Source organism: Chryseobacterium sp. MEBOG07, assembly GCF_021869745.1.
GTDB lineage: Bacteria > Bacteroidota > Bacteroidia > Flavobacteriales > Weeksellaceae > Chryseobacterium > Chryseobacterium viscerum.
Map to the genome: position 1 here is coordinate 5,130,589 of NZ_CP084579.1, position 53,580 is coordinate 5,184,168.

Annotated in this window: 45 protein-coding genes and 1 pseudogene (1 of these 46 only partly in view); 18 read left to right on the forward strand and 28 right to left on the reverse strand. The window is 37.0% G+C overall.

The window, feature by feature from the left end:
* Positions 1–364: the 3' portion of an inclusion body family protein gene (locus LF886_RS23640; RefSeq protein WP_236852062.1), read on the forward strand. The gene continues 188 nt to the left of window position 1, outside the view; the window shows 364 of its 552 coding nt (coding positions 189–552); its start codon lies beyond the left edge, outside the window; its stop codon occupies positions 362–364.
* Positions 365–415: 51 nt separating this feature from the next.
* Here the strand turns inward: LF886_RS23640 and LF886_RS23645 are convergent, their stop codons facing one another.
* From LF886_RS23645 to LF886_RS23655, 3 genes are all read right to left on the reverse strand, one after another.
* Positions 416–820, reverse strand: coding sequence for a hypothetical protein (locus tag LF886_RS23645; RefSeq protein ID WP_236852063.1), 405 nt, complete (start codon positions 818–820; stop codon positions 416–418).
* A 254-nt stretch (positions 821–1,074) separates the two neighbouring features.
* Entirely contained in the window at positions 1,075–2,481 is a 1,407-nt protein-coding gene (locus LF886_RS23650; protein ID WP_236852064.1) for a DUF5689 domain-containing protein, read from the reverse strand.
* Between the two features lie 26 nt (positions 2,482–2,507).
* Positions 2,508–5,384: a carboxypeptidase-like regulatory domain-containing protein gene (locus LF886_RS23655; RefSeq protein ID WP_236852065.1), complete on the reverse strand. Its 2,877-nt coding sequence runs from the start codon at positions 5,382–5,384 to the stop codon at positions 2,508–2,510.
* A gap of 251 nt (positions 5,385–5,635) precedes the next feature.
* On the opposite strand from LF886_RS23655, the gene LF886_RS23660 reads away from it, so the two are divergent.
* Positions 5,636–6,826, forward strand: a complete 1,191-nt coding sequence (locus tag LF886_RS23660) for an endonuclease (RefSeq protein ID WP_236852066.1) — start codon at positions 5,636–5,638, stop codon at positions 6,824–6,826.
* 51 nt (positions 6,827–6,877) lie between these two features.
* A complete protein-coding gene (locus tag LF886_RS23665) occupies positions 6,878–7,297 on the forward strand; it encodes a DUF6146 family protein (protein ID WP_236852067.1) in 420 nt (139 codons plus the stop codon).
* A gap of 72 nt (positions 7,298–7,369) precedes the next feature.
* Here the strand turns inward: LF886_RS23665 and LF886_RS23670 are convergent, their stop codons facing one another.
* Positions 7,370–7,966, reverse strand: a complete 597-nt coding sequence (locus LF886_RS23670) for a superoxide dismutase (RefSeq protein ID WP_103234070.1) — start codon at positions 7,964–7,966, stop codon at positions 7,370–7,372.
* 196 nt (positions 7,967–8,162) lie between these two features.
* Positions 8,163–9,991: pseudogene (gene rho / locus LF886_RS23675) on the reverse strand (transcription termination factor Rho).
* A gap of 143 nt (positions 9,992–10,134) precedes the next feature.
* Between rho and LF886_RS23680 the strand changes: the two are divergent.
* The 4 genes from LF886_RS23680 (at position 10,135) to LF886_RS23695 (ending at position 14,056) form a co-directional block, all read left to right on the forward strand.
* Positions 10,135–10,524: a DUF4293 domain-containing protein gene (locus LF886_RS23680; protein ID WP_103234068.1), complete on the forward strand. Its 390-nt coding sequence runs from the start codon at positions 10,135–10,137 to the stop codon at positions 10,522–10,524.
* Positions 10,525–10,694: 170 nt separating this feature from the next.
* On the forward strand, positions 10,695–11,615 hold the full coding sequence (locus LF886_RS23685; protein WP_236852068.1) for a M28 family peptidase: 921 nt from the start codon (positions 10,695–10,697) through the stop codon (positions 11,613–11,615).
* Positions 11,616–11,850: 235 nt separating this feature from the next.
* Positions 11,851–13,689, forward strand: coding sequence for an ABC transporter ATP-binding protein (locus LF886_RS23690; protein WP_236852069.1), 1,839 nt, complete (start codon positions 11,851–11,853; stop codon positions 13,687–13,689).
* Positions 13,690–13,708: 19 nt separating this feature from the next.
* Positions 13,709–14,056, forward strand: coding sequence for a DUF1801 domain-containing protein (locus LF886_RS23695; RefSeq protein WP_124532469.1), 348 nt, complete (start codon positions 13,709–13,711; stop codon positions 14,054–14,056).
* A gap of 50 nt (positions 14,057–14,106) precedes the next feature.
* On the opposite strand, the gene LF886_RS23700 is transcribed toward LF886_RS23695, so the two are convergent.
* The 9 genes from LF886_RS23700 to rsfS form a co-directional block, all read right to left on the reverse strand.
* Positions 14,107–15,918, reverse strand: coding sequence for a hypothetical protein (locus LF886_RS23700; protein ID WP_236852070.1), 1,812 nt, complete (start codon positions 15,916–15,918; stop codon positions 14,107–14,109).
* Between the two features lie 207 nt (positions 15,919–16,125).
* Positions 16,126–16,446 carry a helix-turn-helix domain-containing protein gene (locus LF886_RS23705; RefSeq protein WP_236852071.1) on the reverse strand — a complete coding sequence of 107 codons (321 nt, stop codon included), beginning with the start codon at positions 16,444–16,446 and terminating at the stop codon, positions 16,126–16,128.
* Between the two features lies 1 nt (position 16,447).
* Positions 16,448–16,861 carry a transposase gene (locus LF886_RS23710; protein ID WP_236852072.1) on the reverse strand — a complete coding sequence of 138 codons (414 nt, stop codon included), beginning with the start codon at positions 16,859–16,861 and terminating at the stop codon, positions 16,448–16,450.
* A 102-nt stretch (positions 16,862–16,963) separates the two neighbouring features.
* Positions 16,964–17,956, reverse strand: coding sequence for a helix-turn-helix transcriptional regulator (locus LF886_RS23715; protein ID WP_124532477.1), 993 nt, complete (start codon positions 17,954–17,956; stop codon positions 16,964–16,966).
* Between the two features lie 439 nt (positions 17,957–18,395).
* Positions 18,396–19,052, reverse strand: a complete 657-nt coding sequence (locus tag LF886_RS23720) for a phosphatidylserine decarboxylase family protein (RefSeq protein ID WP_103235567.1) — start codon at positions 19,050–19,052, stop codon at positions 18,396–18,398.
* Between the two features lie 4 nt (positions 19,053–19,056).
* Entirely contained in the window at positions 19,057–19,929 is an 873-nt protein-coding gene (locus LF886_RS23725; protein ID WP_236852073.1) for a phosphatidate cytidylyltransferase, read from the reverse strand.
* Between the two features lie 24 nt (positions 19,930–19,953).
* Positions 19,954–20,535: an LUD domain-containing protein gene (locus LF886_RS23730; protein WP_236852074.1), complete on the reverse strand. Its 582-nt coding sequence runs from the start codon at positions 20,533–20,535 to the stop codon at positions 19,954–19,956.
* Positions 20,536–20,669: 134 nt separating this feature from the next.
* Positions 20,670–22,679, reverse strand: a complete 2,010-nt coding sequence (gene ftsH, locus LF886_RS23735; RefSeq protein WP_236852075.1) for an ATP-dependent zinc metalloprotease FtsH — start codon at positions 22,677–22,679, stop codon at positions 20,670–20,672.
* 20 nt (positions 22,680–22,699) lie between these two features.
* Positions 22,700–23,065: a ribosome silencing factor gene (rsfS, locus tag LF886_RS23740; RefSeq protein ID WP_103231093.1), complete on the reverse strand. Its 366-nt coding sequence runs from the start codon at positions 23,063–23,065 to the stop codon at positions 22,700–22,702.
* Between the two features lie 87 nt (positions 23,066–23,152).
* Here rsfS and LF886_RS23745 point away from each other — a divergent pair, with 87 nt between their 5' ends.
* Positions 23,153–23,866, forward strand: a complete 714-nt coding sequence (locus LF886_RS23745; RefSeq protein ID WP_236852076.1) for a biotin--[acetyl-CoA-carboxylase] ligase — start codon at positions 23,153–23,155, stop codon at positions 23,864–23,866.
* A 2-nt stretch (positions 23,867–23,868) separates the two neighbouring features.
* Here LF886_RS23745 and LF886_RS23750 read toward each other — a convergent pair whose 3' ends face one another.
* The 4 genes from LF886_RS23750 to LF886_RS23765 form a co-directional block, all read right to left on the reverse strand.
* Positions 23,869–24,981, reverse strand: coding sequence for an LptF/LptG family permease (locus LF886_RS23750; protein ID WP_236852077.1), 1,113 nt, complete (start codon positions 24,979–24,981; stop codon positions 23,869–23,871).
* A gap of 6 nt (positions 24,982–24,987) precedes the next feature.
* Entirely contained in the window at positions 24,988–26,118 is a 1,131-nt protein-coding gene (gene tgt, locus LF886_RS23755; protein WP_236852078.1) for a tRNA guanosine(34) transglycosylase Tgt, read from the reverse strand.
* Between the two features lie 67 nt (positions 26,119–26,185).
* Positions 26,186–26,554, reverse strand: a complete 369-nt coding sequence (locus LF886_RS23760) for a DUF4296 domain-containing protein (protein ID WP_236852079.1) — start codon at positions 26,552–26,554, stop codon at positions 26,186–26,188.
* Entirely contained in the window at positions 26,551–27,267 is a 717-nt protein-coding gene (locus LF886_RS23765) for a polyprenol monophosphomannose synthase (protein WP_236852080.1), read from the reverse strand. The genes LF886_RS23760 and LF886_RS23765 overlap by 4 nt, the downstream gene beginning before the upstream one ends.
* 343 nt (positions 27,268–27,610) lie before the next feature.
* On the opposite strand from LF886_RS23765, the gene LF886_RS23770 reads away from it, so the two are divergent.
* The 5 genes from LF886_RS23770 to LF886_RS23790 all read left to right on the forward strand — a co-directional run bounded on the left by LF886_RS23770 (position 27,611) and on the right by LF886_RS23790 (position 31,898).
* Positions 27,611–28,177 carry a DUF4271 domain-containing protein gene (locus tag LF886_RS23770; RefSeq protein WP_236854348.1) on the forward strand — a complete coding sequence of 189 codons (567 nt, stop codon included), beginning with the start codon at positions 27,611–27,613 and terminating at the stop codon, positions 28,175–28,177.
* A gap of 12 nt (positions 28,178–28,189) precedes the next feature.
* Positions 28,190–28,930, forward strand: a complete 741-nt coding sequence (locus LF886_RS23775; RefSeq protein ID WP_236854349.1) for a uroporphyrinogen-III synthase — start codon at positions 28,190–28,192, stop codon at positions 28,928–28,930.
* 170 nt (positions 28,931–29,100) lie between these two features.
* Entirely contained in the window at positions 29,101–31,146 is a 2,046-nt protein-coding gene (locus tag LF886_RS23780; RefSeq protein ID WP_236852081.1) for a S9 family peptidase, read from the forward strand.
* Between the two features lie 7 nt (positions 31,147–31,153).
* Positions 31,154–31,513, forward strand: coding sequence for a four helix bundle protein (locus LF886_RS23785; RefSeq protein ID WP_236852082.1), 360 nt, complete (start codon positions 31,154–31,156; stop codon positions 31,511–31,513).
* A gap of 43 nt (positions 31,514–31,556) precedes the next feature.
* Entirely contained in the window at positions 31,557–31,898 is a 342-nt protein-coding gene (locus LF886_RS23790; RefSeq protein ID WP_236852083.1) for a hypothetical protein, read from the forward strand.
* 78 nt (positions 31,899–31,976) lie between these two features.
* On the opposite strand, the gene LF886_RS23795 is transcribed toward LF886_RS23790, so the two are convergent.
* Positions 31,977–32,471: an SRPBCC domain-containing protein gene (locus tag LF886_RS23795; RefSeq protein ID WP_236852084.1), complete on the reverse strand. Its 495-nt coding sequence runs from the start codon at positions 32,469–32,471 to the stop codon at positions 31,977–31,979.
* Positions 32,472–32,672: 201 nt separating this feature from the next.
* On the opposite strand from LF886_RS23795, the gene LF886_RS23800 reads away from it, so the two are divergent.
* The 5 genes from LF886_RS23800 to LF886_RS23820 all read left to right on the forward strand — a co-directional run bounded on the left by LF886_RS23800 (position 32,673) and on the right by LF886_RS23820 (position 38,942).
* Positions 32,673–34,217 carry a sensor histidine kinase gene (locus LF886_RS23800; protein ID WP_236852085.1) on the forward strand — a complete coding sequence of 515 codons (1,545 nt, stop codon included), beginning with the start codon at positions 32,673–32,675 and terminating at the stop codon, positions 34,215–34,217.
* A gap of 168 nt (positions 34,218–34,385) precedes the next feature.
* Positions 34,386–35,072 (forward strand): response regulator transcription factor, encoded by a 687-nt coding sequence (locus LF886_RS23805; RefSeq protein ID WP_103231104.1) that lies wholly within the window; start codon positions 34,386–34,388, stop codon positions 35,070–35,072.
* 72 nt (positions 35,073–35,144) lie between these two features.
* On the forward strand, positions 35,145–35,786 hold the full coding sequence (locus LF886_RS23810) for a hypothetical protein (protein ID WP_410685282.1): 642 nt from the start codon (positions 35,145–35,147) through the stop codon (positions 35,784–35,786).
* A 46-nt stretch (positions 35,787–35,832) separates the two neighbouring features.
* A complete protein-coding gene (locus LF886_RS23815; protein WP_228409964.1) occupies positions 35,833–36,168 on the forward strand; it encodes a hypothetical protein in 336 nt (111 codons plus the stop codon).
* 68 nt (positions 36,169–36,236) lie between these two features.
* Positions 36,237–38,942, forward strand: a complete 2,706-nt coding sequence (locus LF886_RS23820; protein ID WP_236852087.1) for a TonB-dependent receptor domain-containing protein — start codon at positions 36,237–36,239, stop codon at positions 38,940–38,942.
* A gap of 246 nt (positions 38,943–39,188) precedes the next feature.
* Here LF886_RS23820 and LF886_RS23825 read toward each other — a convergent pair whose 3' ends face one another.
* From LF886_RS23825 to LF886_RS23865, 9 genes are all read right to left on the reverse strand, one after another.
* A complete protein-coding gene (locus tag LF886_RS23825) occupies positions 39,189–39,686 on the reverse strand; it encodes a phosphoheptose isomerase (RefSeq protein ID WP_236852088.1) in 498 nt (165 codons plus the stop codon).
* 25 nt (positions 39,687–39,711) lie between these two features.
* Positions 39,712–41,994, reverse strand: coding sequence for a GH92 family glycosyl hydrolase (locus tag LF886_RS23830; protein WP_236852089.1), 2,283 nt, complete (start codon positions 41,992–41,994; stop codon positions 39,712–39,714).
* A 21-nt stretch (positions 41,995–42,015) separates the two neighbouring features.
* A complete protein-coding gene (locus tag LF886_RS23835; RefSeq protein WP_236852090.1) occupies positions 42,016–42,876 on the reverse strand; it encodes an ROK family protein in 861 nt (286 codons plus the stop codon).
* 132 nt (positions 42,877–43,008) lie between these two features.
* On the reverse strand, positions 43,009–45,417 hold the full coding sequence (locus LF886_RS23840; RefSeq protein WP_236852091.1) for an endo-beta-N-acetylglucosaminidase H: 2,409 nt from the start codon (positions 45,415–45,417) through the stop codon (positions 43,009–43,011).
* Between the two features lie 57 nt (positions 45,418–45,474).
* Positions 45,475–47,598: an endo-beta-N-acetylglucosaminidase H gene (locus tag LF886_RS23845; RefSeq protein WP_236852092.1), complete on the reverse strand. Its 2,124-nt coding sequence runs from the start codon at positions 47,596–47,598 to the stop codon at positions 45,475–45,477.
* A 138-nt stretch (positions 47,599–47,736) separates the two neighbouring features.
* A complete protein-coding gene (locus LF886_RS23850) occupies positions 47,737–49,164 on the reverse strand; it encodes a glycoside hydrolase family 125 protein (RefSeq protein WP_236852093.1) in 1,428 nt (475 codons plus the stop codon).
* A 32-nt stretch (positions 49,165–49,196) separates the two neighbouring features.
* Positions 49,197–51,428 carry a GH92 family glycosyl hydrolase gene (locus LF886_RS23855; protein WP_236852094.1) on the reverse strand — a complete coding sequence of 744 codons (2,232 nt, stop codon included), beginning with the start codon at positions 51,426–51,428 and terminating at the stop codon, positions 49,197–49,199.
* 130 nt (positions 51,429–51,558) lie between these two features.
* A complete protein-coding gene (locus tag LF886_RS23860) occupies positions 51,559–52,530 on the reverse strand; it encodes a glycoside hydrolase family 130 protein (RefSeq protein ID WP_103231114.1) in 972 nt (323 codons plus the stop codon).
* A gap of 33 nt (positions 52,531–52,563) precedes the next feature.
* On the reverse strand, positions 52,564–53,580 hold a 1,017-nt coding region (locus tag LF886_RS23865; RefSeq protein WP_236852095.1), incomplete at its 5' end, for an MFS transporter.

Here is a 53,580-nt window from a genome sequence, read left to right on the forward strand (position 1 = left end):
TCTGAACTTCAGCGCAAGAGCCGGAGACACGGTTTCTTTCAGAGGAACTTCAATCTATCAGAATTCGGATGACGCAGTTATTATTTATAATATTAAATACTGGTCCGGAGATCAGGTTTTTAATAATTTCGTATACAATTCTGTTAGAAGAAAACAAGCTGCTGTACCGGATGTAAATTCCTTAAACGGCCTCCCTGCCACCTCTGCAGATATCACTTTCGCCAGTATCGACTCTAAGGTAAGATCAACAGGTAAAGAGAACTTCTATGTACAGTTCGGACTTTACATTTTAGATCCAAATGACAGTAACAAACAGATTCTGTACGGTTACTTTTACTGGGATCCAACAATTACAGTTAAATAAAAGAAAATAAAAAAACCACTGCCGGTGCAGTGGTTTTTGCTTTTTAACATTTCAGAATCCTGTAGGCCAAAAAAGAATATCAAGATCTAATTCACTAATATCAAAATCATTTTGATAGTCTTTAAAACCAGACTTGTTTTTCAGTTCCTCAATAGCATTTTCTGCTTTTTCTAAGGATGAAAATACTCCAATATATCTTTCATCATTCAAAAAAGTATGTATTGTATAATAATGGCTAACGCTAAAAACAGTATTTAAACCTAATTCCTTTATTGAGATACTGCTTTTATCTATCACATCACCTTTCTCAATATAATAACGACCTATTTCCCCAATAACCTCCTGAAATCCTTCATACCAATGTATTTTATCCAGTATATAAAAATCTGTAACAAAGCATTCGGGATAATCTCTGAATCCAGACAGAATAATTGCTTTAGATTTTAACTCTTCCAAGTCTTCAACACTATTGGTAAATCCGATAAATTTGGTATCTGTATGGGACTCATCGGTATAAGTATGATTTAAAGCATAAATGAAATATTCTATTTTAAATATGGGTTCTATATTTTACTATTATTTTCAGAAATAAAAATATAAAATTCTCAGTGGATTTAATTTAATATTCACTATTAAAAATAAAATCAGGCAGCTTTTCAAGCTGCCTGATTTTTATAAAGTATATTAGAAAGATATTCTATCCTACTGTATTACTCAATCTTGATGTTATCAATCTGAAGATCGTAATTTCCACTTGTTCCGGTCTTGATAGCGAACATATCTTTTCCAGCAGTTGTGTTAATATCTGCAATACCTGTAAGGGTAAGCTCAACTAATCTCCACTGTCCGTTTGTGTTGATAGATCCTGTGTAAGAGTTAGCACTTTCTACTCCTAAAGTAGCACCTGTAGAGAATGTACCTAAGTTAAATACATAGAAACCTCCACCTGCTTTATATACGTTGAAAGAAAGCGTTTTTCCTGTTGCAGTACCTTTGATATACATAGTGATTCTCTTCGGAGTAGCTGGGATTCCTGTAGTAGCGATAGATGTAAATACATAATCGTTAGCAGTAGGTGTTCCTTTGATCTGAAGTGAGTTTGTATTGTTGTATCCTAAACCAACACCTTGAGTTGCGTAAGGCTTAAGTCCGAAAGTGTTTACACTTGTTAAGAACGTTGCCCAGTTTTCAAAATCAGATCCTGCGAAAAGATTTACAGCACTTGCAGAAGGAGCTTCCGGCTCACCTGGATTGAATCTGTCGTTAGGGAAGTTCATATCATCAAGAGTTCTGATATAAGCCTGCTCTGTATAAGTTGTCGTGTTGCTTGTACCTGTATAACGGCTTAAAAGAAGAACGATATCACCACTTTTTGCATATTTAGGAGAGATAGGAGACTTCGCAAATGTTGCATAGTTGCTGAAACGAAGGTCTAATCTACCTGCTTTTTTATCCGTAATATAACGGTCACCTGTAGCTGATTCGTCAGCAAAAGTTTTTGTCAATTCAGGATCTTCATACTGAACGTTCTTAATTTTTACAAGCTGGTTGATGTGAGCACCATTTTTAAGAGCATCAGCGATAGAGTTGAATTCTAATGGCTTGATTGCAGTGACTACAGCTTTCTGTCCATCACAAACTCTTGCTACATAATTTGAAACTTTATTTGGGTTGATTCTACCGATAGGATAGTTAGGATCAAAAGAACCTACTTTAATGTTCCCATTAACCCCCTGAACGATCAATCCTTTTAGGTTGATTCTAACTAAAGATCCAACTGGGAAATCAAGATATTGGTTTCCTCCATCGATATCAATTTCGATACCTTGCGTTGGGTTTTCAGGCTTATCCTGAAGGAACATCATTTTGTAGATGTTTCCAGACTCATCACTTGAAGATACATACGCTTCAACGATGTAATCTTCCTTAATGATATCAGCTTCAAGCGGTTTTACTTTTGCAATGGTTGCAAGGTCTGATAATTTATGATTAGCTGCTGCAAATTTGTTGGTACATTTAATTTCCGGCACGTCATAATCATCGGTTTTTACACAAGACGAGAACGCCAGCATTGAAATGGCAGTAAAGATCGCCGCTTTAAAATATATATTTTTCATTGTTTTCGATTTTTAATTTAATTTTTTTAGAATCTGAATTGAAGGTTCACAAAATAAGATCTACCCTGGTTATACCAATATTTAGGAGCGAATACCATGTTTCCGCTGTCATAATCATTAGCATAGTCAGTATAGTTAACGTTTCTTGTCTGCTCAAATCCGCCTGTAATAAAGTTTCTGTTATTAAGGATGTTATTTACAGATGCAGACACCAATACATAATACTTACCAATCATCCAAGACTTACCTGCATTCACATTGAAGAAGAATGCCGAAGGTAGTTTTGTAGGTGTAAGAACTCTTGCAAGCTCTTCATCATTTACGTTGTCATAAGGTACTCCCGGTGTATTAGGGTTTGTGTAGAATCTAGCAGTTCTGGTTACCGGAGATGGATCTAAGAACGAATGTCCGAAGTAATTCCATGTAGCTCCTAACCACCAGTATTTAGGACTGCTGTAACGAAGACCTAAAGTATATGCCTCCTGAGGAGTTCCACCCTGTCTGTAGTTTTTAAGAGTAGCCTCACCCATGTTGGTATAAGATCTTGATACTACATTTCCATTTCCGTCAAGTTCTCTAAAAGTTCCAACAGCATCAGATGCAAAATAAACGGTAGGATTATTAGTATAAGTATACTGTCCTAAGCTTAATAATCCACTTGCTGTCAAAGTTGGAGTAACTTTCACCTGTGCACCAAGTTCAATACCCATATTTCTCTTGTTGGCTCCTGCCAATACCTGCGTAATGAAAGCACCGTCCTGAATAGGAGCCTGATCTCCGCTTTCAGTAAGAGTAGTCAACTTAACTCCCTGTGCGAAATATCTTTGTACACTTGTTTCGTTTTGAGTATTAACAAGGTAACCTGTCAATCTAAGTTTAACAATCGGAGTAGAGATTACGTAGCTCAAATCGTTTGCATCAACAACAACGTTTTTGATACCCGGAGTCGTAACACCACTTACTCTTGTATTAAAATAAATATCATTTAAGAAAGGAGACTGAGAAAAGTAAGCTCCGTTATAAACCAAGAAGTTTCTACCATTGATTTTATACGTAACCTGACCTTTAACACCTACATTCCAGAAGTTTTGATCTCCTCCTTTTCCGTAAGATGACTCATACAAATAGTGCTGGAATAATCCTTCTCTGCTGTTTGTTGTATAACCGAATAATCCGGAAATAAAAACATCAAATTTCCCTGTTGCGAATTTGAAAGCAGGGTTTATTTTAAATTCCTGTCTTCTGAAAATATAGTTGTACCCGATTTTGTCACCTTCTCTTTTGGCAACATCAGTATCACTTTCTCTTGTATTGAATTTCCCCCAAGCGCTTCCTGCAGTTGTATTAGATGCAAATGCGTCCATATTCAATGCAAAATCAGCACCTAAAAGATCATTCACTTCTCTGTACTGCTCAGATCTGTAATTCTGGTAAGATAAGTTTAAAATGAAACGTGAAGTATCATTAAAGTTATAAGTATAGTGCGTAGCAAAATTCCATACTTTATCATCTTTCACATCATCTACAAGATAATAAGCTGCTCTTCTTCCACCAAGCGTAGCATTATATTCTATGTTCCTGTTGGCATTATAAAGATTATCCCAGTTGATCTGTGTGTGAGATTGGTCATCATTCGTCCACCAGTCTCTTGTGATTCCAACGTTAGCTGCTTGTTCCGGAGCTGGATTTTTATAGTTTAACCAATAACTTGGTAAATTACGGTAATACGTTGGCGAAGGGTTATTCGCTCTGTACCAATCTAATCTTGAACTGTATTCTTTACCGAACTGGTAAGAAACAGACGTCCATAATTGAGAGTTTTTATTGATTTTCCAGAAATCCTGTAATTGAATCATCGGCTGGAAACCTCTTTTTACTCTTTCATTTCTTTTGTCTCCGTTCTGCCATCCCCAGTAAGAGTTGTAATGAACTCCTCTGAAATCGTATACTTCCTGGGTACTTGGGCTTGAAGAACTTCTTGCATATTTAGATCCGATAGCATTTAAAGTCATCGTATGGCTATCGCTGAATTTCTTCTCAATACCAACATATCCACTGTAAGCATCATAAGCAGTACCATCCTGGATCCCTTCCTGTGCCCATCTTCTCGCGATCATTCCTGTAAATGCCCATCCGTTCTTATTCATTCCGGAAGAGAATCTGTAAGACAATCTGTTCGTATAATTCCTGTTGGTCAGAGAGTATGTCAACTGACTTCCTTTTCTGTACTCACTTGCTTTTGTATTCTTATAAAACACACCCGTAGTTCCTCCGAAAGCATATTCGGAAGGCGCATGATTAGCGGAAATTTCCGGGTAACGGGTAATTTCGTTCAACCCTCCCCAGGTACTGAAGTCTACGTCTCCATTATCTGCAGCGGCCATAGAAACCCCGTTGATCATATTCTCACCTGTTCTGCTATCAATTCCTCTTGGGCGGAACCAGTATGGTCCTAAATCGAAACTTGCAATTCTGTTGAAAACATCCTGAGAAGACTGTAGTAATCCTACTGTTGCAGTTTGCTGTGCACCACCGCTGTCACTTTCTCCGGAATCTTCTACAATAGCCAAACCCTGATCTGCACCGTTCAATGCAGAATAAAGAGTAATTACTCCAAGATCTTTTCTTTTCTCATCACTAGCTACGTCAAATTCGAAAATTTTAGTTTCAAAATTTGGTTTTGTAACCATAATCTGATAATGTCCGGGCATCAAATCCGCAAATTGGAAATATCCGATTTTGTCTGCCTTTGCATCATTTCCTGCTCCTTTTAAATCTACACTTGCTTGCTCAACAGGCTTACCGTCTGCGTCCTTAAGATACGCAAACACTGTTGTCTGCGCATAATAATATGACGCAGGCAGCAAAGTAAATAAAGAGATCAATGATAGTTTTTTAATCATGAGTATATTTATTTTTTTAAATACTTTTCTTGTTAATTCTCAACAGTTTAAAAGTTGGGGGCACAAATTTAGTCAAATTTTGTAATTCCCAACTTTTTTAACATTATTTTTTCTTAACATTGCAAACTTTTAAGAATCATTATATAAAAAATGTTGGATTACTGCTTTTAAATTTACAAATATTTAAAATGCAGTGAATTAAAAAAAAGTAAATTTGCAAATTAAATAGTATTAACAATAACTCTAAAGAGATGAAAAGATTTTCGACTCTGTTTGCCATCGTTATTTCGATCATGGCATTCTCACAACAACAAGGAAAACTGAGAAAAGTTGCCACGGTAGGTTTCTTGAACGTAGAAAACCTATGGGACACTATTCGTTCAGCAGATTATATCGACGGAACCAAAGACATTAAAAACCCTGCTTTCCACAGAAGTATTCCTATAGATTCTATCAAGTTTCTTGAAGCTGAAAAATACGACGGCCCATGGAGCGATGGTGCTTTAAAAGGAAAAAAAGTAGTAAGAGAACAAAGTGGTTCTGAGGAATTTACTCCAAAAAGCGCTAAGAACTACGGAAGTAAAATCTATAAAGCAAAACTAGCCAACGAAGCCAAAGTAATTTCTGAAATGGGAGCACAGTATACCAAGACAGCTCCTGCGATAGTAGGCTTAATTGAGGTTGAAAACAGACAGGTCATCCAGGATCTTGTGAACGAACCTGCTTTAAAGAAATATGATTACGGAATCATTCATTACAATTCTTATGACTACAGAGGAATTGACGTTGCATTGATCTATCAGAAAAGAAGATTCACCCCGACCAATTCATTGAAAAAAGAATTGGTAATCTACGGTGACAACGGAAGAAGAGAATATACAAGAGACATCCTTGTGGTAACTGGATTTTTAGATAATGAAAAAGTAGCATTTTTTATGAATCACTGGCCTTCAAGAAGAGGTGGTGAAGCTATTTCTTTACCTAAAAGAAATGCAGCAGCGGCCTTATTAAAAAAACAGATGGACAGCGTAAGAGCAGCAGACCCAACGACAAAACTTTTTGCAATGGGTGACTTTAACGATGATCCTGTAAGTCCAAGTTTAAAAAATCATTTGAAAGCTCAGGCAAGTCCAAAAGATTTAAGCGAGGAAACGCCTTATCTTAATCTGATGTATCCTTTATATAAGAAAGGAGTAGCATCTCTTGCTTATCAGGATGCACCGAACCTGTTTGACCAGATTATTGTTTCTAAAAACTTAATTTCAGATCAGGTCGCTAAAGAATATTCTGTATATAAAGCAGAAATCTTTGCCCCGGCTTATCTTGTAAATAAAGAAGGAAATTATAAAGGGTATCCTTTCAGATCCTGGAACGGAGACCAGTTTACAGGAGGCTATAGTGACCACTTCCCGGCATTTGTAGTTCTTCAGAAAGAACCATAAAAAAGTTAGGCACTCTTATTGGAGTGCTTTTTTTATGTAAATACCTCAATCATGAAAAATATTGTTTTACTCGTATTGATTGCATTGATTCCTTTCAGCTGTTTTTCTCAGGAAACCACAAAGAAAGATAAAGAGCATGCAGAGATGAAGCCTTCTAAAAATGAAGACGGGGAATGGGATCTTACGGTTATTGATACTCAGTTCGATTATTTTCTGAGTGCTGTTGCCAAACCTATCAGCCAGTATACAGAATCTTATCTGAAGACAAAAAACACGTTTTTGGTCAACGAATGGAACAGTTATTATAATTCCGGCCGATATAGAAATATAATAGAATCCGGAATAGATTATGATCCGCAGGAAAATTACGGGATCAAGTTTGAATATAAATTATACCAGGTTTTCGTGTATGTGAATTGGAAGTACAAACTAAGAATGAGCGGATTATCCGGCAGTGATGCGATAAGGTAACTTTACAATAACACCCAATAAAAAAAGGTTCAGAGCAATTCTGAACCTTTTCATTTTTATAATAGCTGAAAATTATTTATTGAATAATTCCTCTACTTTATCCCAGTTTACTACATCAAAGAATGCAGAAACATAATCAGGTCTTCTGTTTTGGTAGTTTAAATAATAAGCGTGCTCCCAAACGTCCAATCCTAAAACTGGAGTTCCTTTAACGTCTGCTACAGGCATTAGTGGGTTGTCCTGGTTAGGTGTAGATGAAACAGATACAGAACCGTCAGCATTTTTTACTAACCAAGCCCATCCTGAACCAAATCTTGTTTTAGCAGCATCAGAGAAATCAGTTTTGAATTTTTCAAGACCTCCGTAATTTTCGATAGCAGCTTTTACATTTCCTACAGGCTCTTTGCTTCCTCCAGGAGTTAAAATTACCCAGAATAAAGAGTGGTTGAAGTGACCTCCTCCATTATTTCTTACCGCTGGTTTGTCAGTTCCTGTCTGGCAGATTTCTTCGATCGTTTTTCCTGCTAGCTCAGTTCCTTCGATTGCTTTATTTAAATTGTCAATATATGCTTGGTGGTGTTTTGTATGGTGGATTTCCATAGTTTTTGCATCGATAGTCGGCTCTAATGCATCGTATGCATATCCTAGTTTTGGTAATTCAAATGACATAATCTTTATTTTTAATGTTATACCCAAAAATAGCCAATATTTAAGGTACTATCAAAGATTGGGGATTACTTTAATAAATCTTTAACATTGATATATTGATTTAGAATGATTTAAATTTTAAAATACTTATCTACAGGGCAAGAAAAAGCACAAACCTTAAGGTCCGTGCTTTCTATTTAACAATAATTAAATTAATTTATTTATTCATAGACATCAGGAATTCTTCATTATTAAGAGTTCCTTTGATGTTCTTATTTACAAATTCCATTGCTTCTACAGGATTCATTTCAGAAAGATATTTTCTGAAAATCCACATTCTCTGAGAAGTCACTTCATCTAATAGAAGGTCATCTCTACGAGTACTGGAAGAAATCAAGTCGATAGCTGGATAAATTCTTCTGTTAGCAATTTTTCTGTCTAGCTGAAGCTCCATGTTACCTGTACCTTTGAATTCTTCAAAGATCACTTCATCCATTTTAGATCCTGTATCAATCAATGCTGTTGCAATGATCGTAAGAGAACCTCCTCCTTCAATCTTTCTTGCTGCTCCAAAGAATCTTTTCGGTTTGTGAAGTGCATTAGCATCTACCCCACCTGAAAGAACTTTACCTGATGCAGGAGTCACGGTATTGTATGCTCTTGCCAATCTTGTAATAGAGTCCAGTAAAATGACTACATCATGACCACATTCTACCATTCTCTGTGCTTTTGCAAGAACAAGGTTGGCTACTTTCACATGTTTTTCTGCTGCTTCATCAAATGTAGATGCAATAACTTCTGCATTTACACTTCTTTCCATATCTGTAACCTCTTCCGGACGCTCATCGATCAAAAGAACCATCATATATACTTCCGGGTGATTGGATGCAATAGAGTTGGCAATATCTTTAAGCAACATAGTCTTACCCGTTTTAGGCTGAGCAACGATCATCGCTCTCTGTCCTTTTCCAATAGGTGCGAATAAATCTACAATTCTCGTAGAAAGCGTAGATCCGTTTCCTGCTAAATTGAATTTTTCTTCCGGGAAAAGTGGAGTAAGATATTCAAAAGCAACACGGTCCTTGATGAATGCAAGGTCACGCCCGTTAACTTCTGTAGGCTTTAATAATGAAAAATATTTCTCACCTTCTTTTGGAAGTCTTACAATTCCTTTAACGGTATCTCCGGTTTTCAAACCATAATTCCTGATCTGTGCTGTAGACACATACACATCATCTGGAGAAGAGATATAGCTAAAATCTGAGGAACGTAAAAATCCGTAGTTATCTGGTAAGATTTCCAAAACACCTTCAATGCTTACCAATCCATCGAAATTAAATTCTTTTTATGGTCATGCTGCTCCTCTGCCTTTTCAGAATGTCTGTTCTGATTTTGGTTTTGGTGCTGATGTTGGTTCTGGTTTTGATTTTTATGTTGGTTTCCACTGTTCTGTGGATGGTTGTTTCCTTTTTGAGGTCTGTTAGCCTGTGATTGTTGAGGGGGAGTATTAGGCTTTTCTTCTGCCTGAACAGGCTCTTGAGATTCTGTGTTTTTGGGAGCTTCTGGTTTTTCCTGGGCTACTTCTGTATTACCTGTATTGGGAGAAACTCTTTTTCTTTTCTTTTTAGCTTGAGCGGCTGCTGATGTGTCTTCAGTTGCAGTTGCTGTTACAACGGGTTCAGCTTTGGGCTCTTCCTGTTTTATTTCTTCAGCAGCTGGAACCTTTTCTTCTACTTTAGTTTCTTCCGGAGCTTTTGCATTTGCATTTGTATTTGCTTTTGGCTTGGCTGCTGGTTTTTTGGGAGCAGCTTTTCTTACCGGAGCTTTAGCAGGTTTTTCTGCTGAGGCTTCTTCAGTATTTACACTGGCGGGTTCTGTGGCGTTGAAATAATCTTTTGCAACTTTAGGGTTAGAAGCCTGAAAGTCAAGAATAGCAAAGATCTTGTCATTTTCATTGCTGGTTCTTGCAACTTTAACGCCCAAATCTTTTAAGATTTTAGTCAGTTCCGTTACGGATTTTGACCTTAACGTTTCTATGTTAAACATATTTATGTAAAAATGTAATTAATTGTGAGTAAGAAAAGTAAGTCCGGTGACTTTGGTTTTCAAGTACATTGTATAATGCAAATCTACACTTATTTTTGAATTGTGCAAAATTTATGTTATTTTTGCCAAGAATTTAATATTCAATGCTACAGAGAATACAAACCATATGGACACTATTAGCAGTTTTAGCTGCTGTTTTCCTTTTTATAACAGGACAGGATGTTGTCATTTCCGACAGTATTCCTTTACTTAATATCGGGTGTATAGCGCTTGTTATTGTCGGCGCATTAAGTATTTTTAGTTTCAAAAACAGAAAAAGACAAATTTTGCTGAATACCATCAGCATCATTATAAACGTTTTGTTGATTGGTGTATTGGCGTATTGGTTACTAAACTTATCCGGAGGAATTCATTTTCCTGAGAAGGGTATTGAGCCGGTTTTCCCATTGATTGCTGTAATCTGTCTGCTTATTGCAAACGTTTACATCCGCAAAGATGAGAGGCTCGTAAAATCTGTAGACAGACTTCGATAGCCTTACAACGATTTTTTGAGTGAGAACAGCTTCTTTTAAGAAGCTGTTTTTTATTGAACATATACTCCTCGTTTATACTACCTACTCTGTTACATCAATTAATTTATGTAAATTCATTGCAACTTTTCGGTCGAAAGCACGACAGATTATATAATTTTTAATTAAAGACAATGAAAAAGCTAACTTATCTTACTTTATCACTTTTTTCAATATCCATTTTTGCTCAACAGGTTTCAAAAGAAAGAATCCAAACGGTGCTTTCTACGTTAGCATCTGATGAAATGAAAGGCCGCGAAATAGGAACTCAGGAAAATGAAAATGCAGCCAATTATATTGCTAAGCTTTTTAAAGAAAATAATCTGGAATATTGTACAGGAACCTCTTATCTCGTTCCATTTGACTATAATGGGAAAACCGTGTACAATGTTTGTGGAGTCAAAAAAGGAAAAGCAGATCAATATCTGGGCTTCTCCGGACATTTCGACCACATTGGAACCAGTGATAAAAGCGGAGACAATATTTATAACGGAGCTGATGATGATGCCAGCGGAATTACCACTCTGGTAGGTATTGCCGATTATTTTAAAAACAAAAAACCTGAATTCTCTATGGTTTTTATGGCGTTTAATGGAGAAGAAAAAGGAATGCTGGGTTCAAGAGCTATTTCAACAGATAAAAACCTGGATCCTATTTATAATAAGATGACTGCGCTTTTCAATTTTGAAATGGTAGCTACAGAATCCCAATGGGGGAAAAATTCTTTGTATATGACCGGAGACGGGTTATCAGATCTTGATGAACTGTTCAATCAAAATGCAGTCAATGGATTAAAAATCAATGCAGATCCCTATGCGAAACAACAGCTTTTCTACCGTTCAGACAATGTGAGCTTTGTCAAAAAGAAAATCATTGCTCATTCGTTTTCTACCGTTGATATGACGAAAGCATCTCATTATCACCACGAAAATGACGACATCAACATTGTTGATTTTGATAATATGACTCAAATCATCAATAACTTCGGAAAAACACTGGATAAACTGAGTCCTAAAAATTTTGCTCCGAAATACAATGATAAGGTGAGATTTTAATGAAATCCTCATAAAAAGAACTGCTGAAACAGCGGTTCTTTTTATTAACCTGCCATACGCCCTCATCCCCTATTCAACGGCTTTACTCACGTTTATTTATTCTAAAGTTAAAGTATAATAGCCTTGAGTTGTAACAAAAAGGTATTTTTTGAAACATATCCTTTAAAGTAAAACAGGATTAAGAACGTCTTATCTTTTAATTTTACGTAATTTTGCTATCCAATTTTTTCATTGAATGAACCAATATATTAAAATACTCAAGTTCGCAAAACCTCACCAAAAATACATCTACGGAAGTTTGTTTTTCAACCTTATGTACTCTATTTTTCAGATTGCTTCCTTAGGAACTATTCTACCTGTTTTGGGAATGCTTTTCGGAACCATTGAGTCTAAGAAATACAGTAAAGCTCCTGTTTATTCGGGAGAAATTTTAGATTTTTTCTCTTACGCAAAAGAATATGCCAATTATTATGTTCAGAGTTTAGTAACGGAGCATGGTGCACTGAACGTGTTGGCTTGGCTTTGTGTGATAACGGCTTTTATGTTTTTACTGAGAAACCTTTTCAGATATTTAGGTTCATTTTTATTGATCAATTATCGTGTAGGTGTTACTAAAGACCTTCGTGGAGCCATGTACAGAAAGATTCTTTCTTTACCTGTTTCCTTTTTTACAGAAAGCAGAAAGGGAGATTTGATGTCCCGTATGTCAAATGATGTGGGTGAAGTTGAAGGTAATATTTTGGGAAGTTTAGTTGAATTAATCAATGCACCTTTCATGCTGATCAGCACACTGGTGACTCTTTTCTTCTTAAGTACAGAAATGACTCTTTTCTCACTTCTAGTATTGCCTGTGATGGGAACTATGATTGCTTTAATAGGAAAAAGCCTGAAAAAAGACTCTCACCAAGCTCAAAATGAGATGGGAAATATTTTCTCGATTGTAGATGAAACATTAAAGTCTACAAAGGTGATTAAGATTTTCAGTGCAGAAAAAATAATGGACAACCGTTTTATGCAGTCAATGCAGAAATGGATTAACAGCTCTATAAATTTAGGGAGAAAAAAGGAATTGGCATCTCCAATGAGCGAATTTTTAGGTTCGGTTACTTTCTTGATTATCGCTTGGTACGGTGGAAAACAAATCATTGTAGAACAAAGTATTTCACCTGCGGATTTCTTGGTTTTCCTGGGTATTTTCTTCCAGATTTTACCTCCTGTGAAAAGTTTGTCTCAGTCTATTTCAAATGTGCAGAAGGGAGAAGCTTCTCTTGAAAGAGTTCTAGAAATTCTTGATGCTGATGTGAAAATTGACGAAATAGCAAATCCTGTTTCTATATCAACATTAAATAGTTCAATCGAGTTTAATAATATTGGCTTTTTCTACGATAAAGATCATACGATTCTTAAAAACTTCTCACTTTCTATTCCAAAAGGAAAAACAGTTGCTCTGGTTGGGCAAAGTGGAAGCGGAAAAACAACAATTGCCAATCTTTTAGCAAGATTCTACGATGTTTCTGAAGGAGAAATCCTGATTGACGGGACCAATATTAAAAATTTAAAATTACAGGAATATCGCAAGCTTTTAGGTATGGTAACGCAGGAATCTGTATTATTCAATGATTCCGTTTACAATAATATCCTGATGGGTAAACCTGATGCTACAAAAGAAGAAGTGATTGCTGCCGCAAAAATTGCCAATGCAGACGCATTTATTACAAGACTTCCTGAAGGATATGATTCCAATATCGGAGATGATGGCGGTAAGCTTTCCGGAGGTCAGAAACAAAGGGTTTCTATTGCCAGAGCAGTATTGAAAAACCCACCAATTATGATCCTGGATGAAGCAACTTCTGCACTGGATACAGAATCTGAAAGATTTGTACAGGATGCACTGGAGAAAATGATGGAAAACAGAACTTCTTTAGTCATTGCCCACCGTCTTTCAACCATTCAGAAAGCAGACTGGATCGTAGTGATGGAAAAAGGTGATATTGTAGAACAGGGAACTCATCATGACCTGATTGCTAAAAAAGGAATGTATAACAAGCTTGTTGAACTTCAAAACTTTGACTAATTTTTTAATTTAATTAAAAATGAACCCTATACAAGAGTATTTCTACAGAATTAAAGAACCCGAAAGAAGTACTCTTTTATTTTTACGTGATACGATTTTAGCTTCAGATCCGGAAAACATTACAGAGACATTTAGCTTTGGGCTTCCGTTTATCAAATACAAAAAGAAAATGCTGTGCTACTTCTACTACAGCAAAAAATACGAAAAGCATTATCTGAGTTTTTATCATGGCGACAGACTGGATTATCCGGAACTGATCCAGGATGGAAGAAAGAAGTTTAAAATCCTTCTCATTGATATGGAAGAGGATCTTCCTGTAGAGTTTATATTAAAGCTGACAGAGGAGATTAAAAGATATATAAAATAAAAAACTCCGGTACGAATAATCGTACCGGAGCCTTCTTTAAAAACCCTTTATCATTTTGTGTTTATTCCACTGAATTCTGCCTTTTTAATCGCCCAGGCAAGAGCGTTGGCATAGAATATTGAGTTGTATACATTCATTTCATAAGCTGCAGCACCGTTTCCATAATTGGGTTTTGCGATTGGCTTATAGTTCGTATCTGCATAGAATGGGCATATCGTATCTGAGGTATTTGGAGAAGCCACTGTTCCACACTGAGAGTTGAATCCACCATCTCCTACCCAGATGAAGTTTAGAGTGTTATGCTTAAATGCTGTTACACGACCCACCGTTCCTGATGGCGTAGCCGTAGAGATGTTTGTATCTCCTGAATATACTGTAATTTCACTTGAAGGCAGCCCTGTTGCATACGTAGTAGCAGAAGCATCTTCTCCCCATTGCAATCCTCTTATATCTCCAAAAGGTCCGTTCAGGATTTCATCATTGGTCATTGGCAGTTTATAAATAGCTCCTGCACTGTTTACACTTCCTGTGTTTACAGATCCATCAAAAACATTTCTGAACAGGTTCTGCATTCCACCATTGCTTTCAGAATAAGCAACGATGACACCTCCTTTTGCCAGATAATTTCTTAGTACCTGTGCTTCTGCAGCATTCATACCCCATGCATATCCTATTACAATAATATCTACAGGATTGGCTCCGGTTGTCCAGGTCGTTAGCTGCGCAGCACTCGGGCTGTCTGTACCGTCTATGATCTGATCCCATCCTTCATATTTTACAGTACTGTTAGCCAATGTTCCAAAATTAGCAGCCGCTTTAGTCACCATACCTGATGGAGAAGTCCCTGATACATTATATCCACAACCGTTTGGTGCAGTCCCGATTGTTAAAAGTTTTTTCTTCGGAACTACTACAATCACATTTACAGAACATGTTGTAGATACTCCTCCCTGACTGTCGGAAGTAATGGTCATTGTTTTCACTGTCGTGGAGGAAGGCATTCCCGTTCCTTGCAGCGTAACATTCTGGTTTCCTGTAGCAGTAAATGTTCCTGACCCGCTAAAAGAAATTCCATCAACGCTATTCGTTGTAATGGTATAACTTCCCAATGTTGCAACATTCACAGGCAAAGTAATTGTATTGGAAGCTGCAAGAGCTGTTCCTACTTTGTACACTCCATTTACGGTTGCACTTCCACAGCTCATCGTATAGGTTCCTGCAGGACTTAATACCGTAATAGAGATCCCTGGAGTACAGGTAACGGTAGTTCCATTCGCTTCTAGTGACACATTATCGATCTGGATATTCTGAGGAGCTCCCTGCCCCTGAATCTGTATTGTTTGTACTCCGGTATTAAGAAATACTCCGGTACCATAAAAGTTATATCCGTTGGTAGTAGTTCCTGAAATGGTATAGTTACCAACTTTCGTAACATTCACAGCAATGCTCAGGTAATTCGAATTAGTAAGTTCTTTCCCTTTTACATAGCTTCCCATTGCTTTGGACGTAGAGCAGTCTATTGTAAAAACTGATTTTCCCATCTGTCCGCAGACACTTTTCCATTCGTTATCTACAAGACTCCAGTAATTAAAACAATCTTCTGTGGTGTTGTAAATTGTCAAACCATCATCTTTAGATTGGTTGATTACAATGGCGTTTCGTTGTGCTTCAGTAAGCCTTGGAATAAGAATTCCTTTGTTATTATTTGCCGAGACAACATCCAAAACGGAATTGGCATTAGGCGTAGTGGTATTAATCCCTACAGCACCATTATTGGCCTGTGAATAAGATTTCCCAAAAACAAAGAGCATTGCTATTAACAAGACTTTCATTGAGGGCATCGTAAATTTTGTTTCCATCATTTATAAATTATATTTGTTTTTGTTTAATGATTAAAATTTTCAACTGAGTCATTTAACCGCTACAAAATTATCACCCTCAGACAATTACAAATTAATTCCACCTACGTAATACTACTCACGCGTATTAAAACTCACAAAACATCAATCGTTTATCTATTTAAAAAGGACAAATCAAAAAGTGAACTATCAAAAACGCACAGTATCTTTTCATATTTTAAAAATAGTTTTCCATTTGGTAATCGTATTTCGGCTTATTTTAAAATGATTGCTAATCTGAAGATTATTAAGTTTATTCTTTTTCTGATAACTAAGAATTTTCAAAATAGATTCCTCATCATAAGAACGAAGCCTTTGATTGTTAAATCCAACAGCATATTCCGGTTCTCCAAAAATCAATTGATTAAAATTCAGAACATCTATGGCCGAATGTAATCTTTCCAACCGATGCTTAATGGTACTATCAATTAATTTTTCTGGAAACTTTTCCTTAAGAATATCAGTATAAATCTGTTTGTAATCCGGAGCCATATTATATTTTTTTCATCCATTTATAGAGGGTAGTTTTGGGAATATTATACCTTAAAACCACCTCATTTGCCGTCATCACTCCACTTTCTATTTTCCCAAGTATAAAATCCTTTACCTCTTGAGTATAGATATTTTTCCTAAAGACCATCGTGCTTTTCTTTTGGCTGTCCTTATTATCCATTCTTGACTGGGGAGCGTACAAAATGAGATGACCGGTATAAAATCTAAAGAAATCGAATTTTAAAAGCTTACTCCATTTCAACAAAACATCAGTATCAATGCTCTGCTCATGATACATCTTTTCTATATCATCTTCCGTCCTGTCTAAAAATTTTGAGATTCTTTCTATTGGGATCCGATACTCTTCCACTTTGGACCTGATCAGACTTCCAATATGAATGTTCTTAATATTCATCGAAATATATTTGGGTAAAAATATTGACAATAAATACTATCAGACATCACTCGACATTACTTAATGCTACGCATAAGTAGTAAAACTCAGTATTGTGGATATTTAAATTTTAATCAGAAAGCTGTTGATGTTTATTTCTGAAGAAATATTCAGTTTTTTTCGGATCCTGTATTTTTTACTTTCTACAGCGCGAATACTGTTATTGGTACATTGTGCAATTTTTTTGGTATCAAAATCAAGTTTCATTAAAGCACAGAAATAGAGCTCAGAATGAATAAGATTAGGGTTTATTTTCAAAATAGCCGGGATAAAAAGAGGAAAAAACACCTGAAATTTTTCAAAAAATATAGGAGAATTGGTTTCTGCCAAACTTAAAATCTCCTGAACATTTTCTTCTGAAAGATGATTGATCAACATCTGGTGTTTCATCAGTTCTGTATTTGTTTTCACGAGATCCTTAATTGTAGAGTCTTTCACTTTTGTATCTGTAATAAGCCCATGAATCAATTGATCTTTCTGGGTAATAAAAACAATATCCATCAGAAAAGAAGTGATAGAGAATAAAATATTCAGCAACCTTATTGTTTTAAAATCCTCTTTTTCTATAAATCTGCTTTTAGGCAGGAAATCAAAATCAAAGTACAGACATACAATAAAATTAATACTGATGATAAAAGTAATGAAAAAGATAGAAAAGGATTTTTTTTTATAATTTAAAAAGAATGGAACTGCAAACAAAAGACAAAAATAAAAATACTCTACTCCTGCATTTTTGTAGGTATAAATATTAAAAAAACTGACTATAAAAGTCAACAGGACAAATATAAACATAACAGCCCCTTTCAACGTATTTCTGAACCGTTTCATCTTCCCTTTTATTGCCATTAAAAACAACCAGAAAAAGGTAATAATGGTAAGAAATATTGAGATAAACATATCTCCGAAAAAAGTAATAATAAAAATGGAATAAAACAGGAATATGAAAAACAACAAAAGCAAATACCTATTAATAAGATGAAGATAACTACTTTCAAAATCATCATCCATGTTCTCAGCTTCGTCGTTGATCACCTTAAAGAAAAACTTATAAATCATCTGGTTGTTTTTTTATACTCTCACAAGCTTAAGTTGGTATTTGTACTCCTGAAAGCAAAAATTCTCCCATATTATTAAAAGCTTCTTATGCAAATAAAAACCTACAAAACGAGATATGTCAGTCTTTTTTTCAGCATTAAAAGGATATGATTAAGGTGTTTTTCTAGTTACAATTTACTAAAATTCAACATTAAAATTATCAAACAAAATACCATTTCTGATAAAAATTTAATAAGCATTTACCTCACATCACTTAAAAAGCATAGCTTGTGTTTTTAAACTGCAAAAGTATTAATCCAAATGGAAAAGTATTAATCTTTAAATACGCAATATTACTCATGCGTAATTAAACTCAAAACGATCAAATGAGCTTCAATTCATCAAATAAAAAAAAGAGAGCCTTAGAGCTCTCTTTTTATCTTTATATCAAATAAGAATTTTAATTTTCTTTCAATTTGGCAATAACATCCAAACCTCCTTTTGTAATATCTCCGATCTTACAGATAATTTCAGTATCCAGAGGAAGGAATACGTCCATTCTGGAACCGAACTTGATAAATCCGAACTCGTGTCCCGCTTTTGCTTTATCGCCTTCATTACAGTAGAAAACAATCCTTCTGGCCACGTATCCGGCAATCTGTCTGAAAACTACTTTATGGTTAGTTAACGTTTGTACCGCCATAGTCGTTCTTTCGTTTTCCGTAGAAGACTTTTCGTGCCATGCTACAAGATATTTTCCAGGGTGATACTTTTTGTAAATCACTTCACCTGAAACAGGATATCTACAGATGTGTACATTCAATGGAGACATAAAAATAGAAACCTGAATTGCTTTCCCTTTTATAAACTCATCTTCTTCCACTTCTTTGATCATTACTACTTTTCCGTCCACCGGAGCTATCACGTTTTCTCGGTGATCCAAAACATTACGATCCGGAACTCTGAAAAACCAGAAAACTAAACTGTAAATAACCAACAAAGGTAAAATGATCAACAGGGACCACATTTTAAGGAAATAAATAGCCAACACCCCCAGAATGATAAAAAGCAGGGTGGCTACGGTAATTGTTCCTTTTGATTCTCTATGTAATTTCATGAGACTAAATAAATTTTTCTAAAATAAAGTACAAATATACGACAGGAACGCAGATAATAAAACTATCCAGCCTATCTAAAACTCCTCCATGTCCTGGAATGATGTTTCCACTGTCTTTCACACCGAAATTTCTTTTCAATTGGCTTTCTACCAAATCTCCTAATGGAGCAAAGGCAGCAACCAAAAATCCTACAATCATCCAATTTCCTCTTAACTCTGGCTGATAATGTTCAATGAAGTACGATAAAACCAGGGTTAAGACAACACCGCCTGCATATCCTTCCCATGTTTTTTTAGGAGAGATTTTAGGGGCCATTTTATGTTTACCAAAGAACTTTCCTACCAAATAAGCAAAAGTATCACTGCTCCAAATCAGGATAAACAGGAAAAGAACCTCTAATGAGAAGTTTTCATTATAGCTGGAGAACTTTGGCAGCCCTAGTGCAAAACTGAATGGGAGCGCTACGTAAATAACGGTAAAAATCAGTTTTCCGCTATCGAAGTATAATTCGTTGGGATATTTGAATAAAGTAACCACAGCAATTCCAATAAGGGCCAGGGCTAATATTTCGCTAAGTCTGAAATCAAAAAAGAAATCATGATTAAAATATCTTTTGGAAAAAATATAGAATATAAAAATGACCAATGGGAATACAACCCATTTTTCATAGCCATTCCCAAACTTCATGATCTTGACACATTCCCAGGTTCCAACGACCAGCAACAAGCTCATTAATCCATAATAAAGATACTGTTGTTTGATAAGCCCGGGTGCAATGCTGTTCAGCAGTTCTGCTCCCAGCGGCGTTGAGCAAAGAATAATGACGGCTATATAGACGATACCTGATACGGTCCTTTGAATGAGATTTTTATCCAAAATTTAAAATTTAGAAGTGGTTGCTTAATCTTCAAGCAGCAATAAAAACAGTTTTGTATTGGAGTTGGAAGAACTATCCATTTTTGACTGGCTTCCGCTGATAGAAGTAAGGTTCTTGATATTTCCGTTTCTTTTTATTTTTCCCATGGCATCGTTCAGATTGTTTACAATCTGAGAAACATTGGCCATGATAATAATCTTATCCGGCAGCCTTGAAGAATGATAATGAAGGATATTATTATGCGAAAGCATGATTCTGCCATCATAGGCAATCAGGTATTCACAGGTGATGAATGCAGCATCATTAGATTGCTGCAGCTCTGGAGTATAAGAAGTCTTCACAACGTTCAAAAAGTTCTGAAGTTCTTTGTCCCAGCAGAAAAGGTTGTGAGCACCTTCTATTTTGATAATTTGATTTAAAGTTTGTAGAGCCTCCGCTTCATCTGCACAATAATTAAAAAATCCCCCCGAATGCGTAAATAATTGCGCAAACTTATAGTCAAGATCCGCATTTTTCAGCGAATCCCCAAGCTTCTCCAGGCTCTGTTTATCCTCTTCTTCAGGCTGGTTGGTAAGTTTGCTTACAATCCTCTTGAATAAATTCAACTTAATCTATTTTTAGTCAACTTTATACAAAAATAGAAAATAAATTACAATAGTGTCCTAAATATCTCTTTAAATATGAAAAAACCTGACAATTTTGAAGTTGTCAGGTTTTTTAATTCTATTTTTTAAGAGTCTTAAAGCTGTGTCGGACTTTCTGGAGCCTGTATTTCGCTTTCTTCTTCTTTAATCTGAGGGGTCTCCATTACTACCTCTTTTTCAGGGATAGTATTGGTAACAGGCTTCTCTGTCAATTCAGGATCCCAAGCTCTCTTTCCGAATATGTCTTCCAAGTCTTCACGGAAGATCACTTCTTTTTCTAGCAATTTATTCGCTAAAGCATCAAGCTTATCTTTATTTTCTTCAAGAATTCTTACTGCTCTTTCATACTGATTTTCGATAATCGATTTGATCTCTACATCAATTTTTGTAGCAGTTTCTTCAGAATAAGGTTTTCCGAAAGAATATTCAGACTGTCCTGAACTGTCATAGTAAGAGATATTCCCAATATTCGGGCTCAATCCGTAGATTGTAACCATTGCCTGAGCTCTCTTCGTTACTGTTTCAAGATCAGAAAGTGCTCCTGTAGAAATATTGTTGAAAATCACTTGCTCTGCTGCTCTACCACCTAATGTTGCACACATCTCATCAAGCATCTGCTCAGTCGTTGTAAGCTGTCTTTCTTCTGGAAGATACCATGCTGCCCCTAGAGAACGTCCTCTTGGAACAATGGTTACCTTTAAAAGCGGTGACGCATGTTCTACCAACCAAGAGATCGTAGCGTGACCTGCCTCATGATAAGCCACTCTTTTCTTTTCAGATGGTTTGATAGCCATATTTTTCTTTTCAAGACCTCCAATGATTCTGTCTACTGCATCCAGGAAATCTTGTTTTGTCACAGAATTATGGTTATATCTGGCTGCAATCAGTGCTGCTTCATTACAAACATTAGCAATATCTGCTCCACTGAATCCAGGAGTTTGTTTTGCTAAGAAATCTCTATCTACATTATCATCAAGCTTGATTTTCTTCAAATGAACATCAAAGATATCTCTTCTTTCATGCAATTCCGGAAGATCTACATAGATTGAACGGTCGAAACGCCCTGCTCTCATTAATGCTTTATCAAGAATATCTGCTCTGTTGGTAGCCGCCATTACAATTACATTGACGTCTGTTCCAAAACCATCCATCTCAGTAAGAAGCTGGTTCAAGGTATTTTCTCTTTCATCGTTCCCGCCAGAGAAATTATTTTTTCCTCTTGCACGTCCGATAGCATCAATCTCATCGATAAAAATGATCGCCGGAGATTTTGCTTTAGCCTGAGCAAAAAGGTCTCTTACTCTTGAAGCTCCAACCCCAACAAACATTTCAACGAAATCAGAACCTGAAAGGGAGAAGAACGGAACTTTGGCTTCACCTGCAACAGCTTTTGCCAACAACGTCTTACCTGTTCCTGGAGGGCCTACTAAAAGAACTCCTTTAGGAATTTTACCTCCCAGTTTGGTGTACTTTTCAGAGTTTTTCAAGAAATCTACTACTTCCTGAACTTCTTCTTTAGCACCTTCCAAACCAGCAACATCTTTGAATGTTACCTGAATTCTTTCTTTTTCGTCAAAAAGCTTAGCCTTTGATTTCCCAATAGAGAAGATTTGTCCACCAGGACCTCCGCCTCCGCCCATCTTTCTGAAAAGCAGGAAGTAGAATAATCCCAAAATCGTAATCCAAACTAACGCAGGCACTAAGATGTCCATCAACGCGCTTTTGCCCGTTCCGTAGTCTTTGCTTGTTTTAATCGCAGGATTTGTGACTTTAATCTGTTCAAATTTCTGAAGGAAAAGTTGAAGGTCTCCATATTTCACAGAAAAATCTGCTTTAGGAGCCATTTCAAAGGCAGAAAGAGGGTTATTTTCTTTCCCGGTTTTGGAAACCATTGCCGATTTTGCTTCTTTTGTTAGGAAAACATCAGCTTTCTCTATGTCTTTGTATATAATTACATTCTGGACTTTCCCCGCCTGCATTTCTCTAAAAAAACCATCCTCATCAATAGATTTTGCACTATCACCTCCAAGGAAATTGGAGCCAAAAAATAGCAAAAGAGCTATGATTGCAATTGGAAAGAACCAGTTGAACCCTTTATTATTCATTTAGACTTTTTAAATTTTTATTATTCATTTTCAATTTTGGTAATGACTGCGTCACCCCAAAGCTCTTCTATATCATAGTACTCTCGTACTTCTTTTTGAAATATATGAACTACCACTGAGACGTAATCTACCAATACCCACATTGCATTTTCAGTACCTTCTACGTGCCAAGGTCTGTCTTGCAGTTCGTTTCTTACTTTCTTCTCAACACTTCCTGCTAGTGCAGATACCTGTGTATTCGAGTTTCCACTACATATCACGAACGTTTCTGCCACGGAGTTTTCGATGTTTGAAAGATCGAAGATCATAATGTCTTCTCCTTTTACATCCTGGATAGCTTCAACGATTTTATCTATTAACGCTTGTTTTTCTGCTGTCTTATTCATTAAAAAAATACTATAATCTGCAAATTTATTGTTTTTTCTTTACTTTAACCTTACTTTTACCCTCTTAATGTCTTAAAGTTTTCTTAAATGAGTCAACTCTTCTACCTGAAAGAATGTTCTTCTACTAATGACGAAATATCAAAGTTTTTACTTTATGAAAATTCAAATTTTTTAGGATTGCATACTTTTAATCAAACTAAAGGCCGTGGTCAGTATGGAAATGTCTGGACTCCGACTGCCGGAAAAAACCTGGCTTATACGCTGGCAGTGAATACTCAGGACATCTTATGCTCTGATTTTATGCTCAATTATTATACCGCAATGGTTGTCCGGGATTTCCTTGCCAAATTGTCTGACTCAGAGGTAAAGATCAAGTGGCCGAATGATATTATCCTTAAAGGTAAAAAAATCGTTGGGATTTTAATAGAAAAGAAAAAAATTAATCAAAATAATTATTTCATCATAGGGACCGGAATTAATATTCTTCAGGAAAATTTTGATGAAATATCCAATGCAGGCTCACTTTTCACCCAAACAGGTATCTTATTCGACCTTGAAGATGTTGCATTAAATCTTCATGAGTTTTTGTCTGAAAAACTAAAAAACATTCCTTCCGACAAGGAAATTCTGAATGGATTCAATGAAAATCTTTTCAGAAAGGATCTGATCTCTGTCTTTGAAATTGAAAAAGCACGACAAAATGGCATCATCCGAAATGTAGATGAGCAAGGTAAGCTTTGGATCGAACTGGAAGACGGGATGCATTCCTTTTATCACAAGGAAGTAAAATTGCTCTACTAATTTTATTGATTGGCTCTTTTGATATAAAGATACAGGGTAAGCGGCAAGAACACCATATTTGGCAGCCACATTGCCACCGCTGGAGACAAACTTTTATTTTCCGAAACCACTTTTAGGGCTTCAAATGAAAAGACGAAAATAAAGGCTAATGAGATCCCTATCGCAAGATTGACTCCTAGTCCTCCTCTTTTCTTTTGTGATGACAGGGAAAGCGCTAGAAATGTCAGAATAATGATGGAGGCAGGCATGGATGTTCTTTGGTGAAGCTCATTCAGATAAGAGTTCAGGTTACTGTTTCCTCTTGCCTTTTCTCTTTCAATAAATTTCAGAAGTTCGGGTGTGGTTTTATTTTGTCCCAAAAGCTCATTAGGAAAAAGCTCTTCGGGTGAATGCCCGTAATTTTTCCTTAATTCTATTCCGTTATTTAGCTTTTCGGTATTGTCTTTATTGATGGTTTTTTCTAAATAGTTATTTAAAACAAACTGCTTTTTGAGCTTATCCCAATATACTTCACTTGCTTTCAGCTCGTAAACCATTTTTCTGTCTTTATCAAACTTCTGATAGACAAAGCTTGAACCTCTTTTTTCTCGTTTATTCCAGGAATCAACAAAGATATATTCTGTTTTACTCAGCTGTGAAGAGGCTGGTGCTGTTCCTAAAATCTTTTCTTTATTGGCAGCGTTATAAGTATAGGCTTCCAATTCATTTTTCTTGATATTCGCCCATGGCAGCACCATATGATATACCACAAGGGCAATCAAACCAATAAAAATGGATGTAAACAGATAAGGTTTGGAAAACCTGTGAAAACTAGCTCCACTACTGATAATGGCAACAATTTCAGTATTATTTGCCATCCTGGAGGTAAAATAAATCACAGAAATAAATACCAGGATGGAAAGGAAGGTCACCACAAGATTAATAATCCAGAAAGGATAAAAATGAACCAGGAAATACATCAGATCCAGCTTCGGATCTATGGCTTTGGCATTTTCTATCCTTGGAATCTTCTGCTGAACATCGATTACCAATACGACTATAGACAATAGCACCAACATGAAACTGAAAGTTCCAAGGTATTTTTTAATGATATATCTGTCTACAATTTTAAGCATAGTCTATTATAGTCTTTGTCTAAGAACCGGTACTACAGATTTTTTCCATTCGTAGAAATCTCCTGCAATGATATGTTCTCTGGCTACTTTTACTAAATCAAGATAGAATGCAAGATTATGAATCGAAGCAATCTGTTTTGCCAGATATTCTTTAGATACAAACAGGTGACGAAGATACGCTTTTGAATATTCACGGTCTACAAAACTGGTCCCAAATTCATCCAAAGGCGAAAAGTCGCGCTTCCATTTTTCATTTTTAAGATTCATCACTCCCTGCCATGTGAAAAGCATTGCATTTCTTGCATTTCTTGTTGGCATTACGCAATCCATCATATCAATTCCCAGTCCGATAGTTTCAAGGATATTCCATGGTGTTCCTACTCCCATCAGATATCTTGGTTTATCTTTCGGAAGGATATCAGTAACTTCATCAGTGATTCTGTACATTTCTTCTTCAGGCTCTCCAACGGAAAGTCCTCCAATAGCATTTCCTTCTGCTCCTGCTTCAGAAATTACTTGTGCAGAAATTTTTCTAAGGTCAGAATAGGTTGATCCCTGAACAATTGGGAAAAGTCTTTGCTTATATCCATATAATTCAGGATTATTATTTGTCCATTCAATACATCTTTTCAGCCAACGGTGCGTAAGCTCCATAGATGATTTTGCCTGGTTATATTCACAAGGATAAGGAGTACACTCGTCAAAAGCCATGAAAATATCAGCTCCGATCTGTCTTTGAATCTCCATTGATCTTTCTGGAGAGAACATGTGATAACTTCCGTCAATATGAGATTTGAATCTCGCACCTTCTTCCGTCATTTTTCTGCTGCTGGCTAGTGAAAACACCTGAAAACCTCCTGAATCGGTAAGGATAGGAAGATCCCAGTTCATGAATTTATGTAAACCACCTGCATCCTGCATCGTCTCCATTCCCGGACGAAGGTAAAGGTGATAAGTATTTCCCAGAATAATCTGAGCTTTAATGTCTTCTTTTAATTCTCTCTGATGAACTGTTTTTACACTTGCTACAGTTCCCACAGGCATAAAAATAGGAGTTTGAATCTTCCCGTGATCTGTGGTAATTTCCCCTGCTCTTGCTTTCCCTTCAGAGGTCTTTTCTATATTAAAAAATTTCATCTCTATACTTTTTTAGTTCACCGTTTTTATCAGTGATTTCTTTTCGGATAACAGCTCCATATCGTTTTTACCTCACTAAAGGTATTGCAACGCCATTCTGTTTCAGTTTATCCTTTATATATTTATCTGCTTTAGGATCTTTTTTCACCAATATTTCCTGTGCATCGTTGGCGATCCCGTCCATTTCTTCTTTAATTACGTAGTATTTGAAACTTCCAACGAAGTCATCAGGTTTTACTTTATGTGATTTCAGAACAGCTCTTGTTCCTGCTTCCATATTTTTTTCAGGATACACGAATATAGCCTGATCGTTGATCGCAAGATCTGCAATAATTTCTGCCATCACGTTTTTATCGATTAGATTTTTAGGCTTATCAATATAATCGCCGCACGAAAACAGACTTATCAAAACGAAAATAAAGATCAGCTTTTTCATAGTCTATTGATGATTGATTTCCATTTTAGGTTTAATACTCCAAAAACTGCTTCATGGATAATTCCACCGTTCATTTTGCTTTCTCCTAAAATCCTATTGGTAAATATAATAGGAACTTCTACAATTCTGAACCCTTTTTTAAAAGTTCTGAATTTCATTTCTATCTGGAATCCGTAGCCTTTAAGTTTTACATTATCCAGTCCTATCTCTTCCAACACTTTTCTTGAAAAGCAGACAAATCCTGCAGTGGTATCATGAATAGGAAGACCTAGAACAAATCTTACATATTTTGATGCAAAATAAGACAGCAATACTCTTCCCATAGGCCAGTTGACTACATTTACTCCTTTTGAGTAACGAGAACCGATGGCCATGTCAGCATTGATGCATGCTTCAAACAATTTTGGGAGATCAGTTGGATTATGGGAAAAATCTGCATCCATCTCAAAAATATAATCGTATTTATTTTCAAGTGCCCATTTAAATCCATGGATATATGCCTTTCCCAATCCATCTTTTACATGTCTTATCGACAGGTGCAGATAATGTGGATGTTTCTTCTGCAGTTCTTTTACAATCTCTGCTGTTCCATCCGGAGAAGTATCGTCCACTACCAAGACATGAAAGTCGTCGTCCATTGCAAAAACCGCGGAAATAATATTTTTAATATTTTCCTTTTCGTTATATGTTGGGATAATGACGAGCTTTTTCATTTCAGTTTGCAAAGATAGTTTATTTAACCTTTTTATTTTATACAAAATAATCTATAATTTTGCAAAAATACTTATCACGGATTCAGCGGATGGACCAGAAACTTATATTCAACAGATCTGGACACTACGTAAAATCGATAAGAGTAAGTATTTTAGCTGCAAATTCATAGATCAGGTGATAGGAAAATCTATGCCGGGTTGTGTTATCTGAAGTTAAATAATAAATAAAAAAGCTTAAATTTTGCCATCATCACAACACTTCATCAATCATGTAAGAATACCTGAGAATAATGACTGGGTAATTTTCATCCTCGTGGGCTGTATATTTTTATATGTTTTTATGATGAACATCATAGAAAGGGATGCCAGTCTCAAAGATTTTCTGCTTCAGAAATATTTTGATGCAAGCAACAACCTTCCCAGCTGGATTATCACTTCATGTGTGACTACGCTTACGCTGTCTATATTAATTTCACAGTATATTCCTATTGTTCCGAAGTATATTGCCGATCTTCAGCTTTTCGGGTATCAGCTTAATAAATTTGGGTATACTTTGCTGGCTGTGTTGTTTTTTTATTTAATAAAATCAACATTAGGGTTTTTATTTTATCAAAGTATAGGGGATGGAAAAAAATGGACTATTTTTTATTTTACCTCCACAAAATTTTATTTCATTCTTTCTTTTTTGCTAATAATTCTTTGTGTAGCCCACTATTACTTCCCCATAGACAGAAATAAAATGTTTTTTTATTATTTATGCTTCTTTTCCTTTGTATTCATTTTCAAAGTTTTTTTCTACTTATTTCACAAGAACAAGATTCTTCCCGAGAAATGGTATTATAAATTTTTGTATATTTGCACCCTCCAAATCACACCATTATTATTGCTTTGGAAGTTGTTATTTTTTTAATAAATGTCAATGATGAGAATAAAGTCTATATTGGTTTCTCAACCAGCGCCTAGTGAGTCTTCTCCATACTTGGATATAGCGAAGAAGGAAAAAATAAAGATTGATTTCCGTCCTTTTATCCACGTCGAAGGGGTTGACAATAAAGAGCTCAGAACACAGAAAATAGATCTGACGCAGTATACCGGTATTATTTTTACCAGTAAAAATGCGATTGACCATTACTTCAGACTAGCAGAAGAACTGCGTTTTGCCGTTCCGGATACAATGAGATATATCTGCCAGTCGGAAGCAATTGCCAACTACCTTCAAAAACATATTGTTTACAGAAAAAGAAAAATCAGCTTTGGGGAGAAAAATTTCTCAGACCTGCTTCCTCTTTTCAAAAAATTCCCAACTGAAAAATATCTGTTACCATCTTCAGATGTTCTAAGCGCGGATACTGTAAAAACCATGGATGCATCTAATGTAGACTGGACAAGAGCAATTATGTACCGTACTGTATGCAGCGACCTTACTGATATCAACGCCAAAGATTATGACATGTTGATCTTCTTCAGTCCACAAGGAATCAAATCGCTACAACAAAACTTCCCTGACTTCAAGCAAGAGGAAACAAAGATTGGTGTTTTTGGAAACACGACTTTGGCCGCTGCAGAAGAAGCAGGATTAAAAGTAGACTTAATGGCGCCTACGAAGGAAACTCCTTCCATGACAATGGCCCTTGAAAAGTATATTAAAGCACTTCACAAATAGTTTTTACTATAAAAATACTATCAACCGTCTTTTCAATAAAGGAAAGATGGTTTTTTTTTACCTAAATTTGAACGAAAATTAACATTGAATGGGATCTCTGTGTAAATCACTTACTTTCAGAAGAAAAGTATAAAGACAGATCTTCCTCAATAAAAAATTAAAATATACGGATGAAAGCTCCACAGGCAAAAAAAATAGAACAAATATTAGAAATACACGGCGATAAAAGAGTTGATAATTACTTTTGGCTGAATGAAAGGGAAAACCCTGAAGTCATCAAATATATTGAAGAAGAAAATGCCTACGAAGAATTCATCATGAAAGATACGGAAACTCTTCAGGAAGAACTTTTCGAAGAGATGAAAGCCCGTTATAAAAAGGATGATGAATCTCTTCCCTATTTCTTTAATGGTTACTGGTATATTGTACGCTATGAAGAAGGGAAAGAATATCCTATTTTCTGCAGAAAACATAAAAGTCTAGATAACGAAGAGGAAATTGTACTTGACGTTAATATTTTAGCAGACGGTCAAGATTTCTTTGAAGTGGGAAGTCTAGCCGTAAGTCCTAATAATGAACTTGCCTCTTTTTCTTCAGATAATGTAGGAAGAAGAATTTATACACTCAACTTTAAAAGCTTAAAGACAGGAGAAATACTTCAGGATACAATTCCTAATACAACAGGAAAAGCCGTCTGGGCCAATGATAATCAACACGTTTTTTATATCAGAAAAGATAAAAGTCTTCGTGCATTTCAGGTATACAGACATCAGCTGGGAACAGACTCTTCAGAAGATGTTCTGATCTTTCATGAAAAGGATGATACTTTTGACGTCAATGTATTCAAAACAAAATCAATGCAATATATTTTTATTGCAAGTTCAAGTACTATTTCTGATGAGCATCACTTCATCCCTTCTGACAATGTATTTGCAGAATGGAAAGTGATCCAGCCAAGAATAGACGACCTTGAATATTCTGTAGAGCATTACGAAGATGAATTTTACATTATCACCAATGCTGATGATGCTATCAATTTCAAGATCGTAAAAACCAAGATCAACAACTGTGGTATGGAAAACTGGGTAGATGTTATCCCCCACCGTGCAGAAGTTTTATTGGAAGGTTTTGAAATTTTCAAAGATTACCTCGTACTAGAGGAAAGAGAAAGAGGGCTGCTTCAGATCAAAATCATTGATGAAAAGACTCAGGAATCTTATTATTTACCTTTCTCTGATCCCACTTATACTTCGTATATAGGAATCAACCTGGAATTTGATACTGAAATTCTACGTTACGGTTATACCTCTCTTACACAGCCCAGCTCCACTTATGAGTACGACATGAAAGAAAAGACCACCAAACTTCTAAAACAACAGGAAGTACTGGGTGGGCAATTTTTCCCGGAAAATTATATTTCAGAAAGAATATGGGCAGACTCGAGAGATGGAGAAACAAAAATTCCAATCTCATTAGTCTATCACAAAGACACCAAAAAATCTGCTGACACTCCACTTCTTCTATATGGATATGGAAGTTATGGACATACTGTAGATGCTAGTTTTTCAAATGTAAGGTTATCTATCCTGGACAGAGGATTTATTTATGCTATCGCTCACATCCGTGGTGGAGAATATTTGGGAAGAGAATGGTATGAGGATGGAAAAATGTTGTTCAAGAAAAATACGTTCTTCGACTTCATAGATGCAGGAAGATATTTAATCAAAGAAAATTATACTTCATCAAGGCATCTATATGCGATGGGAGGAAGTGCCGGAGGATTGTTGGTAGGAGCTGTAGTTAATTATGAGCCTCAGTTATTCAACGGAATTGTAGCACAGGTTCCTTTCGTGGATGTTGTGAGTACGATGCTGGATGATACTATTCCTTTGACCACCGGGGAATATGACGAATGGGGAAATCCAAATGATAAAGAATATTATCATTATATGAAAGACTACTCTCCTTATGATAATGTAGAGGCAAAAGATTATCCACATATGCTGATCACGACAGGATTCCATGATTCTCAGGTACAGTATTGGGAGCCTGCCAAATGGACTGCAAAACTGAGAGAATTAAAAACAAATGATAATATCTTAGTTTTTAAAACTGACATGAGCTCCGGACATGGAGGTGCCAGCGGAAGATTTGAATCATTGAAAGAAGATGCTTTAGAGTACGCATTCCTTTTAAAGATAAATGATAATTCATAAATGATAAATGATGGATAGTCCGGATTATAATGCAATTTTTGCTTCTAAAACAAAGCAGCTAGCCATCATAATTATTAAGGAATTATCAAAACTACCCTATAATGAAGCCTTTGCAGTTATCAGAAAGCAGATATTTCGGTCTTCAACTTCAATGGCTGCTAATTATAGAGCAATGTGCAGAGCAAGATCAAAAGCTGAAAGATTTTCAAAAATATCGATTGTAATAGAGGAAACTGACGAAACTTTATTTTGGATAGAAATGCTGGAAGAACTGGAATATGCTCAAAAAGAAATTTTAACAGATATAAAAATCAAAACTGAAGAAATACTAAAAGTAACTTCTTCATATAGAAAAATGCTAAAGTAGTTGCTTTATCATTTATCAATAATCATTTACTATTCATAAAATTATGATTAACGAGTCCGAATATTGGAAAAAAATAGAACAGTTTTTCGAAGACAACTTCCAGACTGAAAAGAACCCTCCCATTGAAACCCTTTTATTTCTGATTGGTTTACAGGAACTGGGAAGCGGTCAGCAGAAATATACAAAAGAAGACAAAGTGAACCTGATTCATATTGCAGTCTGCAGATTACTTGAACCTTTTGGATATTATAAATTCACACACTATGAAGACGGATGGCCTCAGTTTGAGAAACTGGAAGGACTTCCGGAATTGAAGCCCAATGAGCAGTCATTGCTTATGAAAAAGGCAATTATTCAGTATTTTCAGGAAGAAGAATTGATATAAAAATAAAGCTTGGATATTTTCCAAGCTTTTATATTTTAGACTATTGAGATTAGATTTACTACTCTTAACTTCATCATCTTATGATTGTAAGATTTCCTCCAGCTGATTCAAGCCCATACTAAAACCACCTTCAAATCCCATTTCCAGTATCTTTTTCATAACTTCCTGAGAATGGTAACGGATATTAATGGTCACTTTGGTTCCCTCTTCCACTCCCGTAAAGCTGATCAGCCATTTTGACCTCGGAAAATCTTCATTGACATTTCCTTTTTCATCGCAGAAAGCACTCATCCAGTCAAGACTTCTGTGTTCTCTAATTTCTCCGTACTCAGATTGAGAATACATGGGTCCTTTTTCTCCGTTTGGACCTATCATTGTATACATCCAGACTCCTCCTTCTCTGAAATCCTGATGTATCGTTTCACATTTCCAGGGTTTGGGTCCCCACCATTGATCCAATAATTCAGCTTTGGTAAAATAATTCCATACCGTTGAAGGATCAGCTTTATAAATCTTCATGACATAAATACTGTGCTCTTCAAAATCTTTGTTGAAAATGATGTTAGATTCCATAAATAATTATTTTTAATAAAGTTAGCATTTTATTTACTGGGTGGGACTTTTCATATGACAAGTAAAAGATAATTCATAAATAATTGTTAAAAAACACTCTTTTAAGAAAAATAAAACAATTTTTTGGCTCGTTTTTTGTTTATGTAGTCTTAAAACAATTAATTTTAACATTCATCTTTCGAAAACATATATAATTAAATAATGAATAACAAATTCATCCCAATAATTTCAGTGTTTATGACAATCTCACTGATTGTCTTTGTGACGCTCCAATTTTATTGGTTGAAAGGCTATTACGGCGTATTGGAACAGGATTTTTCAAATAAAGTGTATGCGGTTTTGGAAAGTACTTCAAAAAGTATTGAAGAAATTGAAGCAGACAAATACCTGAATCAGGATTATAAAGATTTCAGGAAAAATATTCTTGCAAACAGCAAACAGCCGTCTTTAACTACAATTCAGCAGGTAGCAGACTCTGGTACTCAGAGACAGATTATTTATTCCAAAAATATTATTGAAAACACTCAGCTTCCGATTTCTCAAAAAGGAGATTCTATCAAGCTGACTACTTTATATACAGACGAAGCGGCCTACAAAATAAAAAGAGACACTACCAATCGTGAGCTTCTTACCACAGACATCAATCAGGAGATTGAAACTGGAGACTACTCCATGAAAGAGTTTGTGAAAGTATATGGGAACAACCTTCCTATCACCAAAAGAGTAGATCCCAAAACACTTGATTCCGTCATTGCTAAAGAACTTAAAATAAGAGGCATCACTGCCAAGTTCGGATATGGAGTTCTAGACCGCAGCAATAAACTGACAAGTATTGTAAATAAGGCATACAAAGAGAAAAAAGACAGTAATATCTATAGTTTTCCTCTTTTTGCTGATAAAAAAAATACGCTATACAGTCTCGCACTTGTTTTCCCTAAAAAAGAATATTCCCTGGCGATGAACAACTGGCCGATGCTGCTGGGAACATTTCTTTCTCTTCTTACTATTCTTGGGATTTATATTATTTCCATCAATTATATGATGAGGCAGAAAAAGCTTGCTGAAGTAAAAACAGACTTCATCAACAATATGTCCCACGAGTTTAAAACACCATTAGCAACTATTTCTGTAGCAACAGATTCTTTGGCTAATGATAAGATTGCAACCAACCCGGATAAGGTAAAGTATTACTCGGAGCTGATCAAGCAGGAAAACTTAAGGATGAAAAAGCAGGTGGAAAACATTCTGAATATGTCTAAGCTTGAAAGAAATGAAGTAGAATTGTTTTTAAAAGAAGCCAATGTAAGAGAACTGATTAAAAAAACTACGGAATCCTTCAATCTGATTGTACAGCAAAGAAACGGAGCCCTTACACAGAAGTTCAATGCAACTCATTATATTTTTAAAATAGACGAATTCCATATCTCAAATATGCTGGTCAACCTGCTGGATAATGCCAATAAGTATTCTCCTGAAGCACCGGAAATACATGTAGAAACCAAAAATGAAGGCCACTGGTATGTCATTCAGATTTCCGATAAAGGAATGGGAATGGATACGCAGAATAAAACCAAAATTTTCGAAAAATTCTTCAGAGAAGAAACCGGAAATATTCACAATGTAAAAGGACAGGGATTAGGACTTTCCTACGTCAAGAAAATTGTAGAACTGCACAAAGGAGAGATTATCGTAGAATCTTATAAAGGAAAAGGAAGTACGTTCACGATAAAACTACCGATGAGCTAGAAAAGAATATCAATGATCGATGATAAACCATATATGATAAAAGGCCGATTTCAAAATCGATTATCATTTATTATTCATCAATTATGAAAAATTAAACCAAATATCAAAATATAGAAGATAGAGTGAGAAAGTTCATTCTTAATTGTTAATTATTAATTATTAAAAGTTATGAGCAACAGAATATTATTAGTAGAGGACGATCAGAGTTTCGGGGCGGTGCTTAAAGATTATTTGACAATCAATAATTTTGAAGTAACACTTGCCATTGATGGAGAGCAGGGACTTAAAGAATTCACGGAAAATGAATTCGACATCTGCATATTCGACGTAATGATGCCAAAAAAAGACGGATTTTCATTAGCTGAAGATGTAAAAAAGATTGATAAAAATACCCCAATCATATTCCTTACCGCAAGAAATATGAGAGAAGATATTTTGAAAGGCTATCAGTTGGGCGCTGATGATTATATCACCAAACCTTTTGATACAGAGCTTCTTTTATACAAAATAAAGGCTATTCTTCAGAGAAGTTCTACATTGGAAAATGAAGAGCAGGAGCAGTTCAAGATCAGCAATATTTTCTTCGACTCTATGTTGAGACAATTGAAAGTAGGTGATAAAGAATACAAGCTTTCTCCTAAAGAAAATGAATTATTGAAGCTTCTTTGCATCCATAGAAATGATTTCATGCCTAGAGATCTTGCTTTAAGAAAGATCTGGAAAAAGGAAAATTACTTTACAGCAAGAAGTATGGACGTGTATATTGCAAAGCTTCGTAAATTATTAAAAGATGACGAAGGATTGGAAATTATCAACGTTCACGGAGAAGGATTCAGACTTTTGGTGAAAAATTAATCCGAAAATCGAATTATAAATATAAAATTAGCAAAACAATTGAAAATGTTTTGCTAATTTTGTTTCATACCCATGGATATGAAGAATACATTTATAGGTTTGATCACCGTATCACTATTAGCTGCATCTTGTAAAAAGGATGAAAAAGCAACTTATTTAAAAGAAGAAGCCAACGCTGGACAGCCCAACGTAGCCCTTAATACCACCTCAAAAACAGCCCTGATGGACCAGGCAGGTATTCAATCTACCTCCGCTCCGGCTCCAATGGCTGCTGCACCCGGTATGAATCCTCCACACGGACAACCCGGACACCGATGCGATATCCAGGTGGGACAGCCCTTGAATAGTGCTCCTGCAGCCACTCCTACGCCACAAAATATAAACACAGGCGGAAATAAGGTCATCCAGATTGATCCTAATGCAATGTCACCAGGAAAAGTCGCAATTGACAACTCCGGAAAACAAGTAAAGACTGCTCCGGGAATGAACCCTCCACACGGGCAGCCAGGACACCGATGTGATATTGCGGTAGGACAGCCATTAAGCAGTAAACCCGCTTTAGCCGCTCAGCCAGCTCAAAATGTAATACAGACAACTCCAGCTCCTGCACCCGCTGCACAGAACCTGGCTATGGGCGAAAAACCCAAATTAAACCCAGCACATGGAGCACCATGGCACAGCTGTTCTCTAAAAGTTGGTGATCCTTTGCCATAAATTTTGTATTTTTGCAGAAATGAAGCTGTTTCACATACTTGCAATCGTGTTTTGCTTGGGAGTTTTTTTAATTCCCAAGGATAACTTCTATGCGCAAGGGATGCAGGAAACATGCTGTAAAGCAGAATCTTCGAAAAAAAGTGACTGCTGCAAAAACCATTCTTCAAAAGAAGGAAGCAAAGATGACAAAACAAAATCATGCAATGACGACTGCTGTTCATCATGTATTGCTTGCTATACCTTTATTGAAACTCCTTTCTCAAAAAACTTACGTCTGGAACTGTCTTATTACAAAGCGAATAAGAATCCTCAGTTTCAATATTCAGATCCTTATCTTTCAGATAGTTTAAAGGAAATCTGGCAGCCGCCCAAGATAGGTTAATTAAAATATAACGCGTTCATTATACTACTTAATGGACTGTTTTTTAATTAATTTAAACTTTAAACAAAATGAAATTACATATTTCCAGGTTTATACTTGGTGCATTATTCCTATTTACACAATTTATATCTGCTCAAACACTTTCAAAAAACCAGTTCAAGGTAAAAGGGAACTGCGAAATGTGCAAAACAAGAATTGAAAGTGCAGCTAAAAAAGCAGGTGCAAAAACAGCAGTATATTCTGTTGATCTTCAGACATTAACTTTAGAAACAGACAAGGTATCTACCGATGACATTCTAAAGAAAGTAGCTGATGCAGGTCATGATAATGAAAAATTCAAAGCTTCTGACAGCACCTATGAAGGACTTCCGGGATGTTGTCATTACGACAGAGAGGCACAGCTTTCACAGGCAGAACCTCATCATGAGCACCATGCAGATGCTAATGTTTCCGCTAAAAAAGAAAACGAGTTCTACGTAAGAGGAAACTGTGCTTCATGTAAAGCCAGAATTGAAAAAGCATCAAAAGATGCCGGTGCCAACACTGCAGAATGGAATGCAGAGAAACAAACCGTTACTTTAAATTTTGATCCATCAAAAACCTCATCGGATAAGATTTTAAAAGCAATTGCTGATGCGGGTCATGATAATGAAAAGTATAAGGCTTCAGATGCTGTATACAATGGGCTTCCGGGGTGTTGTCTGTATGACAGAGACTTTACTTTTGGTGAGGCTAATCCCAAAGTACATTATGAAGAAGGAGTAAAACATGAAGATCATAAAGACCATGAAACTTCACCCGCTAAAGAGGATCATTCTCAACATGAAAAAAACATTGACGGTGTTGTCGTAACGGGCTCTAAGGCTGCAACAGCTTTGAGTAAGAAAGAAGCCGGACTTGTTTTTAATATTGATAAAAAAGAGCTGTTAAAGGCAGCTTGTTGTAATTTGTCTGAAAGTTTCGAAACCAATGCAACCGTTGACGTTTCTTTCAGCAATGCCGTTACAGGAACAAAACAGCTGAAAATGCTTGGTCTGGATCAAAAATATACAAGCTTAACGAAGGAACAACTACCCGAAATCAGAGGATTGGCTTCTGCGTACGGACTAAACTTTATTCCGGGAAGATGGATTGAAAGCATTCAGCTGACTAAAGGTGGAAGTACCGTAACCAACGGGTATGAAAGTATCACAGGACAGATCAATACAGAACTTTTGAAGAATGCAAAGACTCCTGAAACGTCACTGAATCTTTTTTCTGACTTCAATGGAAGAGCAGAGATAAATATTACCAATGTTTCTCCCATCAACGATAAATGGTCACAAACTTTTCTTCTTCACGGAAACGGAACATTCGGAAACACGGATATGAATGATGACGGTTTTCTTGACAGACCGAAAGGAACACAGATCAATGCCGCTTATTTGCTGAATTATAATGATCTTGAAAAGTCTGGATTCGGATCTCACTTCGGTATTAATTTTATCCGAGATGAAAGAACTGCGGGACAGGTTGGTTTCGATAAAAAACTGGCTCAGGATAAGCAGTCTCCTTACGGTGTAGGAATTGATATTTCAAGATTCCAGGTTTGGAATAAAACGGGGTATGTTTTTAAAGGAAAACCTTACCAAAGTATCGGTTGGATGAACCAATATGTGTATCACCAGCAGGATAGTTTCTTTGGATTGAGAAATTATGCAGGACAGCAGCAAACCTATTATTCCAATTTAATTTTTGAAAGCATCATCGGAAATACCAATCATAAGTATAAAGCTGGTGCAAGTTTCTTATATGATGGGTATAAAGAAACGTATTTAACGAACGACCTGAGAAGGAATGAAATTGTACCGGGAATTTTTGCCGAATATACTTTAACAGGTTTAAAATATACATTGGTAGCAGGAACGAGAGTAGATTTTCATAATCTGGCAGGAACTCAGTTTACGCCAAGACTAAATTTCAAGTATGATTTTACGCCCCAGACTATTTTAAGACTTTCTGCGGGAAGAGGATTCAGAACAGCGAATGTATTTGCGGAAAGCCAACAGTATTTTGCATCGAACAGAGCGATTAATATTTTATCAAACGGAGGAAATATTTATGGGTTAAGACCTGAAATCGCGTGGAACTATGGTGCCAGCTTACAACAGGAATTTAAGTTATTCGGAAGAAAATCCAGTATTATTGCCGATTTCTTCAGAACAGATTTCCAGGATCAGGTATTGGTAGATTTGGACAAGTCTCCTCAACAGTTGACATTCTATAATCTGGAAGGAAAATCATTTGCGAATTCATTCCAAACGCAGTGGGATTTTACTCCTTTCAAAAATTTTGATGTAAGGCTTGCCTATAAGTATTATGATGTACAGGCTGATTATATCGGAGGAAGAAGAGAAGTTCCTTTTATGGCTAAGCACAGAGGATTTGTAAACCTAGCATATTCAACCAACAAGAATAATAATGGAGGATTCTGGAGTTTTGATACGACTTTAAACTGGGTCGGAAAGCAGAGACTTCCTGATACGTCAACGAATCCGGCAGAGTTTCAGTTACCGACTTATTCTGAATCTTATGCGGTTCTTAATGCTCAGATCTCAAGAAATTTCAATAAAAAAATCAGAGCTTATGTAGGTGGAGAAAACCTGACTTCTTATTATCAGAAAAATGCGATTGTAGATTTTAAAAATCCTTTCGGAAATTATTTTGATGGAGGAATGGTGTATGCACCTATTATGAAGGCTAACTTCTATGTGGGATTGGATGTGACATTTTAAAGGCGGGAAGCTGGAAGTGCCTACAAGCATGTAAAGTTTTTATCTTATTGAGGATAAAACCTGAATAAACAAAACCTTATAGGTCTCGGAGATCTATAAGGTTTATTTTTTGGCATCAGCCTGTAAATTCAGCATGAGTAATGGAAGAAAACAATGAGTTTTAACAACTTCCAGTAACTCCCATCTTCCAGCCTCAAGCTTCCTAACCAATAAAAAAATCCGCTTCAATGAAGCGGATTTTTTTATTTATCTTCCAAAGTCGTCCTGTACTCTTACGATATCATCTTCATCCGAAGGATTGGATGTATCGGTATGCTGCCAGATTTCGGCTACAATTCCCCAGCCTGCAAGACCTATCAATCTGTGTCTTTCGCCCTGCTGAAGTTTCACCTGATCTTTTGGACCATATTCTCCTAATTCTCCTTCTTCATCTGTTGCACTTCTTTTGATGCCTACAGTTCCTTCTACCACCTGCCAGATTTCGGCTCTTCTGTGGTGATACTGCCAGCTTAATCTTGCTTCAGGAGCAACGATAAGAATCTTTGGGCTAAGCTTCCCTCCTATTCTCAGGTTTTCAACATCGATACCATCAAAATACTGGTTGGCAAAATCCTGTGCCTGTGTTTCATCAATCACAAAGAATCCTCCCCATGGTCTTGTATCATCTTTTGCTGCGATGTTAAAACCCTGTGTCTGCAGCATGCTCTCTACTCTGTCGAATATTTCTTTTTTTTCTGTACTCATACAGTTTGTATTTCTAAATTAAAAATTATTTATTTGATTCTTCTTTTGACATTGAATATGGAAAATCTTTTTCCTGTGCCCCTCTTTCTTTATTAGGCTTGTTGTCCATTTTAAAGTCTAAAACAGCTCCTTTCATCAGTTCTTTATGGCTCAGCCAGTTTTTGGAATAAGGCTGTTGGTTTACGTTCAATGATTTTACGTATAGATTTTCGGCATTGTTTTCCGGAGCTTTTATTTCAATTTTCTTACCATTTTCAAGGTGAATGGTAGCTTCTTTAAACAATGGTGCTCCTAATACGTACTGATCTGTTGCCGGCGTCACCGGATAAAACCCAAGGGCTGAGAAAATATACCATGCAGAAGTCTGTCCGTTATCTTCGTCACCACAATATCCATCAGGAGTCGCGTGATACAGTTTATTCATCACCTGTCTTGCCCAATATTGAGTTTTGTAAGGTGATCCTGCATAGTTATACAGGTAGATCATGTGCTGGATAGGCTGATTTCCGTGAGCATACTGTCCCATATTCATGATCTGCATTTCTCTGATCTCGTGGATAACGCCTCCATAATAACTGTCATCAAAAACCGGTGGCAATGAGAATATCTCATCTAATTTGGCTTCAAATTTCTTCTTTCCTCCCATCAATTCTGACAGACCGTCAATATCCTGAAAAACAGACCATGTATAATGCCAGCTGTTCCCTTCTGTAAAGGCATCTCCCCATTTGAAAGGATTGAAAGGGTTCTGGAAATTACCGTCTTTATTTTTACCACGCATTAAGCCTGTTTCCTTGTCAAAGACATTTTTGTAATTGTAGGCTCTTTTCTTATAAATATCAATTTCAGAAGCGGGTTTTCCTAATGCTTTTCCTAACTGATAAATTGAAAAGTCATCATATGCATACTCTAATGTTCTTGCTGCATTTTCATTGATTTTCACATCGTAAGGTACATAGCCTAATGTATTATAATATTCTACTCCCGCACGGCCTACAGCTTCTATAGGGCCTGCATTATTCGCTCCGTGTTTTACGGCCTGCCAAAGAGCTTCCGTATCATATCCACGAAGTCCTTTGATATAAGCATCTGCCACTACGGATGCAGAATTATTTCCAATCATAATATCAGAATATCCTGGGCTGCTCCATTCTGGTAAGAATCCTCCTTCTTTGTAAGCATTCGCCAATCCTTCCTGCATTTCTACATTGATGCTTGGATACACCAGGTTCAGGAAAGGGTACAAAGCACGGAAGGTATCCCAGAAACCGGTTCCTGCAAACATTTTTCCATCTGCAATTTTACCGTTGTAAGGGCTCCAGTGTTTTATTTTGTTCTGGGCATCAATCTCATATAATTTTTGCGGGAAGAACAAAGTTCTGTATAAAGAGGAATAAAAGGTTCTCATCTGCTGATCTGTTCCTCCTTTTACCTCTATTTTTCCTAATGTTTGGTTCCAGATGTTTTTCGCATCGGTTTTTACCTGTTCAAAATTTTTGGTTCCGATTTCTCTTTTAAGATTCAGTTCTGCCTGTTCAAAGCTGATGAATGAAGAGGCAACTTTTGCATACACCGTTTCTTTATTTTTAAGCTTAAAGCCTACTACAGCACCTGTATGATCGCTGGTAATTTCTAACTGATCATTAACCAGTTTATCATCTTTCCAGGTTTTTGTCAGTTCAAAATCTTTATCAAACTGAACGACGAAGTAGTTTTTAAAATTATCATATTTCCCGGTAGAATATTTTGTGGTATAGCCCAGGATTTTTCTTTCTTTCGGTAAAATCTTGATGTAAGAACCTTTGTTCAATGCATCCACAACGATGTAAGCACTGTCTGTTTTTGGAAAATCAAATTTAAAATAAGAAGCTCTTTCCGTAGGGGTAAATTCTGTGGTTACATTGATATCCGCAAGATAAACACTATAAAAGTAAGGCGTAGTAACCTCAGCTTTATGGCTGAACCAGCTCGCTCTGTCTTCTTCTTTAAATTTTACTTTCCCTACTCCCGGCATGATGGCAAATGCGCCATAATCATTCATCCATGGAGAAGGCTGGTGGGTTTGTTTAAATCCTTTTATTTTATCTGCATCGTAACTATACGCCCATCCGTCACCCATCTTACCGGTCTGTGGGGTCCAGATATTCATTCCCCATGGAAGTCCGACTGCCGGATAGGTATTTCCGTTGGATAAGGAAGGTTTTGACTGAGTTCCCATCAAAGGATTCACATAATCTACGGGAGATATGTTCTGACCAAAGGCCCAGGCCTGTAATAGCAGTAAGCAAGTAGAAAATATAAACTTCATTGTATCGTTTCGTTTGTTAATTTATATACGCTTTTTTAATGCATAGCTGGCAGCTCCAAGAATGGCTGCATCTTCAAATATGGCAGAAATTTTAACCTGCAAGTTAATATTATTCTTTGTTAAATTCTGAATAAATCTTTGCTCAAAGTGAGGATATGCTTTCGCAATATTACCTCCTATAACTAAAACTTCCGGTTTGTAATGATTTACATATTTCACGATAAATTCTGAGAAAGAATCTGCATATTCATCAAATATTTTGGTCTGTATTTCAGTAGATTTATCCAACAAATCTTTGGTTCCTGAAATTTCTTCTCCGGTCAAATCTTTGTAGCGATTTACAAACCAGCGTGTTGCCAGATAATCTTCACTGATAGAATCTTTAAAAGGAGAATCCCATAAGTCTTCATCGGTAGCAAATTCTCCGTTGAAGAAAGTCGTTCCCAATCCTGTACCGAGAGTCACTCCAAAAGCACTGTTGAATCCCTGAGCACATCCTCCGAATACTTCTCCTTCCATGAAGGCTGCGGCATCATTTACAAAATGAATCTGCTCCTGAGAAACAGACAATCTTTTTGCCAGTTCTTCTTTGATATTCACCTGATAGATATCAATGAATTTTCCCTGCTGCATTAATGATATTCCTTTTTCATAATCGAAAGGTCCCGGCATTGCAATACCGATTAAAAGATCTTCTTTTACCAGATCATGAGCCACTTTATCAATGGCTGAAACCCAAGCCGCGAAAATAACCTCTTTATTTTCAAAAGCATCTACATGTTCTCTTACATAGGTTGAAGAAATGATTTTACGTTTTTCCGGATCTACCTGAGCCAGCGTGATGTGTGACCCTCCAATATCGATTCCTACTATATTCTGCATTATTTTTTATTTTAAATTCAAGACATCCCTGTGACTGAAAAAACAGACAAACAGGAGTACATATCCTGTCTGTCTGCTTTGTATTTCAGACTTTATATTATTAATTCTGATAACGATCTTATTATCTGAATCTTACTTTACAATAATTTTACCCGTCGATATTAGTTTACTATTTGTGGATGTAATCTTGTAAATATAAGTACCACTGATTAAATCCTGTGTATTGACTGCATTATTATTTTGATTAATGTTCTGTTTTTTGAATAGTTTTCCTGATGCATCATACAATGCGACTTCACTTGCAGAGTTGTCACTGATGGCAAAATGAATATCATTTCCTCGTTTCACAGGATTCGGGTAAACGGAACTGCTCTCTTTTACGGATTCAATATCTTTCACTGCAAGAGATGACGCACAGGCAACATCTGTTCTCCAGTTGGTATCTGTCATATTGACAAGGGTAGCAAAATGAGTGTTTGCCGTAGCATCTAATGCTCCTAAACCACTTCCCTCATCCATTTTCCAGTTGGCTTCAAGGCCCGTAGAGTTGGCAGGAACATTACAGCTATTGCTCAATATTTCCTGTGGTGTCAATGCTTTTTTCCAAACTCTGAACTCATCCAGGAAACCATTGATTGTACGGGAATTATCATAATTTCTACCCAGATAAAGAATACCGTTTGCTGCAAAGTTACCTGTTACCGCAAAGCTTGCATCAAGAGTTCCATTGACATAAATTTTCATTGCTGCACCATCATAAGTAGCCGCAATATGATACCATGTATTGGTATTAAATGCTGTATTCGTATTCAATTTTACCTGTGATGAACCGAAACTCAAGATAAACTGAAGTTTGTTGTTCGCCAGGTTCCCGTCCCCGAATCTAAGCATTGCTGAGTTATTATCTCCTACTTCAACACCCATTACTGATGAGATGTAAGGGAAGCCTGTTTTGAAAGCATTTACTTTTACCCATCCTTCGAATGTCATAGCATTTCCGCTTAAGTTAAATTGCCCTGCATTAAGGTAGTGGGTACTTCCGTTAAAAGAAAGTGATCTTGCACCAGGACTTGTAACAGGGGTAAAACCGCTGTTGAATGCCCCTTCTCCTGAATAGGTACTTGTAGCTCCTCCCGCACATGAAGCCTGTACTTTCCACACATAGCCTGTATTAGGCGTAAGGTTTTGTAATGAATAAGAGTTGGTTGTAATATTCGGAATTTCAGACCATGTCGTTGCTGCTGTCGTTTTATATTGCAGCGTATATGAAGTTGCATTTCCTGCATCCCATGATAATTGAGCTGTATTACCAAGGAAACTTCCGGAAGTTAATCCTGATGGCGTAGTGCAGCCACTTCCGGAGTTAAACCTTGGTGCAAAAATATAAGTACTTGTTAATGTAGGAGAGCAGTTAGACTGTATTCTCCAATCATAGTCTGTATTCAGAGTAAGGTTGTTGATGACAATATTATTTCCTGAATAATTATTGGCTGCGTTTGTCCATACTGTTGAATTCGCAGGTTTGTAATCAATATTATAAGACTGGGAAGCATTGGACGTCCAGTTCAGTTTTGCTGAAGTTCCCGTTACATTGGAAATATCCAGTCCCAATGGAGGATCGCAGCTTTGTCCCTGAGACCATGAATATAATTGTCCGCTTAAGAGTGTATTTTCGTTGTAAAGAATATTGGAACCTGTACTCAGATAATTGGCAACATCAGTTCCACCCAAATCATACCACATAAACACTCCATATTGATCATTTTTTGTGCTGGTTGCTAAACTAGCAAGCGTTGTAGCAGATGTAGATCCTGAATTAGAATTAAGAATCCAGGTTGCAGCAGCAGAAATTTTACTTTTATCAAGAGGAGGAACAACAGGTGCATTGTAGGTACTATACATGGCATTCCAGGTGTAGTTGATATAATTTCCTGCCAAATCTCCATTATAAGTTTGTCTTGTCGTAGCTGGGCCATAATAATAGAACGTAATCAGTTTATCTGGCATTGCTGCTTTCAATTCCTGTAATAACATTACAAAAGAACTGTTATTAGGCTGTCCGGTTCCGTTATTTCCGTATCCTGCATATTCATCATCCAGGTCTACTCCATCCAAACCATAGGTATAAACGGTATGAGCCACCTGCAGAGCAAAATCTTTTGCTGCTTCACGGTTTGGAAAATTAGAAATTCCGGCTCCCTGGTGATTTCCTAAAAGATCCAGCAATACTTTAATTCCTTTTTGCTGTAAAGGTTTTACATAAGTATTGACATCATTCAGGACTTTGGTAACGTTGTTATTATTTGAAATATAAGCACGGTTTTTGGAAACATCATAGTTGATATTCGCTGCAAAAATAATGGCAACATCAAAAAGCTGTCTGTTGGTATTATGTAATGTATAAGAACCTGCATTCAGCATATTGTTGTTGTTCACTTCCACATAGCAGACTCCCAAAGGGTTTAGCTGCTGTGCTTTGAGCAACGGGGCTGCCTGAAGCATCAGGGCCATAAGGGGAATAAAAAAGGATTTTTTTCTCATAGTATATCAATTTTGTAGTAGAAAAATCATTGGGCCGAAGCCCAATGACAGGGGTTGTTATTTTACAATTAGTTTTTCGGATTGTTTTAGGCTTCCATCATGAGATTCAAACTGAACGATATAGTTTCCTGCTGAAAGTTTGGTCAATTCATATTGATTATCTCCGGAATTCAGTGATTTTGTGTCTATAATTCTTCCATTAAAATCATAAACCGTTAATTTTCCTTTGCTGTATTCATCCGGAACAGAAACTGTCAATGATGAAGATTTGCTTGCCGGATTAGGGTATAATTTTATTTGATTTTTAACGCTTACTTGTCCTCCGCTTACAGCTTTTTGACTTCCCCCGGTTCTTGCCGATGCTGAACTTCCTGTTGTACATGGTACATCTGTTCCCCAATTGGAAGCATCAACACCCGTTAACGTTAAAGTCACTCCGTTTCCTGAGGTATCCTGAACGGAAGAACCACTTCCTTCATTAAACTTCCAATACGCAGCCAGTGAAGTAGCCGGAACGGATACATTACACATATTCTGACTGATTTCTGTCTGACTCAAAGCCCGTTTCCAAACTCTTACCTCATCTACTTTCCCATTGAAGTTTCTTGACGTGTTATATAAATATCCTACATTGAATGCGCCTGTTGAATTCACACTTCCGGTCTGCGCTTTGGTTGCATCCAGAGCTCCGTTGATATACAACTTCATATTGGTTCCATCATAGGTAGCCGCCACATGATACCATGTATTGGCATTCAAGGCAGTTGCAGAAGCCAGTTTTTGCTGTACATTATTAATACTTACTACAAACTGTAATTTATTATTGGCCAGGCCGGCATCTCCTAATCGTAAGAATGCAGAATTGCTGTCGCTTACTTCTGTTCCCATGATAGAAGAAATATAAGGAGACGCTGATTTGAATGACGAAGGTTTGATCCATCCTTCAAAAGACAATGCAGATCCGCTCAGTGTAAGATTTCCGGCAGCTCCAGATTCACTGGTTCCATCCAGAGATAATGCGTAAGATCCTGTAGGTGTTGTTCCTGAAGTGCTTTTAAATCTTGGGGCAAACATGTAGGCACTTTTCACGCTGCAATTAGTTCTGATTCTCCAGTCGTATTCGGTATTGGCTGTTAAGCCGGAAACCGTTAAAGAAGTAGAACTCGTTGCTGACACGGCATTTGTCCATGTTGTTGAAGAAGCTGATTTATAATCAATATCATAAGTATTGGTTCCTACGGCTGACCAGTTCAGTTTTGCACTTGTTCCTGTAAGATTGCTAGTGTATAATCCGATAGGAGCATCACAATTGGTCCCTTGTGTCCACGATTGTAGAGTTCCGCTTAAAACAGTCTGCTCTCCGTACAATGTCTGAGTTCCTGCAGAAAGTTGTGACGTTTCATTAGTTCCATGCAAATCATACCACATGAACACGCCATAGCCTCCATTTTTAGTCTGAGTTGCCAGACTGGTGGTTGTAGAATTGGAAGTATTTCCCATCCATACGGCTGCCGGAGAGATTTGTGCTTTGGTAAGAGGGGGAACATTTGGAGCAGAGAATGTTCCGTACATCGCATTCCAGCTATAGTTAACATTATCTCCTACTCTGGCTCCGTTCCAGGAAAGTCTTGAAGCGGCATCTCCGTAATAATAGAATGAAATAATTTTATTCGGTAATAATGCTCTTAGCTCCTGAACAAGCATGACAAAAGAACTGTCATTAGGCTGTCCCGTTCCGTTCTTTCCATATTCTGAATATTCATCATCAAAATCAATTCCATCAAGACCATAGGTATTCACTGTATTGGCAAGCTGTAATGCAAAGTCTTTTGCGGCTTCACGGGTAGGAAAATTACAGATTCCTGCTCCCTGGTGATTCCCCAAAATAGTCAGTACTACTTTCATTCCTTTTTGCTGAAGCGGTTTTATGTAGGTATCTGCATTGGTAAGAACCTTGGTAACGTTGTTATTGGAATACAGATACGCTCTTCCACGGCTGGTATCATAATTAATATTAGCCGCAAAAATATTCACCACATTGAACAGATAGCTGTTCGATGTCTGCAGTTTGTACGCTCCTGCATTCAGGAGGTTGTTGTTGTTCACTTCCACATAGCATATTCCTGTAGGATTAAGCTGTTGTGCATTAATCAGAGAACCTGACTGAAGCATCACTGCCATCAGCGCGGTAAAGATGGATTTTTTTTCATTGTATAATTTTTTAAGGTGTTTTTGGTGTTTGATTTTGATATAGCATTCCCCTGATACTTTCTTTTTAGAGAAAGCACCTCAGATGAATAAACCATATAAAAGGGAGGGCTATGTCAGTAGCTCAGGGTTTTCGTTAAAGGTTTTCCATAACAATTCGCCAAATAAGGTATTCGACCATGCAAACCATTCTCTGGTAAATTTCTTGTCATTGTCTTTATGGAAGGATTCATGCATAAAGCCTGTCCCGCCGTGCGTTTTCTGTAAGGTATCTATGCTCCATTTGATCTCACTTTTGTCTTTTGTAGTGAGAGCCTTCATAATGATACTCATTGGCCAGATCATGTCCAGTCCGATATGCGGACCACCTATCCCTTCTGCCAGCTTACCTTTGAAGAAGAACGGGTTGTTTTCTGACCACACAAATTTTCTTGTATTCAAGTAAACAGGGTCATCAGCTTTCACCGCATCCAGATAAGGTAATCCCAGTAAACTAGGACAGTTTGCATCATCCATCAGATTATAACTTCCGAAGCCATTTACTTCAAAAGCATATATTTTTCCGAACTCAGGATGATTGTAAATTCCGTATTTTTTAATGGCTGCCTCTACCTCATCAGCAAGGCTGTTCAGTTGTTGAGCCAATGTTTTTTCATTTTTTATCTGAGCAACCATTTCTGCAGCCTGACGTAAGCTTACTACCGCAAATAAGTTGGAAGGGATCAGGAATCCGTAGATGGTAGCATCATCACTTGGGCGGAACATAGAGCTGATAAGCCCTACAGGTTTCGTCGGGTAGCCATATCCTCCCATAGGAACTCCGTCTGTGGCCCAAGCCGTGGTACGCTCAAATTTGTAAGGTCCAAGATCATGTTTTCTCTGCTGTTCTGTAAAGGTCTGCAGGGTAAGTTTAATCCCTTTCAACCAGTTGGCATCGAAAGGTTTTGTATCTCCTGTTATTTTCCAGAAGTGGTATGCCAGACGAATAGGATAGCAAAGAGAGTCAATTTCCCACTTTCTTTCATGGGTTCCCGGTTTCATATCGGTATGGTCGTATTCTTTCCATTTACTGATCTTCTGATCATCGTTGTAGAAAGCATTAGCATATGGATCTTTTAGAATGAAAGTGGTCTGTTTATGGATCACTCCTGAGATCAGTTTATGCAGTTTTTCATCTTTTTTCGAGAACTGCAGATAAGGAAAAACCTGTGCGGAACTGTCACGAAGCCACATCGCATCAATATCCCCAGTGATCACATATGTATCCGGTGTTCCGCCGGTTTCTGTATAGTAAACAGTAGTATCTAATGTATTCGGGAAGCAGTTTTCAAAGAGCCAGCTTAGTTCTTTGTTTTTTACTTTCTTTTTAAACGCTGCAATAGCACTTTCTACGGATTCGCTGGTAAAATGTCTTTTATCTTTAGGAACACGGACAACAGGAAAATCGTCCAGCACTAAATTTTTAGCAAAAACATTCTGAGTAAACAGCAATCCGGCTCCTGCCAGTGCACTTGTTTTAATAAAATTTCTCCTTTCCATTGATACTTTTGTTTCGTTTATTTTTATGAGTCTTATTTTACCGGTTTGCTTCCCATTACAAATCTCAGTTCGCCACCGTTCATGATATCGCTGTGGTTCAGTTCCCAGCTTTTGTATTCTTTCCCGTTCAGGAACATTTTCTGTACGTAGATATTCTTATCGGATATTTTATCTGCGATCACCGTAAAAGTTTTTCCGTTTTCCAGTTGCAAAGAAGCTTTCGGGAATTGTGGAGCTCCGATGGCATAAACAGGTTTCCCCGGTGTCACAGGATAGAATCCTAATGAAGAGAAAATATACCATGCTGACATTTGCCCGCAGTCTTCGTTATTAACGATTCCATCAGGTTTGGCTGCGTACATATTGTCGCGGATATATTTTACCATTTTTTGAGTCTTGTATGGGCTTCCTGCATAATTGTACAGGTATGGAACATGATGTCCAGGTTCATCTCCAAATCCTAAAGATCCGATGAATCCTGAGATGTCTACATGCTGTTCCCCTTCCATATGCAGAGCCTCTGTAAAGGTTTTATCCAGTTTTTCTTCAAATCCTTTTTTCCCACCGTAGAGATTCATCATTTCGTCGATCTGATGTGGCACAAAGAAATCATAGGCCCAGATATTTCCTGAAACCCAGTGTGGCTGCAATTTCTTCCAGTCGTTAAGGGTGAAATCTGCTAAGAATTTTCCGTCTTTCTGTCTTGGCCAGAAATGGTTATTTTCTTTGTTGAAGGTATTCAGGAAGTTCATAGAACGTTTTTTATACACTTCTGCTTCGTCTTTCTTCCCTAGTTTTTCTGCAAGCTGCTGAATACACCAGTCATCATATGAATATTCCAGTGTTGCAGAAACTGAAGCTCCGTTTTCTGATGGGGTGTAGCCTAATTTGATATAATCATTAAGACCTCCGCCTCCATCGCTGCTGCTCATTTTATCTGTTAAAGAAGCATCTTTCATTGCAGCAAATGCTTTTTCTCCATCAATACCCGGAACTCCTTTTGAAATGGCATCCCAGATTACCGATGCACTGTGATATCCCAGCATACAGAAATTATCATATCCACACAGTTCCCAGATTGGCATGTGGTCTTTACGATCTGTATATCTGCTGATCAGAGAGTTCGCAAATTCTTTAGTATGTTTCTGATCCATTATAGTCAGCAACGGGTGAGTCGCTCTGAATCCGTCCCAGTAAGAATAAGTACTGTAGTTCGTAAACCATTTGGTATTCATGTTTTCCTGAGCAGCAACATAATCTCCATTGACGTCCATATAAAGGTTAGGCGCAATAAAAGTATGGTAAACCCCGGTATAGAAGATTTTTCTCTGGCTGTTGGTTCCTCCTGTCACCTGGAATCTGCCGATCAGATCTCTCCATGTCTTTTGGGCAGTTTCTTTCGCTTTTGCAAAGTCTATATTTTTTGCTTCGGCATCGAAGTTTTCCTGTGCATTTTCTGTGCTCACCGGAGATAAAGACACCTTTACTTCAATGCTTTCCTGGTCTTCTGTTGAGAATCTTACAAAGGCTTTCGCATCCTTAGCAAGAGCAATTTTTTCATCGTTTTTAATTTTCCCGTCAGCATAAACACCGTAAGATTTAAACGGCTTGGAGAACTCCATCACGAAGTAAGCAAACCGTTTACCTCCCCAGCCATTGCTGTAGCAGTACCCTTTGATTTTATTATTGCCTTCTACACTCACCAAAGTGTGGTAGATATTTCCGAAGATTTTATTAGTTGGGTCAATGATGATATTGGCCTCTTCACTTTTTGGGAAAGTATATTTATGAAATCCGACTCTTGGAGAAGTGGTAAGCTCTGCTTTGATTCCATAGCTGTCCAGCATTACGGAATAATATCCGGGAGACGCAACTTCTTTATCATGTGTAAATCTTGAACGGTAACCAGTTTCAGGGGCTTCTTCTGATCCGGGAACCATTTTTACCTGTCCCACGGTAGGCATTACCAGAATATCTCCAAGATCTGCCCAACCTGTTCCGCTAAGGTGATTATGACTGAATCCCATGATCGTCTTACTGCTGTAATGATATCCGGAACACCAGTCCCAGTCGCCACTTTTTGTATTCTGATCCGGACTCAGCTGTATCATCCCGAATGGCGTAGTTGCCCCCGGAAATGTATGCCCATGCCCTCCTGTGCCTATGAAAGGATCTACCCAGGATAAGACATCATTTTTATTTTGCTGTGCATTGGCTACAGAAATCAGGGTTGTAAAAAGGCAGATAAGCAGTTCTTTTTTCATGATAAGAGAGGTATCGGAGATTTTTTTGTTTAAAAGCTGGTTTAAAAATAGGAAAACCATTATAAAATTCCCAGAAAACGGGAAAAAATTAAGATGGTTAACCTATTTTCCTAAACTTTATATTACTGTATTAAATTGAATTCTTTTTCATAAAATCAATAATTTCTGAGATATATCCAAAGGCAATAGCAACCACGGTATCAGCAGCACCGTAATATACTGTTACTTTATCTCCTTCAGTCAATGCTGCACAAGGGAAAACCACATTCGGCACATCTCCTGTCAGTTCATATGATTCGGCCGGAGCCAACAGATAAGGCTTCGTTCTGTACAATACTTTGGTAGGATCTTCAAGATCAAGCAAAGCTGCTCCCATTGAATATCTGAATCCTCTGCAGGTATTGATCACTCCATGATAGAAAAGCAGCCATCCTTCTTCTGTTTTGATAGGAACGGGGCCTCCTCCGATCTTTGTACACTGCCATGCACTATCTTCGAAAGGAGTCACTTTCATTACACAACGGTGTTCTCCCCAATACTTCATATCAGGGCTGTAGCTGATATAAATATCTCCGAAAGGCGTATGCCCGTTATCACTCGGACGGCTCAACATGGCATATTTACCATTGATTTTTTCAGGGAACAAAACTCCGTTTCTATTGAAGGGAAGAAAAGCATTTTCACACTGAAAAAATTCTTTAAAATCAAATGTATACCCAATTCCGATGGTAGGTCCGTTATATCCGTTACACCAGGTGATCCAGTAGCGGTCTTCTATAAAAGTAACACGTGGGTCATATTTGTAATCGGATTCAATCATATCGGTATTTCCTGCCTGCATTTCAATAGGATCATGATTGATGTCCCAATTGATTCCATCTTTACTGAAACCAGCAAAAATATTCATCTGTACCGCTTTATTATCACAACGGAACACTCCGGCAAAACCATCTTCAAAAGGGATCACCGCACTGTTGAATATACTGTTGGATGTTGGTATCGCGTATCTGTTAATGATCGGGTTTTCGGAAAACCTCCACATGATATCATTGCAACCTTCCGGGCGATCCTGCCAAGGGATCATTACTGATTGAGCTGTCATAAAGTATTTTTTACTTTTTATTTTAAATTATTACTAACTGATCTGTTGTTCTTTTTGATTTTCTGAATAAGGGAAAGGGACGAATAAAGTCACCAAAAATGCCGGAATTGTAGCAACCAGGACCCAGATAAAGAACATTTTGTATCCGATCCAGTCACTGATCATTCCACTGAACATTCCGGGAATCATCACTCCAAGGTTCATAATGCCTGTGGCAAATGCGTAATGGGCCGTTTTGTGCTTTCCGGGAGCAATCTGCTGCATCATGTAGAGCATTAATCCTACAAAGCCAAAGCCATAACCGAAATATTCTATTACAACGGCAATTCCTACCGGTAAAAGGTCAGCTGGTTGATAGTGAGCCAATAATGCATAGACCACAAACGGAATATTGAATGCACAGCACAGCCATATCAATGATCTTTTTAATCCACGGGCTGAGATAAAATATCCTGCCAGCACAGAGCCTAAGATGAATGCCGCAGAACCATACGTTCCATAGACAAGTCCGATATCCGATGTGGAAAGTCCTAATCCTCCCGAAGTTCTGGGCGCTTTAAAAAACAAGGGCGCTATTTTGATTGCAAATCCTTCTGCAAAGCGATACAGAATAATGAAAAGTATAGACCATAAAATATTCTTTTTGGTAAAGAAAGAAGTAATAACTTCCAGTAGTTCTTTACGAATATTTCCTGCTGTTTTTTCTTTTTTCTGTTCTTCTTTGTTTTCTTTAGGCAGAATCAGATAATGATAAATACCCAGCACAAAAAATAATAATGCATAGATGATCATGATAATCATCCACGCATGGGTAACTCCTTTTGTTTTTTCTAAAAATCCCGCAAAATAAACCAATGCTCCACTGCTGATAATCTTGGCCAGGTTGTAAAAAGCACCTTGCCAGCCAATATATTGTGCCTGCTCTTTATTGGTAAGAAAGCCAATATAGGTTCCGTCTGCTACTACATCATGCGTTGCACCACAAAATGCAACAACTGCAAAAAGAGCGATACTGTATTTGAAAAAGTCATTCAATGGTAGACTTAGTGC

What these genes read in the sequence shown, in the direction of transcription:
- LF886_RS23695 (WP_124532469.1), top strand. Translation starts at nt 13,709, where the DNA reads ATGAACCCTATACAAGAGTATTTCTACAGAATTAAAGAACCCGAAAGA.
- LF886_RS23855 (WP_236852094.1), bottom strand. Translation starts at nt 51,428, where the DNA reads ATGAAAAAAGAACTGCTTATCTGCCTTTTTACAACCCTGATTTCTGTA.
- LF886_RS23770 (WP_236854348.1), top strand. Translation starts at nt 27,611, where the DNA reads ATGAACATCATAGAAAGGGATGCCAGTCTCAAAGATTTTCTGCTTCAG.
- LF886_RS23745 (WP_236852076.1), top strand. Translation starts at nt 23,153, where the DNA reads ATGAGTCAACTCTTCTACCTGAAAGAATGTTCTTCTACTAATGACGAA.
- LF886_RS23690 (WP_236852069.1), top strand. Translation starts at nt 11,851, where the DNA reads ATGAACCAATATATTAAAATACTCAAGTTCGCAAAACCTCACCAAAAA.
- LF886_RS23785 (WP_236852082.1), top strand. Translation starts at nt 31,154, where the DNA reads ATGATGGATAGTCCGGATTATAATGCAATTTTTGCTTCTAAAACAAAG.
- LF886_RS23660 (WP_236852066.1), top strand. Translation starts at nt 5,636, where the DNA reads ATGAAAAGATTTTCGACTCTGTTTGCCATCGTTATTTCGATCATGGCA.
- LF886_RS23820 (WP_236852087.1), top strand. Translation starts at nt 36,237, where the DNA reads ATGAAATTACATATTTCCAGGTTTATACTTGGTGCATTATTCCTATTT.
- LF886_RS23860 (WP_103231114.1), bottom strand. Translation starts at nt 52,530, where the DNA reads ATGACAGCTCAATCAGTAATGATCCCTTGGCAGGATCGCCCGGAAGGT.
- LF886_RS23765 (WP_236852080.1), bottom strand. Translation starts at nt 27,267, where the DNA reads ATGAAAAAGCTCGTCATTATCCCAACATATAACGAAAAGGAAAATATT.
- LF886_RS23760 (WP_236852079.1), bottom strand. Translation starts at nt 26,554, where the DNA reads ATGAAAAAGCTGATCTTTATTTTCGTTTTGATAAGTCTGTTTTCGTGC.
- LF886_RS23705 (WP_236852071.1), bottom strand. Translation starts at nt 16,446, where the DNA reads ATGGCTCCGGATTACAAACAGATTTATACTGATATTCTTAAGGAAAAG.
- LF886_RS23685 (WP_236852068.1), top strand. Translation starts at nt 10,695, where the DNA reads ATGAAAAAGCTAACTTATCTTACTTTATCACTTTTTTCAATATCCATT.
- LF886_RS23850 (WP_236852093.1), bottom strand. Translation starts at nt 49,164, where the DNA reads ATGGAAAGGAGAAATTTTATTAAAACAAGTGCACTGGCAGGAGCCGGA.
- LF886_RS23800 (WP_236852085.1), top strand. Translation starts at nt 32,673, where the DNA reads ATGAATAACAAATTCATCCCAATAATTTCAGTGTTTATGACAATCTCA.
- LF886_RS23720 (WP_103235567.1), bottom strand. Translation starts at nt 19,052, where the DNA reads ATGAAATTACATAGAGAATCAAAAGGAACAATTACCGTAGCCACCCTG.
- LF886_RS23750 (WP_236852077.1), bottom strand. Translation starts at nt 24,981, where the DNA reads ATGCTTAAAATTGTAGACAGATATATCATTAAAAAATACCTTGGAACT.
- LF886_RS23790 (WP_236852083.1), top strand. Translation starts at nt 31,557, where the DNA reads ATGATTAACGAGTCCGAATATTGGAAAAAAATAGAACAGTTTTTCGAA.
- LF886_RS23830 (WP_236852089.1), bottom strand. Translation starts at nt 41,994, where the DNA reads ATGAAGTTTATATTTTCTACTTGCTTACTGCTATTACAGGCCTGGGCC.
- ftsH (WP_236852075.1), bottom strand. Translation starts at nt 22,679, where the DNA reads ATGAATAATAAAGGGTTCAACTGGTTCTTTCCAATTGCAATCATAGCT.
- LF886_RS23665 (WP_236852067.1), top strand. Translation starts at nt 6,878, where the DNA reads ATGAAAAATATTGTTTTACTCGTATTGATTGCATTGATTCCTTTCAGC.
- LF886_RS23715 (WP_124532477.1), bottom strand. Translation starts at nt 17,956, where the DNA reads ATGATTTATAAGTTTTTCTTTAAGGTGATCAACGACGAAGCTGAGAAC.
- rsfS (WP_103231093.1), bottom strand. Translation starts at nt 23,065, where the DNA reads ATGAATAAGACAGCAGAAAAACAAGCGTTAATAGATAAAATCGTTGAA.
- LF886_RS23810 (WP_410685282.1), top strand. Translation starts at nt 35,145, where the DNA reads ATGGATATGAAGAATACATTTATAGGTTTGATCACCGTATCACTATTA.
- LF886_RS23835 (WP_236852090.1), bottom strand. Translation starts at nt 42,876, where the DNA reads ATGCAGAATATAGTAGGAATCGATATTGGAGGGTCACACATCACGCTG.
- LF886_RS23710 (WP_236852072.1), bottom strand. Translation starts at nt 16,861, where the DNA reads ATGAATATTAAGAACATTCATATTGGAAGTCTGATCAGGTCCAAAGTG.
- LF886_RS23840 (WP_236852091.1), bottom strand. Translation starts at nt 45,417, where the DNA reads ATGAGAAAAAAATCCTTTTTTATTCCCCTTATGGCCCTGATGCTTCAG.
- LF886_RS23805 (WP_103231104.1), top strand. Translation starts at nt 34,386, where the DNA reads ATGAGCAACAGAATATTATTAGTAGAGGACGATCAGAGTTTCGGGGCG.
- LF886_RS23780 (WP_236852081.1), top strand. Translation starts at nt 29,101, where the DNA reads ATGAAAGCTCCACAGGCAAAAAAAATAGAACAAATATTAGAAATACAC.
- LF886_RS23825 (WP_236852088.1), bottom strand. Translation starts at nt 39,686, where the DNA reads ATGAGTACAGAAAAAAAAGAAATATTCGACAGAGTAGAGAGCATGCTG.
- LF886_RS23700 (WP_236852070.1), bottom strand. Translation starts at nt 15,918, where the DNA reads ATGATGGAAACAAAATTTACGATGCCCTCAATGAAAGTCTTGTTAATA.
- LF886_RS23670 (WP_103234070.1), bottom strand. Translation starts at nt 7,966, where the DNA reads ATGTCATTTGAATTACCAAAACTAGGATATGCATACGATGCATTAGAG.
- LF886_RS23650 (WP_236852064.1), bottom strand. Translation starts at nt 2,481, where the DNA reads ATGAAAAATATATATTTTAAAGCGGCGATCTTTACTGCCATTTCAATG.
- LF886_RS23795 (WP_236852084.1), bottom strand. Translation starts at nt 32,471, where the DNA reads ATGGAATCTAACATCATTTTCAACAAAGATTTTGAAGAGCACAGTATT.
- LF886_RS23655 (WP_236852065.1), bottom strand. Translation starts at nt 5,384, where the DNA reads ATGATTAAAAAACTATCATTGATCTCTTTATTTACTTTGCTGCCTGCG.
- tgt (WP_236852078.1), bottom strand. Translation starts at nt 26,118, where the DNA reads ATGAAATTTTTTAATATAGAAAAGACCTCTGAAGGGAAAGCAAGAGCA.
- LF886_RS23775 (WP_236854349.1), top strand. Translation starts at nt 28,190, where the DNA reads ATGAGAATAAAGTCTATATTGGTTTCTCAACCAGCGCCTAGTGAGTCT.
- LF886_RS23845 (WP_236852092.1), bottom strand. Translation starts at nt 47,598, where the DNA reads ATGGCAGTGATGCTTCAGTCAGGTTCTCTGATTAATGCACAACAGCTT.
- LF886_RS23680 (WP_103234068.1), top strand. Translation starts at nt 10,135, where the DNA reads ATGCTACAGAGAATACAAACCATATGGACACTATTAGCAGTTTTAGCT.